The organism is Paraburkholderia lacunae (assembly GCF_003353175.1).
In the GTDB taxonomy this organism is placed as follows: Bacteria; Pseudomonadota; Gammaproteobacteria; order Burkholderiales; family Burkholderiaceae; genus Paraburkholderia; species Paraburkholderia lacunae.
In genome coordinates this window covers 1-53,519 of sequence record NZ_QHKS01000038.1, presented here as the reverse complement: position 1 = coordinate 53,519, position 53,519 = coordinate 1, and the positions used below count along the sequence as shown (strand labels likewise).

Genomic DNA, 53,519 nt, shown 5'->3' with positions numbered 1-53,519 from the left:
GCCGATGATAGTGCGGATTCCCGTGTGAAAGTAGGTAATCGTCAGGCTCCCCAGCAGCAACAGAAACCCCACCCCCAAACGGTGGGGTTTCTGCGTTTACGGCGTCTAAATTCAAATTCATGCGCCTTAAAAACAGATATGAAAACAGCGATTCAGTTCTTGCCTAGTCTGAGCGCATGCGCATAGCCGGTGAGTTCCAGATAAGCGCGTCCGACAGCGACACCTTCGCGGCTCACCCGTGCCGCACCCTCCCAATACACCGCACCGGTCGACTGCCTCGAGTCGAGTTCCTGATCGTCCATCAGCGGATCGACTTGCCAGCTAAGTGCTCCGGTTTTGACTGTCATCGAAACAGGGTATGACGTGTTCGTACGCGGCGAGCGCCACGTGCGGACCGGTGTGAAATCGACCTGGCTGGGGTCGAACGTGGTGATGTGGCCATCGCGATTCCTCAACGTGGCATGTGCCCATATCGCATGTCCGTCGCGGCCGCGTATCTTGAACGCCATCAAAGCCGAGCCATCCGTCAGGTTCGCGCCGAGCCAGTCCCATCCCACTGCGTCGGCGTCAAGCAGGGTGCTCGACCATTCATGATCGAGCCATGCAGCGCCGGTGACGGCCGTCTCGTGCTTCGCTGCAGCGCTCGTCGCGGCCGGTCGGACTACGCTGCCGGCCACGCACAATTGCGGTTCGCTGTAGTAATAACTCGCCTGCTCGGGCCTGGGACCTTTGCGCGAGTACCCGCGTTCGCCTTGCACCAGGGGAGCCTGCGTCGGCGTCAGCGAGAGATGCAGCGCAAAACCGTTGGCATCGACTGTCACGTCGTAATGGCCGTCGACAGCGCGCACGATTTTCCATGCATCGAGTTTGACGTCGGTATTGTCCGGTTTGGCGTAGGCGAGTCCGAAGCCCTGGCGGGCGATGCGTTGATCGTGCGTGAGATGCCCGACGGCAGGATCGCTCAGCGCGGCGTGCGCGATGATCAATTGCGAAGGCGCAAATGCACTCGGATCGGCAGGATCGTGGCCGGTCGCCGAGCGGAAAAAAGTAATCTGGAAACCGAGCGGCCGATTATCGGGTGTAGTGAGCCAGCCGGTTGCATACCACCATTCGGTGCGAAAAGACGCATGTGCGCCACTGTCCTGAGGAAAGACGATCGGATGGCCCGGTGTGACCGCCGCAAATTCCGGCGCGGCGGCGAATACCGGCGCGTGAGTCAGAAACGCGGTGCACAGCAGTGCGCATACCTTCGGAAGCCCCCGCATCACCAATCCTCCTTCACCGCGCGCACCGCATCCACCGACACCGCGCCGCGTCCGGCGATCACTGCCGTCGAGCACGATGACACCAGCATCACTAGCGCAACCGTACCCAGCACCGGCCACGGAATGTGCAGCGACATGCTCCAGTGAAACGACTGCGGATTGACGACAAACACGAGAATCAGACTGATCGCGAATCCCAGGACGAAGCCCATCGCGATGCCGCAAGCGGTGAGCATCCCGCCTTCAAGCGCAAGAATCGCGAGGATCTGCGTGCGGGCCACGCCGACGTGCCGCAACATGCCGAACTCACGAGCTCGCGCAAGCGTTTGCGCAGAAAACGTCGCCGCCACGCCGAACAATCCGATCACGATGGCGACAGCCTCGAGAAGGTAAGTCACAGCGAAACTCCGATCGAAGATGACCAGCGTGCGCGTGCGAATCTCATCCGGTAGCGATAGATCCATCGACTCACCGAAGGGTAGCGCGCGCAACCCCGCAATCACGCGTTCGACACTCGTTCCTGCTTGAACGGTGACGGCCACGTCGGTCGCTCGATTGTCGGCGGTCAAGCGCCGATAGTCGGCAAGCCGTATCTGGATCGCGCCGGTCTGACGCACATAGTCGCGCCATACGCCGGCCACCACGAACACGTGACCGCGCTCGCCGAGCGGCAACTGCACGCGTTGGCCGAGCCTGTAACCATACAGGTCGATCATTGCTTCGGAGACCCAAACAGGTATTTCGCCGTCATGCAACGCGGAAGGAGGCAGCACCGCTCCCGTCATTTGCAGATTGGCGCCCGGATCGGCCGCATCGATTTCACGCGCAAGCACGGCGAGGTCCGGCCGCGCGGGGTCGAGCGTGAGATGCGAGATACGGGCAAACGCAGCTGTTTTGATGCCTGGTACGGACGCCAGCAGAGTCTGTTCGTCGGGCCGCAAGCCGCCGGTGTCGCTGTTTGGCGCAACGCGGACGTACAGGTCGGCGGAAAGCAGGTGGCTCAACCAGTCTTCGACGGAAACGCGGAAACTGGCCACCATGATCGCCATCGCGACGATCAGTGCGAAGCTCGACAATACCCCGCCCATTGCGATCGATGCGTGGCCCGGCGCGTTCGCGAGGCGCGCCAGCGCCAGCGTGCCGACGGCGCCGGCACGCTGGCGTGCGGCGAATGCGCGGCTCGCCGCACCGAAGATCGATGCGGTGACGCGTGGCATCAAGGCGATACCGCCCACCAGCAACAGAGCGACGGCAAGATAGCCGCCGATAGGCGCGTCGAACCAGGGTGGCAACTGCGTGAGGACGGCCGCAACAAAAAGGCACGCCAACGCGGGCCACGGCGTAGCGAGCCGCGCCAACGCGCCTTCTTCGGCGCCGGCCTTGAGCGCCGTGGCCGGCCGCGCGCGGGCGGCTTCCAATGCGGGTGCAAGGCTGCCGAGTACCGACACGGCGATGCCGAGCGTCAGAAATAGCACGCTGGCAAGCGGTTCGAAACCGACTTGCGGCTGCACGCCGGGAAAATAGCCGCCACCCAGGTCGCTGCCGAAAAACCGCAGCGCGATGCTCGCCATGACATAGCCGAGCGCGAGTCCAAGCAACGAACCCAGCAGGCCGAGCAGCGCGCCTTCCAGCAGAATCTGGCGCAACAACTGGCCGCGTGTCAGCCCGAGCACGCGTAGCATGGCAAACTGGGCGCGGCGCCGCACGACCCCTAAGGCCTGCGTCGAAAACACCAGGAAGGCGCCGGTGAAGAGCGCGACCAGCGCGAGCACGTTCATATTGATTCGATAGGCACGCGACAGACGGTCGGTGCGGCTTTCGGTGTCGCGCGTTTCGGCAATCACCCACTGGCTGCCGAGCCGCGTTTGCAGATTACGCTTGAAGCGTTCCCGATCGACGCCGCGTTCGAGTTGCAGATCGATGCGCGAGAGCTTGCCCACGCTGCTGAACTTCCATTGAGCGGTGGCGATATCCATCACCGCGAGCCGCTGGCCTGGTCGCGTTCTCAACAGGCCGCCGGCTACGCGTAAGCGCACGATCTCCGTGCCGTTGCGCAGCAACACGTCGTCGCCGATTTTTACCTTCAACCATTGTTGCGCCGCTGACGAGAGAAACACCGTGTCGGCCGCGAGCGTATCGTATGGATGATCCGGCGACGGTACACCGATCAGGTCGGGCGCGATGTGGCTTGCCTTGAAGATGTCGATGCCGAGTACGGGTAGCGGCGAGTTCTGATTCGGCACGCTGACATCGAGCGCGAGAATGGGACTGGCCAACGCCACGCCGGGCTCGTTTGACAAGCCCGGATAGACGGACTCGTCAAAGCCTGGTCGCGCGCCGCGTACCTGCAGATCGGCTTGGCCCGACAGGCTTCGAGCTGCCGCGGAGAATTCATTGAAGGCTGCGCTGTTGATGAGTTGAACGGCGTAGCCGAGCGCCACGCCGAGCGCGATCGTCACGATGGCGACCATGGCCCGCCCGCGATGGCTGCGCCACTCGGCGCCAAGCAGCCAGCGCGCGAGGATGCGGTGACCTCTCATGCGCAGCAGTGGCCTCGGCTCAGCGTGCATCATCGGCTGAAGGCGCGGTGGATTGCGAATCGGAGCGCGAACCGGACAACACGGCACGTCCCGACGCATGCAAGCCGCCGTCGCTCAGAATCAGGATGCGGTCGGCAATCGCCGCGGCCGCTTCCGAATGCGTGACCATGATCGTGGCCGCGCCGTTTGCCTTGCATTCCCCGCGGAACAGCGCGAGCACCTCGTGCGCGGTAGCGGGGTCGAGGTTGCCGGTGGGTTCGTCGGCGAGGATCAGTTTGGGGCGGTGCGCGAGCGCCCGCGCGATGGCGACGCGCTGAAGTTCACCGCCCGACAGCTGCCGCGGAAAGTCGTCGCCGCGACCACTCAAGCCCACGGCTGCGAGCATATCGAGCGCGCCGGCAGTGGGCAGCTCGTTCAATAGCAAAGGCAGGGCCACATTCTGCGCGAGCGTCAGATGGGGCAGCACGTGAAACGCCTGGAACACGAAGCCGAGTTTTTGCCGGCGCAGCCGCGTCGCCGCGTTGTCATCGAGACGGGAAACCGCGCTGCCGTCGATCATCACATCGCCGCCATCCGCGCGGTCGAGGCCCGCAATCAGATTCAGCAAAGTCGATTTGCCGACGCCCGAGTCGCCCATGATCGCGACGAATTCACCGGCCTCCAGGATGAAATCGAGTTGCGCAAGCACGATGCGGCCGCCGCCGTACGTTTTACACAGCCCGCGACACTCGAGCGCGGGAACGACACCTTCATTACGAAGCACCATGCGGTATCCGATAAGTCTGGCCGGCGAGGGCGGCGTCGCGCGACGCGAGCAAACATGTGCATCGTGCACGAGCAGCGGCCCTGAATCGCCGCAGTATATTCGGGTTGCGATTAACAGGCGCAGCAGATCCGAAAAAGAGGCGCGGCGGGAGTCGAGTCACACACCACGGCCAGAAGCTTTCAATTAGCTATCTATTAACGCAGTTTGGCCGCGCACTTCGCCAGGCGATTGTCGAAAATGCCCCGTTTCAGGGCATAACGGGCTTCCACAAACGTCGCGCCTCGCAATCCAATTGTGCGTTTGCACATTTCATCTTTTTTCGCAAGACCCAAGCTCAGTAAAGGCGCATTTCAAAAAACAACTTTTTGTCTTGATGCGCTGCAAAATTTTTTAGATAAGGGTAATCTCTTACTCCTTGCTGATTTGCCTCAAAGAAACGTCGACCAGTACCTCTCCGACCTCCTCAGCGAACCAAAGCCTTCAAATACATTTCAATGCTTTCAATTTAGAAGGCGTTGATGTGGTGTTTTGTACTTCAAGTATCGAAAAGAACACATGCGATTGCCTCCGCTTCTTAGCCTTCTAATCTGGATCCCCATTGTTGCCGGCCTGCTGGTGTTGCGCGCCGGATCAGATCAGGCGCGCGGCCGTACCCGACTGCTCGCGCTCGTCGGCGCGGTAGCGGGCTTCCTGCCGGTTATTCCGCTCGTCAGCAACTTTCGCAATGACGTGACGGCCATGCAGTTCGTCGAGAACGTCAGATGGTCGCCGACGTTCGACATCGCATGGCATGTGGGGGTGGATGGCATTTCGTTGTGGCTGGTCGCGCTGACCGCGCTCACCACCATCGTCATCGTGGTCGCCTCGTGGGAGTCGATTACCGAGCGCACCGCACAGTACTTCGGCGCGTTTCTGATGCTGTCGGGCTTCATGCAAGGCGTGTTCACATCGCTCGACGGCATGCTGTTCTTCATATCGTTCGAAGCGACGCTGATTCCACTCTACCTGCTGATCGGCACGTGGGGGCATTCGAACCGCTCGTATGCAGCGGTCAAGTTCTTCTTCGTCTCGTTCCTCGGCTCGCTGATGATGCTGATGTCGATGCTGTATCTGTATTCGCAGACGCACAGTTTCGACCTTGCGCAATGGCGTGAAACGCATCTGGGCACCATGCCGCAGGTGTTGATCTTCCTCGGCTTCCTCGCCGCGTTCGGCGTGAAGGTGCCGATGTGGCCGCTGCATACGTGGCTGCCGGATGTTCACCTCGACGGACCGACCGGCGCCGCCGTGATGATCGGCATGCTCAAGCTTGGTGGTTATGGTTTGCTGCGCTTCGCGTTGCCGATCGCGCCGCAGGCAAGTCACTTCTTCGCGCCGATGATGATCACGCTGTCGCTCATCGCGGTGATCTACTCGAGTCTGCTGGCACTCGTGCAGACCGATATGCGGCGCCTGCTCGCGTATTCGACGGTCGCGCACATGGGACTCGTCACGCTCGGCCTGTTCGTTTTCAATCGTATCGGCCAGGCCGGTGCGATCGTTCAGATGCTGTCGTACGGCGTCGTGTCGGGCGCGATGCTGCTGTGCACGGGCATGCTCTACGACCGCACGCAAACGGCATCGATCGCCGAGTACGGCGGCGTTGCCAACACCATGCCGAAATTCGCTTCGTTCGTGATGCTGTTCTCGATGGCCAATATCGGCTTGCCCGGCACCTCGGGTTTTGTCGGCGAATTCATGGTGCTGATGGGCGCGATCCGTTTCAATTTCTGGATCGGCGCACTCGCCGCGACGACCTTGATTCTGAGCGCGGCCTACACGTTGTGGATGTACAAGCGCGTAATCTTTGGCGCCATCGCGAATGTCCGCGTTGCGAAGCTGAAGGATCTCGGCAAACGCGAGTTCGTTTTGCTCGGCGCAATGGCATTGCTGGTGCTGGCGATCGGCCTCGATCCCAAGCCGTTCACCGACGCGATCGATCCGTCGGTCGGCACGCTGCTCGCGCAAGCGGAGCGCAGCACCGCACATCCTTCGGAGTCCGCACCGGCTGATGGCAGCGATCATTTGCAAGCGGCCGCGCCGGCTGTCGCCGCCGCCCGCTCACCGGGCTGATCGCACCGCAATACTCCCGACACATCGAGCGCTGCGTTCCTGTCAAGGACGTGGCGTTTTTGCGCCACACCTGCGCGCTGTTGAACATCGCGCAAACAAGGCGAGTGTGACGTTTTAGCCCTTGTTTAAAGGTGTTTTTCGATGAATGGGCTCCGCAATGGAGCCTCGCGAATCATCACGCGCGCGATGCCGTGCGGCAACGTGTCGCACAGTGTTGCGACGTAATAGATCGTTGCTAAATCGAATGTTTACATCCATTTAACGTCCCCCTATTATGCGACCGCTTACTCATGGAGAGCGGTCGAATGACGTTCGTTGAAGTCTTAAAGAAAAGGCAACGGATATGAAAGGAAAGACTCTGCGAGGGTCGATCAGTTTTCTGTCCGCCAGCCTGGTGTTGTTGCTCTCGGGTTGCAGCAACCTCGATATATTGAATCCGAAGGGGAGTGTGGGTCTGGCCGAACGTGAGCTGATTGCCACGTCGACCTGGGCCATGCTGATCGTTGTCATTCCGGTCATCGCGCTCACACTGCTGTTCGCGTGGCGTTATCGCGCTTCGAACAGGAGCGCCGAGTACCGTCCGGGCTGGACGCATTCGACCGGCATCGAAATCGCCGTCTGGCTGATCCCGAGTCTGATCATTCTGTTTCTTGCCGTGCTGACGTGGAAGAGCACGCATGAGCTCGATCCTTACCGTCCGCTCGAATCGCAAGTGAAGCCGATCAATGTCGAGGTCGTTGCGCTCGACTGGAAGTGGCTCTTCATCTACCCCGATCTGGGCATCGCGTCGGTCAATCAGCTGGCATTCCCGGTCGGCACACCGGTGAACTTCGTCATCACGTCCGACACGGTGATGAACTCGTTCTTCATTCCGCAGCTTGGCGGGCAGATCTACGCGATGGCCGGCATGCAGACGCGTTTGCATCTGATCGCCGACGAGGCCGGCAACTACGCGGGCACCTCGGCGAATTTCAGCGGCAAGGGTTTCTCGGACATGAAGTTCCGCGCGCTCGCCACGTCGCCCGAAGAGTTCAATGCGTGGGTCGCCAAGGTGCGCGCCTCGTCGGAGCGTCTCGACATGGACCGCTATCACACGGTATCGGCGCCCACGGAGAAGGAACCGGTCAGGTACTTCTCGTCGGTCGATCCGAAGCTGTTTCACAACATCATTGCCCGATACAACAACGGCAACGTCCTCGACAACATGAAGGACGCCAACTGTGGACCCAAGGGGTAACGTATGTTCGGAAAACTTACTCTCGACGCGATTCCATACCATGAGCCGATCATCGTCGGCGCGGGCTGCTTCATGGCGCTCGTCGCGCTGGCCGTGCTCGGCACGGTCACGTACCTCGGCAAGTGGCGCTATCTGTGGACGGAGTGGCTGACCACCGTCGACCACAAGAAGCTCGGCATCATGTACATCATCGTTGCGATGATCATGCTGCTGCGCGGATTCTCGGACGCGATCATGATGCGTCTGCAACTCGCGCTCGCTTATCTCAACCCGGGCTATTTGCCGCCGCATCACTACGATCAGGTGTTCACGGCGCACGGCGTCATCATGATTTTCTTCATGGCGATGGCGTTCATGATCGGCCTGATGAACCTGATCGTGCCGTTGCAGATCGGCGCGCGCGACGTCGCGTTCCCGTTCATCAACTCGCTCAGTTTCTGGATGACCGCGGTCAGCGCGATCCTGATCAATGTGTCGCTGGTGATCGGCGAGTTCGCGCAAACCGGCTGGCTGGCTTATCCGCCGTTGTCCGAGTTGCAATTCAGTCCGGGTGTCGGGGTCGACTATTACCTGTGGAGTTTGCAGCTCTCCGGGATCGGCACGCTGCTCACCGGCGTCAATTTCTTCGCGACGATCGTGAAGATGCGCGCGCCGGGCATGACCTTCATGAAGATGCCGGTGTTCACCTGGACGGCTTTGTGCACCAACGTGCTGATCATGGCGTCGTTCCCGATCCTGACCGTGACGCTCGCGCTGCTCGGTCTCGACCGCTACCTCGGCATGCACTTCTTCACGAACGACGGCGGCGGTAACGCCATGCTGTATCTGAACCTGATCTGGGCGTGGGGTCACCCCGAGGTGTACATCCTGATCCTGCCGGCGTTCGGTATTTTCTCGGAAGTCGTGGCGACCTTCGCCAGGAAGCCGCTGTTCGGTTACAAGACGATGGTGTGGGCGACTTGCGCGATCATGGTGTTGTCGTTCCTCGTCTGGTTGCACCACTTCTTCACGATGGGTTCAGGTGCCGACGTCAACGCCTTCTTCGGTATCGCGACGATGGTGATCGCGATTCCAACCGGCGTGAAGGTGTTCAACTGGTTGTTCACGATCTACAAGGGGCGGCTGGAATTCACCACGCCGATTCTGTGGACGATCGGCTTCATGATCACGTTCACGATCGGCGGCATGACCGGCGTGATGATGGCGATTCCGGGCGCGGACTTCGTGCTGCACAACAGCCTGTTCCTGATCGCTCACTTTCACAATGTGATCATCGGTGGCGTGCTGTTCGGTTACCTCGCGGGCTTCAACTACTGGTTCCCGAAAGCATTCGGTTTCAAGCTCAACGAAAAGCTCGGCAAGGCCGCGTTCTGGTTCTGGCAAGGCGGCTTCTATGTCGCATTCCTGCCGCTCTATGTGCTGGGCTTCATGGGCATGACGCGCCGTCTGAATCACTACGACAACCCGGCATGGCATCCGTGGCTGGTGCTCGCTGCCTTCGGCGCGGCGCTGATCGCCATCGGTATCGGCTGCCAGCTGGTGCAGCTGTACGTCAGTATTCGCGACCGCAATCTGCCGCAGAATCGCGACGTCACGGGCGATCCGTGGAATGGTCACACGCTGGAATGGGCGACCAGCTCGCCGCCGCCGGTCTATAACTTCGCGATCGTTCCGACGGTGCGCAAGCTCGACGCATTCACGGATATGAAGGCCCGCAAGGCGAATCAAGCCGAGCCGGTGTATCGCGACATTCATATGCCGTCGAATACCTCCGCTGGTCTGCTGGTGGGGCTGTTCTCCCTGGTGCTGGGTTTCGCCGGTGTCTGGCACATCTGGTGGCTGGCGATCGTGGGTCTAGTCGGCGCGATCGGCACGGTCATCGTCTACAGCTTCATGGATAACGACGGCTATTACATCCCGGCCGACACCGTCGCGCTGATTGAAGAGAAACGCGCCGGTGCCGGTGCCCACGTCGCGATGGAGGTGGACTGATGTTACAAAAGACTATTGCGGTCCAACCGCAACTCGCGCCGGATCATGTGCCGTCGCAATCGGTATTCGGTTTCTGGCTCTACCTGATGACCGACTGCATCATCTTCGCGGCGCTGTTCGCCGTGTTCGCGGTGATGGGGCAGCAGTTCGCGGGCGGTCCGAGCGGTAAGGATCTGTTCGAGATTCCCGGCGTCGCGCTCGAAACGACGATGCTGCTGCTGAGCAGCATCACGTACGGCTTTGCGATGCTGGGTGCTCACAAGAACAGAAAAGGCGTGCTGCTTTTCTGGCTCGCTGTGACCTTCCTGCTGGGTCTCGCGTTTCTCGTGCTGGAAATGCGCGAGTTCTCGCATCTGATTTCGCTGGGCGCAGGTCCGAGCCGCAGCGCGTTCCTGTCGTCGTTCTTCACGCTGGTCGGCACGCACGGTTTGCACGTCACATGCGGTCTGATCTGGATGACGGTGCTTGCCGTTCAGGTGATGCGTCATCGCGATCTGACCGAACGCGAGATGATTCGCCTGACCTGTCTGAGCCTTTTCTGGCACTTTCTGGACGTCGTCTGGATCGGCGTCTTCACCTTTGTCTATCTTGCGAGCGTGATCTAAATGGACCGTAGCCATAACGCACACTCGGGTGAAAGTCACGGCAGTATCGGCAGCTATACGACGGGCTTCATTCTTTCCGTCGTACTGACCGCTGCGGCGTTCGGCCTCGTCCTCACCGGGACTTTGACCGGCGAGAACGCCTTGCTCGCGATCGCGGGCCTCGCGTTCGTGCAGATCGTCGTGCACCTGACTTTCTTCCTGCACATGAACGCGTCGTCGACACAGAGGTGGAACGTCATGGCGTTCGGCTTCACGGTGCTGACCGCGGTGATCCTGATTGTCGGCTCGTTGTGGATCATGCATAACGTCAGCATGCACATGATGTCGCGTTAAGCGAAAGCCGTTGTTAAGCAAAGTCCCGTCAGGCGAAAGTCCGGCGGGGCTTTTTTTCGCTCGATTCGCTCGAAGGCACGCACGCGTTCAGAATACGCGGCGCTCCGCATTGACCCGCCCGGAAACACGCGCTAGCATCGTTTCCATGAACGCTCCTATCCTTTCCCGTTTGCATTCCATGCACGCATGCTGTTGCAGCCTGCCAAGGGGAGCTTGCGTCTAGCGAGTCGATCATCTGTATACGTTCATGTCCCTGAGGCCACCCGTCGTTAGACCGGTGGCTTTTTTGTTTCGCCGTTTGTTTTAGTGCGACCAACGCCACGGGAATTCAAATGCCGCTTGCCTTATATGACACCTGGTCGCGCACCACACGCGCTTTCACGCCAATCAATCCGGATTACGTGGGCCTCTATTGCTGCGGCCCGACGGTGTACGACCACGCGCATATCGGCAATCTTCGGACCTATGTGTTCGAGGATGTGCTGCGGCGCGTGCTGGCGTTCAACGGCTACGCCGTGCGGCACGTCGTCAATATCACCGACGTCGGCCACCTCGTCTCCGATGCCGACGAAGGCGAAGACAAAATGGAGAAGGGCAGTCGGCGCTCCGGCGAATCGGCATGGGCGATCGCCGAGCGATATGCCGCGGCCTTCATGAACGACTGGCGGGCGCTCAACCTGCTGGAGCCTGCTGTCTGGTGCCGCGCGACCGATCACATCGCCGAACAGATCGCCTTCATCGCCGAACTGGAACGCAACGGCTACACGTATCGAACTTCCGATGGCGTCTATTTCGACACGAGCAAACAGGACGACTACGGCTTTCTGGCGCGTCTTTATGTGGCTGGCCTGCAGGCCGGTAAGCGCGTTGCGATAGGCGAGAAACTGCGCGCTACGGACTTCGCGCTATGGAAATTCAGTCCATCCGATGCGACGCGGCAAATGGAATGGGACAGTCCGTGGGGGCGCGGCTTTCCGGGTTGGCATATCGAATGCTCGGCGATGTCGGAGAAATATCTTGGCCCATGGTTCGATATTCATTGCGGCGGCGAAGACCATATCGCCGTCCATCACAGCAATGAAATTGCGCAGACGCAGGCGCGCCACGGCACACGTCTGGCGAACTTCTGGATGCATGGCCATTTCCTGATGCTCGATGCCGGCAAGATGTCGAAGTCGGCTGGCGACTTCGTACGCTTGCAGACGTTGATCGATCGCGGCATCGATCCGCTGGCGTATCGCTATTTATGCCTGACGGCTCACTACCGGAGTACTTTGCGCTTCAACGCGGACGCGGCCGATGCCGCGCATGCCGCTTTGGATCGTTTGCGTAGAATCTACGCGCAGTGGCCGGAAGCGGGCACACCCGATGCGCATTTCGTGGCCCGCTTCAAGGCCGAGGTCGATCAGGATCTGAATTTGCCGCGCGCGCTTGCTGTGCTGTGGGAGCTCGTCAAATGCGATCTGCCGGCGGCGACACGGCGGGCCACGGTCGATTGCTTCGATGCCGTGCTCGGCTTGCGGCTCGCGGACTGGAAGGCGGGTACGTATGCCATTCCCGCGGATATCGCGCTGCTCGCCGGGCAGCGCGACAAGGCCCGGGCCGGCAAGGAATGGGGCGAGGCCGACCGACTGCGCGAGGTATTGAAGGCGGCCGGGTGGCATGTTGAAGACAGCGCAAGCGGACAGTTGCTGCGTCCGCTCGATAAGACCAGATTGTGAGCGTCAGCGTGGTGACGCCGGCTTTTTTCAGGTGCGGCACTTCAGTTGCCGCACTTCAATTGCCGCAAAGTAGGCAGTAACGTGCCATCCGCACATGATTCGCCGATTCCCGTTAGCCCAGGAGGACGTATGAGCCGCATTCAACCCATCGAATATTCAGCAGCTGCACCCGAAGTCAAAGCCGTGTACGACGACATCAAAGAGACCCGCCATGTCGACGACGTCAACAACTTCTGGAAGTTCATCGCCAACCATCCGCCGACGCTGGCTCGCACGTGGGACAGTTTGAAGGATGTCATGGCGCCGGGCGCGCTCGATCCGCTGATCAAGGAATTGCTTTACGTCGCGGTGAGCGTGACGAACAACTGTGGCTACTGCGTCGCCAGTCATACGGCCGCGGCACGCCGCGCAGGCATGACCGACGAGATGTTCGGCGAACTGCTGGCGGTGGTTGGAATGGCGAACGAGACCAACCGGCTCGCGGTGGGCTATCGCGTCCCGATCGATCCCGCGTTCGAGTAACGATAGCCCGCAGCTTCAATGCTGCGCGCCGCGCCATTCATTCAATAGGGCGGGTAGTTCCGCCATGTCCTGAAACACGTGAACCGCGCCGGCGCCATGCAGTGCGGTTGCGCTGCTATGGCCCAGTTCCCGCGGGCAGTATCCGAACACCGTGGCGCCGGCCGCCACACCCGCGGTGGCGCCCGTCACGGTATCTTCCACGACCGCGCAGCGTTTCGGGTCCACGCCCAATGCAACGGCCGCCGCCAGATAGACATCGGGAAACGGCTTGCTGCGAGGCGTTTCGTGACCGCTGAAGATGCGCCCTTCGAAGCAATCGAGGAGGCCGGCCTTCGTCAGTTGCAGTTCCACTTTGATCCGGTCGGCACCCGATGCCACCGCGATGCGCCCGTCGAGTGCCGTGTGCAGCGCGTGTACTGCGGCGGCCGCGCCTGGAATCGCCACCAGTTCCCGGTCGAGCGCGGCGTTGCGGCGCTCGCGAAATTGCATGAGCCATTCCGTGGTGATCGCGAAACCGGTTCGCGCTTCGATTAGCGGTGCTTCGTCCTTGACGGCTTTGCCGACGAAAATACGCATTGTCTCTTCGACGCTCAGGCGCCAGCCCAGCTCGCCGAGCATCTCGGTCAGCACGCGGTTGGTGATGGGTTCAGAGTCGACGAGCACGCCGTCGCAGTCGAAGAGTACGGCGTCGAAAGGGAAATCGGCCATGTGGCGGGGGGAGACGGATAGAGGTTTGCGGAAACGTGAAGGATACCGCACCGGCACGCGCAGTACGGTGGAGCTGGTTAAGGGTGGAGCGGTGGCGGGAGGGCGCGGGCTCGCCGACTGGCCCGGGCTTAAAACCGGCGACCTCCACGAAGCAAGCGACCTGAAGCCGACCATGTCGCTCGATGCATTGATCGCCGGCATCACGAGCGAGACCTTCGGGCTGGATCCTCAGCGCTTGGCAAGAGCGCTGTTCGTGGAGGTCCAGCCGCCGACGCGGCTCGTGAATGTGTGGTTTTTAACCCCCGCCGCCGCCATTAGGCGCCCCAATAGTCAGCTTGTTGTTCACCGACTTCACGCCGGCGACACTCTTGGTGACTTCCTCCGCCTTTGGAATCTGCGCCCCATCGGGCACCGTCCCAGTCAAAGTCACCGCGCCGCCACGCGCCCGGACAAACACGTTCGACACATCGAAACCCTGCGCTTTCGCCAAAGCCTTACGCACGTCCAGACCCAGCTTGCGGTCCATCTTTTTGGTCGCTTTCGCACCGGCAGCAGGTGCGGCCATATCGGGAGCCGCCATCGCATCGCTTGCCTGGGCATAGGCGCTGGACGCCACCGCCACGCACAACGCGATGCCGAGTGCTTTCAAAAGGTTGACTGTTTTCACGGTTTCTCCATTCCTCGAAAAATTGATTTCGCATCGTTGCATGAAAAAAACCACGCGCCGGCGAGCGATGCACCGCCCGCGAGGAGCCCGCTGTCTTATAGAAGATTGACGTTGTGAAGCTCCCAGCGCGCTTAAACAATACTCCAGCAAACGCCCTGGTGTTGAAAAAAACTGCGTGAAACACGGATGCTCCGCAGTGCCGACCGATCTCACCAACTTGCGAAATACGACCGTGCATACCACTACCGCGCGGAGTCCTCGGCGACCGCGGCGTGTTGATCCTCCCGCTCCGGCATCTGCCAGCCTCCGCCGAGCGACTTGTAGAGCGTGACGAGCGCAAGCGCCTCGTCGCGATCGGTCTGTGCGAGCTTATCGTCGGCGGCATAGAGCGAGCGCTCGGCGTCGAGCACGGGCAGGAAGTCGGCGAGCCCCTGTCGATGCCGTACAGCGTGACGCTGCTTTGCGCATTGGCGTTCGGGGCCGATCCCAATGCGCACGCACCCACTAATCCGAGAATGACTCCAACCCGATTGCGATGACTTGCCGACATGCTTCGTGTCTCCTTGTCTATTGGAATCGATTGAACTGGCGAAGTGATGCTGTCCTGCACGATCCTTGCGATCTGCTGCGCATTGCAATTTCAACAGGCCATACCGGGCCCTCGCACGCTGATAAGGCATGCGAAATATTGTGTCTACTGGTTGACTCCTGAATGCGGTTGGCCGGCTGTTTTTCTCCCGATCGCGCGACCCACCCGGCGCCGCAATGAGTTCGTCGATCGGCGTGCTTGGGCACAGAATGCAGGTGCAATTTGGCACGACCGTTCGTTCTATGTCAGTGGGGAAAATCGCGCAATTGGACTGCAATGCAGACCAAGACGCGGAAAACACCTGGCTCTTTTATCCGCAAGGAATATGGCCTGTAAGGCCTTGTAATTGAAGGGTTAGGCGAATTGGAACGACGTCGGTTCCGGCTCGGGATGGCACGTCTGGAGGTTCTGCATTGCAGAACTGAGGCAAGTATTGCTGGCTGCTAACGGGGGGAACGACGCAGCTGTTTGCGACCCCGCGTTGGACCACGGCGCGGAGCGCTGCCGATGGCTGAGAATTCGCCGCGGCCGCCGCAGTCAACGACTGCCGCGCCTTCAGCCCAGCAAAATTCATTTGGCTGTAAGCTTCTCTCCAGCGAACGTGAGATGCATTGTCCGCGTTCGTTGTCGTACGAAGATCTGCAGAAAAGCTTCACCACCTTTGCCAACTATCCGGAGGGGATATCAGATGAAGTTCTTTGCCATGAAAAGAGTCATGCTTGGGCTTGCAGTCACTGCCATGGTCGCAGGGAGCATCCCGCTCGCTGCCGCTCAAGGCGCAAGCGACAGTACAGCCGAGGTTGCCAAACCCGCCATGGCGAGCAGCGCGAAGCCAACCAAGGCAGAGCGCAAAGCGGCTCGCAAACAGGCCCGCGCGAAGAAAAACGCTGAGCTGAAGAAACTGGAGGACGCAGGCTATCAGCCGGGCAGGAACGACCCGAACTATCCGACCGATCTGCAGAATGCGCAGAAGAAGGCCGGGATCGGGGCTGGCGCGAGTCAGTAACGAAGGCGGCGGCCGCGCGCCGCGGAATATGACGCGCGCGGCCGCCGGTCCGGAATCAGGCCGGGCGTTGCCGCCCGCCTGAATTAATCAGCGCTCAACGCGCGCCGAGCGTTTCTATCAGCATATCGACGAACGCCTTGACCCGCGCGGTCATCTGTAGCTGTTGCGGATACACGGCGTAGATATCCGCTCCCGGCGTACGGTATTCCGGCAGTACATGGATCAGGCGTCCATCGGCCAGATACTCGGCAATGTCCCATTCGGCTCGCATCAGAATGCCGTGTCCGTCCAACGCCCACTTCACGGCGATTTCGCCGTCGTTGGTGGTCAGATTGCCGCGCACGCGCACCGTCTCGGTCTTTTCGGCCGCGCCTCGTCCGCTTGTCAGCCGCCATAGCCCGTAGCCGTCGCCGCCTTGTCGAATGCCGATGCAGTTGTGCTGCGATAACTCCGCCGGGTTGCGCGGCGCACGCCGCTTCGCAAAATAAGCCGGTGCAGCGCAAAGGAGCCGCCGGTTCGGCGCCACTCTGCGCGCGATCACTCGCGCATCCGGCGGCTCGCCGAAACGCACGCAGACGTCGAAGGTGTCGTCGCTGAGCGGCGGCGGATCGACGGACAACTGCAACTGTACGTCCACCTCCGGAAAGCGCCGCACAAACTTCGATATCAGCGGGGCCACGTGACTGCGGCCGAATCCGAGCGTCGCATTGACTCGCAACAGGCCCTTCGGCGCCGCCTGCGAACCTGCCAGCAACTGTGCAAGGTCGTCCATCTCGCCGAGGATGCGCCGCGCGCGAGCGAGGTATAGCTCGCCCTCCGGGGTGAGGCTCATACGCCGCGTCGTCCGGTTGACGAGCGACACCCCGGCACGTGATTCCATCTGCGCCAGATGCTTGCTCACTGCCGCTGTGCTCAGGCCGAGTTCGCGCGCGGCGGCTGTCAGGCTGCCGCTAGCGGCCAGCGTGGAGAAAAAGGCGAGGTCGTCCGGTTGTATCGACGAAGTCATTGGCACAATCGATTGTAAACTTCAGGTTAAGGATGCTTTGAGTCTAGCAGCGTTTTCATGCCGCTTCCTCGCTCTACGATGCGGCCATACGTTCAACATCATGGAGACGCCAGTGAAGACCTATCGCATCGCAACCATTCCCGGCGACGGCATCGGCAAGGAAGTCGTGCCGGCGGGCCAGCGAGTGCTCGAAGCAATCGCCGCGCGAAGCGACGGCTTGAAGTTCGAATTCGAAAATTTCCCTTGGGGCGGCGACTACCACCGGCAGCACGGCGTGATGATGCCGGCCGACGGTCTGGACGCCATCCGCGACAAGGACGCGATTCTGTTCGGCTCGGCGGGCGATCCGCACATTCCGGACCACGTGACGCTGTGGGGGTTGCGCCTGAAGATCTGTCAGGGCTTCGACCAGTATGCCAATGTGCGCCCGACCCGCATCCTGCCGGGTATCGACGCGCCGCTCAAGCGCTGTGGCCCGAAGGATCTCGATTGGGTCATCGTCCGCGAGAATTCGGAGGGCGAATATTCCGGCGTGGGCGGGCGCGCGCACCAGGGCCATCCCATCGAAGTCGCCACCGATGTCTCGATGATGACCCGAGCGGGCGTCGAGCGGATTCTTCGTTTCGCGTTCGGTCTTGCGCAATCGCGGCCACGCAAGCTGCTGACGGTGATTACCAAGAGCAATGCCCAGCGCCACGCGATGGTCATGTGGGATGAGATCGCGCTGGAAGTATCGAAAGAGTTTCCCGACGTCCAATGGGACAAGGAGCTCGTCGACGCCGCGACCGCGCGCATGGTCAATCGGCCCGCGACACTCGACACCATCGTGGCGACCAATCTGCATGCGGATATCCTGAGCGACCTCGCTGCGGCGCTCGCCGGCAGCCTCGGTATCGCGCCGACTGCGAACCTGGACCCCGAGCGCCGCTATCCGTCGATGTTCGAGCCGATTCACGGCTCCGCCTTCGACATCATGGGCAAGGGCCTCGCCAATCCGGTCGGCACGTTCTGGTCGGTCGTGATGATGCTCGAGCATCTCGGCGAGGGCGCCGCCGCGCGCGAGTTGATGGATGCAATCGAACGCATCACGGCCAACCCCGCGCTGCACACCGGCGACCTCGGCGGCAAGGCCACCACGGCACAGGTGACGGATGCCGTGTGCGCGATCCTCGCGGCCGATTCGGCAGTCAAGTTCCAGGCAGCCTGAACGCCGGGCGCACGCTATACAAAAACATAACGCCCGGACGAGCGAACACGTTACGGGCGGATTCAACGGAGACTGGCATGACCTATGAATCGCAAGCCGAATTGCAAGCCGAATTGCAAGCTGACTTGCAAGCCCGTGTGGTTTGCAAGCTGACCTGGCGTATTTTGCCGTTCGTGATGCTGCTTTACTTTGTCAGCTTTCTCGACCGCGTCAATGTCGGCTTTGCAGCCATGACGATGAACAAGGACCTCGGCCTCTCGCCGACCATGTTCGGACTGGGTGGCGGCATCTTCTTTCTCGGTTACTTCCTGTTCGAGGTGCCGTCGAATCTCATTCTGAACAAGGTGGGTGCGCGCCTCTGGATTGCGCGCGTGATGGTGACGTGGGGGCTGGTTTCCGCGGCCTCGGCGTTCGTCGTCGGGCCGAACTCGTTCTACACGCTGCGCTTTCTGCTCGGTGTCGCCGAGGCCGGTTTCTTCCCTGGCATCATCCTTTATCTCAGCCAGTGGTTCCCGGCCCGGCAGCGGGCGGTTGCCGCTGCCGCATTCATGGCGGCAGCGCCTTTGTCGACCGCGATCGGTTCGCCGATTTCAGGCGCCATCATGCAGATGCCTGCCTTGTTCGGATTGAAGGACTGGCAGTGGCTCTTCATCATCGAAGCGATTCCGGCGGTGGTGCTCGGACTGGTGGTTTTGAAGGCGCTCACGGACTCGCCCGCCAAGGCAACGTGGCTCGCCGCCGATGAGAAAGCGTGGCTGATCGCAACCTTGCGCGACGAACGCCTCGGGCGCGAGTCGCAGGCAGGTCACGCAGCGGGCGCGCTGGCCGCACTGCGCGATCCGCGCGTCTGGGTCATGTCGATGATTTACTTCGGGACTTCGGCGGGCCTTTACACATTAGGCCTATGGGCGCCGCTGATTATTCGCCAGTTCGGCTTTAGCGCGTTCGGCACGGGCGCGTTGAACGCGATTCCGAGCGTGCTGGCCGTGATCGGCATGGTGCTGTGGGCCCGCCATTCCGACCGCAGCGGCGAGCGTACGTGGCATGTGGTCATTCCGTGCGTTGCGGCAGGTATCGGGCTCGCATGGGCGGGTTTTGCCGACACCGCGGTTGCGGTGGTGCTGGCTCTGGTGGTCGTGAACGTCGGCATCAGCGCGGCGAAGGCGCCGCTTTGGGCCATGCCGAGCACGTTTCTTTCGGGTGCAGGCGCGGCTGCGGGCATCGCCATGATCAACTCGATCGGCAATCTTGGCGGGTTCGTCGGTCCGTTTGCGATTGGCTGGCTGAAATCCGTCACAGGCGGATACGCTGCCGGACTTTACGTGGTGGCCGCGAGTCTTGCCGTGTCAGCCGTGCTCGCTTTGGCTATTGGCCGGCGCGGATATCGGACTGCGCCGGCGGCGCAATGAGTACGGCGTGAGCGCGGCGGCCTTCTGAGTGAAGACGTGGTTGACTCCCGCAAAAGGGTCCAGGCCGAAATCGGCGGATTGTTCAACAGGGGTCGTGTTCACTGAATGTTCCCGAATTGACCCGGCACACGCGTCCAAGGGATTTCGGAGACGAGTGTCTCGCTAAAGACCTGCAGGTCGGGCGACGCAGTGTGCTTATGTTGCATCGCAACAATGAACACGGTATATCTTCCCCGCCGGATGTACAGCGATTCCGTAAATAGATCGGTCGGAGGAAACGGCAGGCCGTCGCCATGGATGTCGGGCCGCGTCATTCGCAATTCGATCCCGTCGTTTCACGCAGCAGGCGACCCAGATGCCGTGTCGCTCGACGTCCTGCTGGACACGAGCAGGCTCTTCAGCACCTCCATCTGCTCCTTCTGGATGTTCAGCAATTCAGTCCATTGCTGCTCGCGCAACCCGTCCATCTTTTCATGGAGCAACATGATCTCGAGTTCGGCCTTCAGATTGATTTCGTAATCGTGTTCGGCGGACACCCGGTCCTTGTATGACTGTCGGTTCTGGGCCATCAGGATAATGGGTGCCTGGATGGCCGCCAGCATCGAGAGAAACAGGTTGAGCAAGATGTAAGGGTAGGGATCAAAAGTCTCGCTGTACCGCGCCAGAATCAGCGAATTCAGGCCAACCCAGACAACCATGATGACGATAAAGCACGTGATGAATATCCACGACCCGCCGAAGGCTGCAACGGCATCTGCTGCGCGCTGGCCTCGCGTCGTCGCTGCATCCAGTTCTTTCGCGGAGTTTCTTGCTATGTGCTTTCGTTCCGCAATGAGACGTGCAACATTCTTCGCACGCTCGTCCAATGATTCATAGGGTACGCCAAAGAATTTTTCGGCAAGCTCCGCAGGTTTATGCATTTTGCCCTCCGCGCGATCGCGCAATCAGAACGGAATGGTATGCCTTCAATAGGGATACCTGTGCGACGGCAGGACATCGCGGGCAACTAGTCTCGGCGCAACGGAAGTCGGTCAACCGGCGACAGCGACTTTGCGCCGCCTCGTTGTTCATGCACCGGGGGCTATGACAACGTCGCGAAAGAGTCCACGATACCTCTACTGAACAGATGGTGGGGGCTGAAGATGCGACTGATCGTGGTGGCCCCGTGCAACGCCTGTTGCTGAGTATCGATCGCCTGTCAACGAACGAGTTGAAGATGACACAGGAACTGATTGCCAACATGCTTGGCGTGCGCAGATCCGGTGTCACTGAAGCCGCATTGAAGCTGCAGAACGCCGGATTGATCCGCTACAGTCATGGCCACATCGAGGTGCTTGACCGGCCAGGTCTCGAGCGGCATGTCTGCGAATGCTACGCCGTGGTAAAGCGGGAATTCGACTGCCTGTTGCCGGATTTGAAGACGCTGTGACCGAGACGTAAAAGCGCCGCGGGTCATCTCGCTGACCACCGGGCGGTGGCCTTGCCTGGTATCGACGTGCGCTCGATTTCATCGAATACCTTAAGCAGTCGGGTCACGCGCCTCGTTCCATCAGGAAGCAGATCCTGATGCGTCAATAGTGACGTAACACGGCGCCGCCAGTACGATAGTGCGAACGGATTTCCGTGCACAAGTAACGGAATGACCTGTTCGAGGTGCGTCAGGTCTTTTTCGAATTGGTCGCGCGACATCAGGATCCTTGCAGAGGTGATTCGGCGTCACGGATCAAGTATGTGCCGGCCGGACTGGCATGTCTGCACGCTACCGTACAGGGATTGGGGCGAGCTGAACTTTTTTGCTCGAGCCACGGATGGCGTCGTGAACGAAATCATGCACAGAGTGGGGAGGCGAAATGATCGGATCGATGCCACAATTCGATTTGCTGCTTCGGTCATTCGCGATTGAGCCAAAAGAAAAACAAGAGCGACAATGACCTGAACAACGATGGCCAACAGAACGAGCACCGCAAAAAGTACTGCTTGCGTTGTCACCGCGTTGTCCGTGAAGAGCTCCGCAGCCAGTCCGTACAGACGCCATGCTTCGCAGCCTGAGGCGATCGCGCAACTATCAGGAGCGGTCTATTTCGTTCGAAGAGGCTCATGCTGCGATTTCTCGAAACAACTCGTTGGAGACATATATGCAGCCTTGCGATGCTTGCCTCGGACTGGTTGGAAAGCCATCCAGCGTGCCGCCTCACGGTGACCTCGCCGCTTCAGGTGCCAGTGCATTCGGTCCGCCTGGCAAGATGACTAAGGTCAGCAACAACTGGAACTGCACGGTCTGCGGAAACTGGATGTACCAAAACACGGCGAATGGAGATCCGCCGAACGAATGGGTTATTGGCGAACGACCGGAAAAATGACCGTTATGCACTTGCGTACAAAGCGTTGACCCTTGATGCAACGCCGGATCTTTTCGCTCGGACGGTTCTTCGCTCGGGCGCGGATTATTCACTGCCCAGCGGGGGCAGGGATGTAGGCGAGACGCACGAATCCGGTAGCCGCGGCCAGTTCGCCATTGATGCCGAAGCAATCGCCTTCGCGCACCAGTGGGCGATCGACTGGATCGACGAGAACCGGGATTGATGCCCATATGCCGCTTCCTCGAAGCAGCGGGAGACTTCCATGCAGTTCGACTACAAGGCGTTTCAAATCGATTGCCGGGCTCGGCGCACTGAAGACGGTCATTACTTCGCGCGGGCCAGAATTATGCGGGCGCCGACGGGCGATGAGCGCAGCGAAACGCATGACTCGGGCGACATCGATTCGTTCGTTGATGAGGACGACGCGATTTCCTGTGCGAAGGCATGGGCCATCGAGTGGTGTGACGAAAACTGGGACTGAACCGAGCGCGGCCGTTCCGCGCATATAGCGATGGGGACTGACATGCCGCGTGAGCTTAAGACTGAGCATGAGCTGATTGAGATCGCGACAAAAGCACTCGAAGCCAACGCAGACACGATCGGGTGGAGTCCCACGGGCATCGAGGAGCACGCTGAAGACTCGGAGGGATGCAACTGGAACATCAATGAACTGTATGGCGACAGCAAAGATCCAGATGCGAAGGAAATCGTCATGTCGGCGGCTGAGGAGATCATCAATGAACTGCGCAAGCAATACAATTTGAAGTAGTTTCATGGAGTGTCCCCCCGAGCTTCGGCAACCTCCGAAGCGTCGGAATCGATGAAGGAGACAGTCATGGCAGACGAACTCAGTCCCAAGGCGATTGAAGCGCTGCGCGAACTCGATAGTCGTTCTCCCGGCAAGCGGCCGCTCATGTTGGAGTGGGACATCGAGAGCGAACTCAGGCAGCGCGACTTTATCGAAGAGGTGCCGAACGGCGGATGGCAGATCTCTGCGCGCGGTCGGGAGTATGTGCGTAACCTGAACGCTTGAGTCGCTCACGATACGCTCCGACCTTCCACCCTCCGGGGACGACGTCTCTGACGACGGAGAATGCTATGGCGGACTGCACTGTTATTGAAGAAAGCGGCTACGTTGGGCATTGCACGGTGTTTGAGTCGGCTCCTGGCCAGTGGGAGGCATGGCTAGCGTTGCATTCGCCACTCCGTCATGGCGCAGAGCCCCCCGACGTCAAGGTCCGCATAAGCAGTATCGAGCCGGCTGGCCAGCCGATGAACGGCTGGCCAGTACGCCCGCAGCTCTTGTCGCATATGTAAAGATACGATCACATACGCTTTCCCCCCATATCGGCTGTGGTCGGGAATCGCCATTTCTTCGCACCCGAATCGATGCGAGCATCGGCCTGCTTGCGCTGTTCTTCCCGCGCTTGTTCCGCAATGCGCAGGTCCGCTGGCTTGTCTTTCTGAAAATGATCGAAAACTTGATTGCGGTACATGATTGACTCCTGTTATGGATGGACATATCCGGCTGGCCACCCGCCCGTCGGCTTCTGTTCCTTGAAATTACAATCTCAATCTGGCGTTTTCAGAAAACGCGTTGCACCGTCGCGTCAGCATGGGTAGGTGGCGTTGGTGACGCAGCAACCCAGGCGGGATGGTCCGCGACAACACCATTGCCAATACAGGACCCAGGGTGGAGCGATAGCACGGCTCGAGCACTACCGGGTCGGCGCAGAATCGCCAGAGACAGTGACGGATTCAAACGGTCAGCCATCGAACCAGGAGTCAGGATTGACGCGCCGGTGCGTTCCCCTGGTTTTTCATGACGATGTGCATCGCGCGCAGCTAAAGCGAATCCGGATGACGTTCATGGACCCGCGCCGCTTCAACACATTTCATCGCGATTCCGGCTTTTACGGAACACGGAATTGCGAGCGATTGTTTTTTCGCGCCCTGCCCATGCCTGCCGAGTTATCGCGTACTGCAGCGCGACCGGAATAAGGATGTTCCGAATCTGCACGGACTCGACGATGATGCAGCATTCGGCACTCTTGCTTCCGATCTCGTCCCGCAAGCGCGTATCTGCTGTTCCTGGGGCAGGGCGGCGCACGGCCTGTATCGGGGACCCGATTAGCCAGATAAAGGCTCACCTGTTCTCCAACGGCCAGAGCCGCCAGCGCGAAGGCCGCATAAAGAAATAGCGTGATCGGATTCATGGTGGTTGGCCGATCTCAGCGGCGGCAGCCGCCGCTGATGTAAGCAATCGACGATGACCATTCCTGTGCTCAGATCGTCTCGAGCCCATCGAAACGGGGAAAGTCAAGGCGGATGGGGACATCGTGCACGCGATGGAGAGAGAAGTCGGTACGGTGCCGTACCCCGCGCTGGGCCGGCCTCCTGGGTCGGCTCTACCGTTTCTACCAGACTCAGTCGCGACGCAGGGGCAGTGTGATCGTGGTGCGGGTCGACCAGGTAATTTTCGCCGCGTCATCAGCGAGCGGGTGCGATTGTTCATATCGATCGACGGGGACCTGACGCAGCGCGCTGCAGGCGTCTTCCCGAAAGTTGCGCTGCTTCGCATGAGTCGATCCGGTGTACGCTGGCGGACCGATTTTGATTTCCCTTTCAGATAGCATGGTACCGGCTGCGGCACACGATAAGGCTCTGCTTCGCGCGGCGCTATCGGGCCGGCCGTGCCGGATCGCCTCATTGGCGAACAGGAGAATCAACATGAGAACCATGCACGCATTTTTCATCAAGACGGCAATCCTGATCGTCGTGATTGGCATGATGGGTTGTGGTGATATGTCCCGGCGAGGCACGGATACCGTGATCGGTGCAGGGGTCGGGGGCGTCGCAGGCGCTGTTCTGACCGGCGGGAGCGCCTTGGGCACGGTCGGCGGAGCTGCCGTCGGCGGTGTGGTTGGGAACCAGGTCGGGAAATAGATGCGCTTTACGCCAATCGGTAACCGCTCATTTCGACCACGCACGCTGGTCATCGAATCCTCGCCGGCATCGCGGCCGTTCCCTTGTCGTGCCGATACCGTAGACACTCGCCCCGGACGGCATCGGCCGTACATCTGGTTCATTTGATAAAAAAATATTGGGCGGGACGTACGTCGCTACGACGTATGCATTGAACGGTGGCTGTCAAAAGCGACGTTGACGCACCTATCCGTTTACCCCGTAGCGCCATCGGGCCCTTACGCCCGCATGCTGTCCATCCTCTGGAAGAAGAACCAATTGAAAATTTCTTTTGCGCGAGTTCTGCGGGACCGTGCTTCGCAGTCGCCATGGAACAACGTCGAACCTGTTCGCGACGAACTCTTCGGCGAAGAACGACTTGCGCAACATGCACGCAGCCTCGCAAGCGCACAGAAGATCTCTTCCAGAGCGTTTGCCGGACCGTCGCTGGCAGTGAGACTGAAGGACAACGCGCGCCACCTGTTGCTGGCCTACCAGGCGATAGTGGCTGCCGTCGCACACGAAGAAGCGATCACGCCGGCGGCCGAGTGGCTGCTGGACAACTACTATCTGGTCGAAGAGCAGATTCGTGAAATCCGCGATGACCTGCCTCCCAGTTACTACCGGCAATTGCCCAAGCTCAGCGAGGGACCGTTCGCTGGCTATCCGCGCGTGTTAGGTCTGGCGTGGGCCTTCGTCGCGCATACCGACAGCCGCTTCGATCCCGACCTGCTATGCCGGTTCGTGCACGCATACCAGACGGTGCAACCGCTGACGATCGGTGAACTATGGGCCGTTGCGATCACGCTGCGGATTGTCCTCATCGAGAATCTGCGTCGTCTGGCGGACCAGATCGACCGTGGACGGACTGCGCGTCTCGACGCCGACTCGATGGCCGACCGCATTCTGGGCGTGGGCGGACGTACGCCCGAGCCGGACACATTGCTCGTCGAGCGCTACGGACGAGAGGCTTTGCCAGACACCTTTGCCGTGCAGCTGATTCAGCGGCTCCACGACCAGGACCCGGAGGTCACGCCCGCAGTCAGGTGGTTGCGCGAGCGCCTCGCAGCACAGGGCACCACCGTGGACCGGATCGTGTCCGCCGTGCACCAGCAGCAGGGCGCGGCCAGCCTGACCGTGCGCAATGTGATCACCAGCATGCGTTTGATATCGGATGTGGACTGGACCGAACTGTTCGAGCGCACCAGTCCGGTAGACGAGGTGCTGCGCACCCATCACGTATTCGCGGAGATGGATTTTTCGACGCGCAATCTGTACCGCAGCGCCATTGAAGCGCTTGCGCGTGGCTCGCCGGCAAGCGAACTCGACATCGCGCGGCGTGCCATTGCCGCCGCAGAGGCCGCCGCCAAAAAGAGCGATGCCATGAACGGTGACACGGCGGGCAGCGCGGCTGCCCGCCGTGAGACTGATCCGGGCTATCACCTGCTGGCGGGTGGACGTCGCGCGCTCGAACGGGCGATCGGCTATCGCCTGCCGCCTTCGGTATGGCTGCGCCGCTTCACGCGCCGTGCCGGCCTTGGCGGCTACGTCGGCCGCATTCTTCTGCTAGCCGCGCTTATGCTGGGTGGGGCGCTGGCGTTGCTGGCCGGGTTCGTGCCTGGCCCGGGCTGGTTGGTATGGCTGACCATCGCCGGGCTGCTGCCCGTCATTGACGCTGCGGTGGCGGTCGTCAATCGCAGTGTCATGCGGGATGTCGGCGCTCTCGTGCTACCGGGTCTCGCGCTGCGCAACGGCATCCCCGCAAGCCTGCGCACCGTGGTGGCCATACCCACGCTGCTGACGACGCCTGCCGCACTGGCGGAGCAGATCGAGCGGCTGGAAATCCATCACCTCGCGAGCCCCGACGGGGAGCTCTACTATGTCCTGCTGTCCGATTGGACCGATTCAACGACCGCGCAAGCCGATGATGACGAAGGGCTGCTTGCGGCTGCGGCAGCAGGGATCGCGCGGCTGAACCGTCTTTATCCGGGGGCTCCAGAAGGCGAACGCTTCCTGCTGCTGCATCGGCGGCGCTCGTGGAACGGCGAAGAGGGGCAATGGATGGGTTGGGAGCGCAAGCGCGGCAAATTACACGAGCTGAACCGGCTGCTGCGGGGCGCGTCCGATACATCTTTTCTCTCCATCGATGGACGGCCGCTAGCCGTACCGCCGCAGGTGCGCTATGTGATTACGCTCGATGCGGACACACGCTTGCCGCGCGACACGGCGCGCCGGCTGATCGGCAAGATGGCGCATCCGCTCAATCGGCCTGTTTTCGATCATGCCAGTCAGCGCATCGTCGAGGGTTACGGCATCCTGCAGCCGCGCGTTACACCGTCGTTGCCAATTGGCCCGGAGGGGTCGCTGTTCCAGCGCGTCTCGTCAAGCCCGAGCGGGATTGATCCGTACATGGCAGCGGTATCGGATGTCTATCAGGACCTGTTCGACGAAGGATCGTACGCGGGCAAGGGTATCTACGATGTGGATGCTTTCGAGACCGCGATGGCCGCACGGGTGCCCGACAACACGATGCTCAGTCACGATCTGTTCGAAGGCATTTTCGCGCGGGCCGGGTTGGCCTCGGATATCGAAGTGGTTGAGGAATTTCCGGCCCGCTATGACGTCTCCGCAGCCCGCCAGCATCGTTGGGCGCGTGGCGACTGGCAGCTGCTGCCGTGGCTGACGGGGCTTCGTGGCGGTCGCGGCCTCGCGTTGCCGCCAACCGGCCGCTGGAAGATGCTCGACAACCTGCGCCGCACGCTCTCGGCACCAGCGGCATTCGTCGCGCTGCTGGCAGGCTGGAGCTTGCTGTTGCCGGCATCGCTGGTATGGACGGGCTTCGTGGTCGCGACGATCGCGTTGCCGGTGCTGCTCCCCACCCTGAGCGCACTCGTGCCGCGCTGGAAACGCGCGCACGTGAAAATGACTGCGCGAAGCCTGTTCGGCGTCTGGCTGGTCGACCTGCGGCTCGCGCTCGCGCGGATCGGCTTGTCGATCATATTTTTGGCGCAGCAGACGTGGTCGATGGGCGACGCGATCGGAAGGACCCTGTTCCGCCTCTTCGTCAGTCACCAGCACCTGCTCGAATGGACCACGGCGGCCGAGGCAGGCGCGCGCGCGCGGCTCACGCTGGCCGGCACCTGTATCCGAATGCATGGCGGCATCGTGCTTGCGCTGTTCGCCGGGATCGCGAGCGCGGCAGTAGCAAGGGCGTATGGCAGCCATGGCGCGTGGGTTGCGGTTCCATTCGTTTTCGCGTGGCTCGCGTCTCCTGCCGTCGCGTACTGGTCGAGTCTCTCGCCGCGGCCGGCCGGCGATCTCGCCGTCACTCCCGACGACGCGCAGCAACTGCGGCTCCATGCGCGCCGCACGTGGCGCTATTTCGAAACATTCGTCACGGCAGACGACCAGATGCTGCCGCCGGACAATTTCCAGGAAGATCCGCGTCCGGTCGTGGCGCATCGTACGTCGCCAACCAATCTGGGGCTCTACCTGCTCGCGACGGTCAGTGCCCGCGAGTTCGGCTGGGTCGGCATGCTGGACACCGTCACGCGCCTGGAGGCGACACTGGCCACCATGCAGCGCTTGCCGCGCTACCGCGGACACTTCTACAACTGGTACGACACCCAGGACCTGCGGCCTCTGGACCCGAAATATGTCTCGTCCGTCGATAGCGGCAACCTCGCCGGCCATCTGATCGCCCTGGGGAATGCTTGCCGCACATGGGCGGGCCAGCCGCCCGACGCGGACCGGTCAGTGGCGTTCGCGGGAATTCGCGACAGCCTCGCGTTGCTGTGCGACGCCGTGCGTCAGTGCTCCGGTGATCGCACACGGTCGGGCATGCAGGGCGAGTTCGAGCAGGCAGTGGCCGCGCTGACGGTTGCCCTCGACGGCGATGAACCCGTCGCGCCGGCCGACCCGTCGGCGTGGTCCGCCGTCGCGCTACTCGCCGCCACGGTCGCCGATATTGCGCGTGCGCTCGTCGATGAGATCCGCGGTGGCCAGGACGAGCAGGGCGGCGACGCGCTGTTCTGGGTCGACGCACTTGAGCTCGCGATCCACAGTCACCGCCGTGATGCCGAGTGCGACCACGACGTTTCACGTGCACTGGGCGAGCGCCTGATCACCTTGACCGATACGGCCCTGCAGATGGCCGACGCGATGGAGTTCAGGTTTCTGCTCGATCCAGTACGCAATCTGTTGTCGATCGGCTATGCCGTTGCGGATGGCCGGCTCGATCCGGGCAGCTATGACCTGTTGGCGTCGGAAGCCAGGCTGGCGAGCTTCGTCGCGATCGCCAAAGGCGATATTCCCGCGCGCCACTGGTTCCGGCTGGGCCGCGTCGCCATGCCGGTCGCGGGAGGCGCTGCGTTGGTTTCATGGTCCGGTTCGATGTTCGAATACCTGATGCCTTCGCTCGTGATGCGCGCGCCGGCCGGCAGCCTGATCGCGCGGACCAACGGCCTCGCCGTGCGCCGGCAGATCAGCTACGGCGCGACGCTCGGTTTGCCGTGGGGAATCTCCGAATCCGCCTACAACGCGCGAGATCTTGAGTTTACCTATCAATATTCGAGCTTCGGCATTCCTGACCTCGGACTCAAGCGCGGCCTCGGCCACAATGCCGTCATCGCCCCGTATGCCACCGCGCTCGCCGCGATGGTCACGCCTTCGGCCGCGGCGCGCAACTTCGAGCGGCTGAGCGCCGCCGGCGCAAGAGGGCGCTTCGGCTTTTATGAGGCACTGGACTATACGCGCGCCCGCCTTCCCGAAGGCCAGCAGGTGGCGATCGTGCGCGCCTTCATGGCACATCATCAGGGCATGTCGATCGTCTCGATCGCTAACGCACTGCTGGGCGGGCGGATTCGCACATTCTTTCATGCGGAGCCATCGGTTCAGGCCACCGAGCTTCTGCTGCAGGAACGCATGCCGGGCCGGGTGGCTGTTGCCCATGCGCGTGTTGACGAGGACAGGAGCGCCGGCCGGATGCGCGACATCGAACCCGCTGTCGCGCGGCGCCTGCTGTCGGCCGGCGATGCTGCGCCGGCCACTCATCTGCTGAGCAACGGGCGCTACGCGGTGATGCTGACGGCGGCCGGTTCTGGGTATAGCCGCTGGAACGATCTGGCGATCACGCGCTGGCGCGAGGACGCGACGTGCGACGACTGGGGCAGCTACCTGTACCTGCGCGATGTCGAGAACGGCGACGTATGGTCAGCCGCCTGGCAGCCCACGGGGGTGGCGCCGGACAGTTACGCCGTGACTTTCACGGAAGACCGCGCGGAGTTCATTCGCCGCGATGGCATGCTGACCACCACGCTCGACGTGATGGTCTCCGCAGAAGACGATGCGGAGGTGCGGCGGGTGTCGGTGGCCAATGCGGGCTCGCGTCCACGCACTATCGAGTTCACCTCCTACGCGGAAATCGTGCTGGCGACGCCGGCAGCCGATGAGGCGCATCCAGCGTTTTGCAAGCTGTTCGTAGAGACCGAGTATCTGCCTGAGCTGGGCGCCATTCTTGCGACGCGTCGGCGGCGCGCGCCGGACGAGCCCGAGATCTGGGCCGCACATCTTTCGGTAGTGGAAGGGGACGCGCTGGGGGCGATCGAAGTCGAAACGGACCGGGCCCGCTTCATCGGCCGCGGACGCAGTGTCCGTTCGCCCGCGAGTCTGACGGATGAACGGCCGATGACCCACTCGGCGGGCGTCGTACTCGACGCCGCATTCGCGATGCGCCGGCGTCTGCGGATTGCGCCGGGGGAGACTGCCAGCATCGCTTTCTGGACCATTGTCGCGGATTCCCGGGCGCAACTGCTGGATCTCGTGGACAAACATCGCGACGGCGCTGCGTTCGGGCGCGCGTCGATGCTCTGCTGGACGCAGGCGCAGGTGCAGTTGCGGCATACCGGCGTGAGTCTCGACGAGGCCGGTCTATTCCAGCGGATGGCCGGGTATCTGCTGTATAGCGATCCGTCGATGCGGCCGGGCTCCGCCGCGTTGACGCGCGGCTCGGCTGCAGCGTACGCATCCGGTGGCGCGGGCGCCGCGCCGCTGTGGGCGCACGGCGTGTCGGGCGATCTGCCGATCCTGCTGGTGCGGATCGACGACATCGAACACATGGCGCTGGTGCGCCAACTGGTGCAAGCGCACGAGTACTGGCGCATGAAGCGTCTGGCCGTCGATCTGGTCATCCTGAACGAGCGCGCGTCGTCGTATGTGCAGGATCTGCAGATCGCGCTCGAAACGTTGGTGCGCCCAGGGCAGTCCCGGCCGCAGGCAGGCGGTGCCGCTCGCGGCAACATCTTCGTTTTGCGCACCGACATGATGTCGAGCGAAGCGCGGGCGCTCTTTCCGGTTGCCGCGCGCGCGGTGCTGGCTGCGCGAAATGGCCGCTTGCTGGATCAACTCAGACGGCTGGCGAGCGCACCGACGACCGTCACGCCGCGGATCAGGCGATTGCCCGCGGCGATACCGGCAAAGTCCGCTTCGCTCAGCGCCGAGCTTGAATTCTTCAACGGCCTCGGGGGCTTTGCGAACGATGGCCGCGAATACGTGACTGTGCTGGGGCCCGGCCAGTGCACGCCGATGCCATGGGTCAACGTCATCGCGAATCCGGTTTTCGGCTTCCAGGTTTCGGCAGAAGGCAGCGGCTACACCTGGGCGTCGAATAGCCGTGAGCAGCAGTTGACGCCGTGGTCGAACGATCCGGTGAGCGACCCGACCGGAGAAGCGTTTTACGTTCGTGACGAAGACACCGGCGCGTTGTGGGGACCGCAGGCTAGCCCCGTGCGCGACAACTCCGCAGGCGCGGCACCCTATATCGCGCGGCACGGCCAGGGCTACAGTCGCTTTACCCATACCGCTGACGAGGTGGCGCTCGAACTGCTGCAGTTCGTTGCGCTCGACGACCCCATCAAGATTTCCCGCCTGACGATCCGCAACCTGTCCGCCCGTACCAGACGGCTTTCGGTCACGGCTTACGTCGAGTGGGTGCTGGGTGCGTCGCGTAGCGCGGCAGCGCCTCATATCGTCAGCGCGATCGATGCGGCCACAGGAGCCATGTTTGCCAGCAACGGCTGGAACCAGGCTTACCGCGGCAATGTGGCCTTTGCCGATCTGGCCGGGAAACAGACCGCCTGGACCGCCGACCGGCGTGAATTCATCGGTCGAAACGGGAACTTGAGCGATCCTGCGGCGCTTGCCACCCTGTTTGAATCCTCACCGCTGTCGGGGAAGGTGGGGGCGGGACTCGATCCGTGCGCGGCCCTGCAAACCGCAATCGCGCTGGAGCCCGGCGGCATGGCCGAGGTTGTGTTCCTGCTAGGCGAAGCCGCCGAACCCGAAGCTGCACGGCAATTGATCTCCCGCTATCGCAACGCCGACCTCGACGCGGCGCTGGGAGCCGTGACTGCGTTCTGGGAAGGGACGTTCGGATCCATTCAGGTCACCACGCCGGACCGCGCGATGGACCTGATGCTCAACCGGTGGCTGCTGTATCAGACGCTCGTCTGCCGTATGTGGGCGCGAGCCGGTTTCTATCAGGCGAGCGGCGCTTACGGCTTTCGCGATCAGTTGCAGGACGCCATGGCGCTTGCCGTGGCGCACCCGGCGCTGACGCGCGAACACCTGCTGCGGGCGGCCGCCCGCCAGTTCCCCGAAGGCGACGTCCAGCACTGGTGGCTGCCAAAAGGAGGCGAGGGCGTGCGCACGCGCATTTCAGACGACCGGGCATGGCTTGCCTACGCCGTGGCGCAGTACGTTGAAGTGACCGGCGACGGGGCGATTCTCGATGTGTCCCTGCCGTTTCTGGAAGGTCCACTGCTAGCGGCCGGCGAGCATGACGCCTACTTCGTGCCGACCGTTTCGGAGAGCACCGCCACGCTGTTCGATCATTGCGCGTGTGCGCTGGAGCAAAGCCTCGGGCTGTTCGGCGCGCACGGCTTGCCGCTGATCGGCACCGGTGACTGGAACGACGGTATGAATCGGGTCGGCGAGGCGGGACGTGGCGAGAGTGTCTGGCTCGGATGGTTTCTGTACGCCACGCTGTTGGCTTTCGCGCCGCTGGCGCGCGCGAGAGATGACGGCGAGCGCGCGGACCGTTGGCTCGCACGCGCTGAAGCGCTGCGGATCGCACTCGAGAGCTCGGGATGGGATGGCGAATGGTACCGGCGCGGCTATTTCGACGACGGCCACCCCTTAGGAGCGGCTGCCAACGACGAATGCTCGATCGATTCGATCGCCCAGTCGTGGAGCGTGTTATCAGGTGCAGCGGGTGCAGAGCGGGCTGAACGCGCCATGTCGGCACTGGACGCAAAGCTGATACGCCGTGAAGACGGCCTGGCCTTGCTGTTCACGCCGCCGTTCGACCATACACCGCTCGATCCGGGTTATGTAAAGGGCTATCCGCCGGGGATTCGTGAAAATGGCGGCCAATACACGCACGCCGCCCTGTGGTCCGTGCTTGCCTTTGCACAAATCGGGGATGGCGATCGCGCCGCGGACCTGTTCGCGCTGCTCAATCCGGTCAATCGCAGCCGAACACGAAGCGGAGTGAACCGTTACAAGGTGGAACCCTATGTCGTCGCCGCCGACGTTTATTCGGTGCCGCCGCACGTCGGGCGCGGCGGATGGACGTGGTACACGGGCTCGGCCGGATGGATGTTTCGCGCCGGCATCGAAGGGGTGCTCGGCATCCGGAAGCGAGGCAATGCGCTTTCGATCCGGCCGTGTGTGCCGAAGGCGTGGCCTGGTTTCACTGCCGTGTTCCGATATGGCGCGACCCGATACGACATTGCGGTTCGAAATCCGCATGGCGTCAACCGCGGTGTGCGCGAACTTGTCGTGGATGGGGTGTTGCTCGAGCAGGGCCGCACAGAGTTGCGGCTGATGGACGATGGCGCAAGTCATAGCGTGACGGTTACCTTGGGGTAGCCGCAGTTTTCGTGCGGCAGCCTGCGCTGCAAATGCAAGCACCCATGCGCCCTTGTCACCGCATGCCCCTTACGCCGCAACGCCGTCAAGTTGCGGCTCAGGGCCGCTCGCGCTTGCCGTGCCGGTCGGGACAAGGCATGCGTTAACCATATCCCGGACCGAAGTGGCATAGTGATCGGCGCCGATTGCACTCTGGAGATCTTCGCTCCACTGATCGGTATCGCCTGCCGGCCAGAGGCCGACGACGATCAACGCGTCTGGCAAGCGTTGCCGCACGCGTCGCAAAAGGTGACGCAGGTGGGACGGGATTCCATTGATGCCTAGATAAAAAATGCACACCATTGTCACCGCGGTGACGTCCAGACCGTCGATCCGGACGCGCGAGGCCGCGTCATGGTTGAGCACCCGGCAATCGAGGTCGTGCTTGCCGAGAAGCTGGACGAGAATGGCCGATGCCAACTCGTCGAGCGGTCCCCGGCCTGCTATGCAAAGGACCTGATTTTCAGCGCGCCGAACCGGTGGAGCTTCGATGCTGGGCGCAGATGCATGCGGAGCCGGTTGGTACGATACCTTTTGTCCGGCAGCAGATGGCGCCAGCGCGCCCCAGTTGGCCGCCGCTGCGGCGGGAGCCGGATCAGTGTCCGCGAAGCCATCCAGACCCTCGATGAGGTCGTTCACTGTGGTCTCGATTCGCGCCAGTTGTGCCGGCGTTACGCCGCCGCGCAAGACATCGTCGGCCGCAAGCTGCAACCCCTTGAGGGCGACTTCATCGTAATAGGAGGAGAGCGGCCGGTCGCGAAGCAGTATCCCGGCTTGCTCTATGGCGTCATCCGGGTCGCCGGCGAGCGCTCGCTGGTAAAAGTTTTCGACTGGAGTCAGCGCGGGCTGGTCGCCAAGCAGCACGTCGAGAAATTCGAGCCGCGTAACGTGGCGACCGAGGACCAGCAGGCAAAGGGTCAGCGGAGTGGACAGGATGAGCCCGATTGGCCCCCATATCCAGCTCCAGAAAATCGCAGCTACGACGACCGAAAACGGGGAAAGGCCGGTGCTATGGCCGTACAGCAGTGGCTCGACGGCCTGACCGACCAGCAGCTCGACGGTCAGGAAAAGCACCAGTGACCAGATCGCCATCGACCACTCCGGACTGACGGCTGCGGCGAGCGCGGTAGCCAGAATGGCGGAGATCCAGATTCCGACGTAGGGGACAAGACGCAACAGCGCGGCCAGAATCCCCCACAGCACCGGGCTGGGTACGCCAATGATGAACAGCCCGGTCCCGATAACGACGCCCACGCCTGCGTTTACGCCGAGTTGCGAAACGAAATACCGGCTGAGGCGCCGCGCGGCCTCGTCCATTGCGGTGGTGGTCCGATGCAGATCTCTCGAGCCAAACAACCGGATAGCCCGATCCCGAAGATCATCGCGCTGCAACAGAATGACGATGGTGACGATAAATACGATGAAGGCCGTCTCGAGCGGACTAACGACGGGAGACAGTATGCGCCGTGCAAGCTGGAATGGTGTCTGGGCTGGCTCGCGCACCTCGACCGGAAGCGCCACGGGCGGTTGGGCGCCAGACGAGGATGAAGCAGATTCGCGTATCGCTTTCGGCTGGTCAACGGGTGCCCGTTGAAGCGCCTGGCCAGCGGCACCCGCCAGCCTGTTCAATTTTCCAACCGTGAGTCCATGCACGGCAGCGATCTTTTTGTCGATACTCGCCTGATAGCGGGGGATGCCAACAGCGAGATCCGTGATCTGGGCGGCGATCACCCCCCCAAGCAGGACGATCACCGAGACCGACATCGTCACCGCAAGGAAGACCGAGGCCGCATGGCCAAGTTTGATGCGGCCGAGAAGATTGGCCAGGGGAGCGACCAGGAAGCTGAGCAGAATCGCCAGCGTGACCGGGATCAGGATCTCGCGCGCAAAATAGAGGGCAGCGACGACCGTGACGCCGACGGCAAGCGTAATCAAACCCTGCACGCTTGGCGTTTCAGGAGGCTTGATGCGCGCCGCTGGCCTCGTGGGGCGCGATTCCGTGAAATCGAACATGACGGCTAATGCCCGGGCTATCGTCCATTCTGGTGGGTGGTTACGGACCGGTGCAGATGCGTCCCGCGCCGGCCGAAAAACGCGAAGAGGATCACCTGGATCGCGACGATGTCGTTTCACCCATTCGCCAACGGCACGAGCCGCCAGCATGAACACGGCATACGTTGCTCGCAATCTGGATTGAAGTCGGTACGGTGCCGTACCCGGCTTCGGACAGTCACCCTTCTGGTGAGCGCAGCGGCGGCCGGACCTGCCGCCGATTGGCCCAATGCATTACCACCTGCCCCCCGCGTCCTTACTGGCTTTGCGCACCGTCACTTATTGCACTGAAAACGAGTGGTTCCCCGTTAGCACTCCCCACGCCAATTCGAGTACGGCACCGTACCGACTGCCACCACGATCGCGCGCAGCCTGTCTCTCAGGATGACGACTCTCCCATTCTGAGCTGTTCGGCACGAGCTTCGGGCACAGCGATCATCCTCAATTGCTTGCAACGAGTGCCGCTGCCTCCAGGTTGGGGCAGCTGCCAGGACTCTGAACGGGTTCTCGCAAATGTGACGTATCGACTCGATCCAGGCAAGGGTCATTGCCGCGTGCGCGACGGAGCTGTAAGCAGAGCATGACGTGCGCCCTCGCGCACGACACGTCGACGGTTCAAATATTCGTGCTTGTGGAACAAGCCAACAGGTTCACCTACGGGTTTGATGCATTGAGTGGAGTTCGACATGAAAAAAAGTGAGGCGTTGCTCTTGCAGTTAATTGTGGTTTTGGGCGCCACGCTCAGTGGGGAGATCGCGGTTGCAGCTGACGAGAGTCTTCCGCCGACGCAGCGTGCGGGGGAGGTGACATATTTATCCGGTGGTATCGGGATCGATCAGGCGCGGGCCATCAAAGATGTCATGCGCGACTACTCTCTGGTGCTCACATTCGTTGGTACGACGCAAAACGGAAACGAATATCTGTCCGACGTGCCGGTCACTATTGCGGATGTGAACGGAAACACGGTTTTGGACACGAAGTCGGATGGCCCGTTTATGCTGGCGTCTCTTCCCAAAGGGCGTTACACGATCACCGCCAGCTACAAGGGAAAAACGGAACAACGCACGGTGAATATTTCGACCTCACAGCACGCGCGCCAAGTGTTCACTTGGGTCATGTAGGTGCGGCGACTCGACTGGGATAGTGGAATGGGGCGTCACGATCCCCCTGGATTCTCGTACTGCCTTGCTGTACAAAAAAGGTCGCTCATCGAAGGGTTGATGGCGGCCTGAACGCACGTCTGGAGAGCCGCTGTCGGCCTTGAAAACAATTATGCTGCCAGTGCAACAAATCTGTTTGTACGGTAGTGGGCGCTCTCATCGGTCAGATTTAAGCGCCACCTCAATCCCTCCACCGCATAGGCGACGGCGGCATATTGCCCGTGGCGCGAGATGGCGCACAAGTCTCTCGCGGAGTCACTCCTTCCCGGCGGCACCAGAGATCCGCTTAACGTGCGGTGCGGTGAGTCTATCGAAGCAGTTCAGAGTGACGATGATAAGAAGCAGGGCTAATACGACAAGCTGCCCAACCAGGAAAACCGGCACTGCAAATATGGCCCACAGCACCAATTTGAGCATCTGGCCTCCCTGGGTTGTGCGATAGGTCGACGGAAGCTGGCGGCGACCTTAGCGGCTCGTTCTGAGGGCTTGCTGTCAACCCTCGAAAGCATCATATCGCGACCCGTCAGATCTGTTTGTACGGTAGTGGACGCAGGCCGCTGACGGGCTGGGAGACGCGCCAGGTGCAGCGCTGACACCCAGAGACAATGAGGCCCGCAAAGCTGAGGGTTGAGCGCGAAGTCGAATTTGGCGGTGACGATTGTGACCGGCTGGTTGCGTCAGTGCTGTCGTGCGTAGAAGGAACCAGGATGACTCGCCCACCCGATGGAACAGGAACAGGGGTTTGACGCATCGAGTCAAGGTCGTTGACCGCTACCGTACAGACATATCCGGTCGCACGTGGGAACGTAGCGTTACACCTTGCGCGCATCAACGATTCCGGGGTCGCTCCCGTGAGGCACGCATTCGCGGACAACCGGCGACCGGCGCAACGCCGCACATCCTTGTTGTGACAGAACGCCAGATGCCACCGCACGTTTCGCCAGCTGGTCGCGACCGAAGTGTCGCGCCGCGGCTGAAGCGGGTGTCGAACCTAAGGAGAGCGTCATGTACAACATCGTCTGGCTTGTGGGAGCCGTGGTCATCGTTCTGTTCGTGCTCGGCTATGTCGGATTGAGGTAGGGTCTTCGTCGCAGGTGGAGAACATGGCCAGCGGGGTCCCGTCGAGTATGGATGGCCGCCATGCGAAGACGCGGCTGCGACTCACCGCCGGGATGAAGAAACGTCCCGGCCACCGGAGGTCATCATGCGTATCTACCATCCCGAGCAACATCCGAACAGTGACAAGAGCGAGCACAACGTCGACAGGGCCGTCGAGGACACCTTTCCGGCGAGCGATCCACCGTCGATCGGCGGCGTAACAAAAATCAAACCGAAGCCGGATCGCAAGAAATCACATAAGAAACTGTTGCGAGGTTAAGCAAAGATGGGATTTCGGTCAGCCGAAGTGCCTGCGTGCCGACGACCGCCGCAGGCAGCGGCAATTGGTCGGCACGTAACAGCGAGCTACGCACGTAGAGTGTTTGCGTGTTCGTGACCGGTGACGAGACAGAAACGGCATGCCGCCGTTCGGTATTCCCTCGTCGTCGGCGCCGCCCTGGGCATTGCTGGCGGGTTCCTCAAGGCGTTGAGCCCAACCGCGCGCAGCGGCTCCGTTTGTCTACGCTGGGTGGTGTTCGAGAGCTTTCAGGCAAGGTGTACGCACGCCCAATTGCTGTCGGTACGGTGCCGTAAATCTAACGTCCGGCGCCGAGTGCGCCGTCCGCAGTACCTGCTGCGCTACTTGGCGACGCCCGCTCCGTTGACGTTCACCAAAGTCCTTCAGCGTACAGACGCGATAGAGATATCTCGATGTCCTCCACCGTACCGACTGCGTGGCGAATCAATGTCAATCTCACTTTGCCGGGCAGGTTTCCAAGACGTATTGCGGGTGCCCACCGGCATCAAATTGCATTTTGCAGAGATACCTCGCGCAAGGCACGGAAGATTCCTGGCACCTGGCGAGCGAGCGGCGACGGGTTCGTCGAAACACGGAGTCGAAAGGAGAAGTTCCATGTTGGGAACAATATTGATCGTCGTGCTGGTGCTTGTATTGCTCGGCGCGATACCGACCTGGCCGCACAGCCGTTCGTGGGGCTATATGCCCAGCGGCGTGCTGGGCGTGGTGCTGATCATCGTGCTTGTGCTACTCCTCCTGGGTCGGATATAGGCGCGAGATTCCTGTCTGGGGAGGCCCCTTCGCGGATCGTCGTTGCCGTGCCGTTGCATCTGAAAACGGGCGACCGGCGCGCATCCGTAAGTCCGGGCATCCGTCATTTTCAAGGAGCAATGTCATGAACAAAGATCAGGTGAAAGGCCGCATCAAGGAAGCCAAAGGAAAGCTGAAGGAAGTGGTCGGCAAGGCCACGGGAAAGCAGACGACGACGGTGAAGGGCAGGGTCGAACAGGTCGTCGGTAAGACACAGGCCGCGTATGGCGACGCGAAAGAGCAACTCAGGAAGCAGCCGTAGGGTGTTCGCGCGTACAGGTTCTGAAGCGCTACGTAGTGGGGCAATGTGCTCCAGTGACACATTCTGAGCGTGTGTATGTGAACAGGGGGCGGGCTCGCGCGTGGGATCGCCCCCGCGTTTTCAACAACTGATTTGAACTGGGGTAAGCAATATGGAAACCATCAATTTTCTAAAATTCGCCGCCGGTGCTGCGTGCATGGCGCTTGCGGTAAACCTGTCCGCTCAGGAGACCCATTCCGTTCCGAATGACACGGATACACCGGCGGCGTCCATCAATCCGACCCATGATTCGGTTGGCCAGGGCATCGACGACACGGCGATCACAACGAAAGTCAAAGCGAGTCTGCTGGCCGAGAAGAACTTTAGATCGTTGCATGTCAAGGTCCGCACGCGTGAGGGCGTGGTGCGCCTGAGCGGTACCGTGCCGTCGCTGGTCCAAAAGCACACGGCAACCGATGTGGCGCAGGCGATCACCGGCGTCAAGTCGGTCGAGAACCACCTGGTCGTCGCCAGGTAGCGGTAAGCATCGACGAACGGTGAGCAATCGTCATGGCCGGTAACACGCGGAGGCGAAATGCACTGTGTATCGCGCTCGTGCGGGCGCTTCCATGCCGCCGGTTCTGCGCGTACAGCGAAGCACGATTGAACTGGCGAGATCTGCTCCGGGATCCGCCCCACATTTCACAGGAGAAGCCATGCAACGCCGAGAGCAGTTTCGATGGCATGCAGCCGCTCCTTCCCGCTGCCCGGACTCATGCGTCCGCTGGTCGTTGGGGTCCCAGGAATGATTCATGTGGTCGCCGGAGGTGCGCCCCCGATTCTCTTTTCGGGTACGCTGAACAGAAACGCTGATCGAGGCTGGTTTCGCGTCTCTGTACGCTGTCGTACCGCATCCGCAACCGCCTTGGCGTAGCGTCAAGAACATCTAGGAACAAACTGGAGACAATCATGCTACGCCGCACATTCATATGGGGTACGCCGGGATCGATCCTGGCTATTGGCCTCGCGGTCTCGGGCTGCACGACGACCGGAACATCCGATGCCAGCGGCCACCAGGTCGACAAGCGTCACACCATCGACGCCGGCGTCGACTCGACCCTTGAACGCCTTTACACGACAGTCAACGGCTCGCGTGAACTGGTGGGGAAGGCGCGGGGCGTGCTGGTGTTCCCGTCGGTGATCTCGGCCGGTTTCTGGGTCGGTGGCCAGTATGGCGAAGGCTCGCTGCGCGTGGGTGGCAGCACGGTCGGGTACTACAGCACCACGACCGCTTCGATCGGGCTGCAGATCGGCGCGCAATCGAAAGCCATCATTTTCCTGTTCATGACCGAGGACGCACTCACACGATTCCGTAATAGCGAAGGCTGGTCGGCCGGCGGCGATGCGTCAGTGGCGGTACTGAAAGTCGGCGCGAACGGCAACATCGATACCACCACCGCGACGGCACCGGTCGAAGCGTTCGTGCTCACGAACAACGGGTTGATGGCCGGCGTAACGCTCGAAGGCACCAAGGTCACCAGGCTCAAGTCGCTGTAACGAGCAATGCAGGCGGGGCAGGTTTGTGTCTCTTTATCGCTTTCAATCTTACGGAGGGGGCATGCACATTCTCACGAACGCGGGCCCACTGGTTTCGCTGATCGCCGGCATTCTGATTCTCGTGGTACCTCGCCTGTTGAATTACATCGTGGCGATCTACCTGATTGTTATCGGGCTGCTCGGGCTGTTCGGGGGACATCTTCACTGACCGGAAACCTCCCATGAAAAAGCACGTTGGGTAGGAGATCGTCAGTGGGGATTGAGTCGGCAGTACGGTCCCCTTGTGATGATCGCGTCAGGCGGCATGCGCGGTCATCACACAGAGGGTCGGTAGCCATGCTTGTCCGTAGCGGTGTGCTGCGCGCCTTATCACGTAGCAGAGTCCATTGCATATCTGCGGCAGTGCTCGAGATAGCCCCGTTCGTGCATGCTCACAAGTTCGACGATACTGGCCCACAGCCAGGAGGGTGCGTCGAGCGTTTTTGAGCGATTGCGCTGCAGTTCCACTCGCCAGCTCGCGCACGTTGACTATGTTCGGCTCTCATTTTCTGGTGTCGCTCAGGCGTAGTCACGACCGGCGGCACCGGCTAGTCAGGTGCGTATTTGAACTCAGGCAATGCCTTCAGGGACTCCCTGGTCGTTGCATTTCCCGTGGGGCATCCGCACTATCGGGAAAAGATCTGCCCGGTAGAAGGTGCCCGGTAGAAGGGCGCTTTATTTACAGCGCCTTCAAGTCAGGCAGCAGCCGGTCGAACTCCCGTTTCACCACGCCATAGCATTCGCACACGCGCGTTTCGAGCCCCGGTCGATCGAGCACCTCGATGTGGCCATGAGCGTAGCGAATCAGTCCCGCGTCCTGCAGTTTCAGCGCCGCCTCCGTCACGCCGGATCTGCGCACGCCAAGCATGTTGGCGATCAGTTCCTGTGTCATCGTCAGTTCGTTTGACGGCAGGCGGTCAATGCTGAGCAGCAGCCATCGGCACAATTGCTGGTCGATCGAATGATGCCGGTTGCAAACGGCCGTCTGGGCCATCTGCGTGATCAACGCCTGGGTATAGCGCAGCAACAGCCGCTGCACCGGGCCGGCTCGATGGAATTCCTCTTTCAGGATGCGGGCTTCCAGTCGATACGCCTGGCCTGCGCTTTGCACGATCGCCCGGCTTGGCGTGGTTTCCCCGCCCATGAACAGCGCGATGCCGATGAGCCCTTCGTTACCCACGATCGCAATCTCGGCGGACGCGCCATCCTCCATCACGTACAGCAGCGACACGATCGACGTCGTCGGAAAATAAACGTGGTGGAGGTGGTCGCCCGACTCGTACACGACCTGCCCGAGCGGCATCTCGACCGGTACCAGATGCGGCGCCAGGCGCGCCCGCTCTGCTTCGGGCAGAACCGCGAGCAGGTGGTTTTCTCTCGAATGCTGCCCGTTTTCCATGCTTTGCTCCCCGACATCCTGTCCAGAAACTGCACGGTCTTCGCCGGATTGTTCCTGACAATATCCGGCTTCAACGGCAGTTGCGTGAACGCGTCAGACAAATTGGCGAGAATGCCGCTGGGTTGCAACTGACAACGGCATTCCCTGAACGCCGTGTCTGACTGGACCCTCATTAAATTATAGTTCGCTCGCGCACAGTGCCCCGTCACAGCGGCCGTAACGGCCGTCAGCCATGGTTCGATGGATCTGCCCTGACGATTCTTTCTGTTGAAAGGAAACGTGTCGCCCCGCGACTGGCAGGTCCCGATGCGGATGGAAATGGGCGACTGTATTGCCCGCTGTCACGTACGCTCACCAGCCATGCGCCGTTCCAGCACAACGGGCAGCCGGAGCGTGAATTCGCTGCCGGTTCCGGGGCCGGCACTGGTCGCCGTCGCCGTGCCGCCATGCGATTCTGCGACCGCCTTCACGACGGCAAGACCCACGCCCAGACCGCCGGCACTCGCCGCAATCGTCCGGCTGGATTGCGCGAACAGGTCGAAGACATGGGGCAGGAGCGCGGCCGATATGCCCAGACCATTGTCCTTGACGGATACCACGAGGTCTTTCCCGTCCGCGAGCACGTTCACGGTGATGCAACCATTGATCGGCGTGTATTTCACCGCGTTATGCAGGAGGTTGTCGACGGCCTGTGCAAGACGGACCGGATCGCCTTCAATGCGAAGTGTCCTGTCGGCAATCTGCACGGTGAGGGTCTGGCCGCGCTGGGCGGCTGCTAGTGCGGCAGCGGTGAGCGGGGCGGCCAGAGCCGCGACGACGTCGACGCAGACCTTGCTCAGACGCAGCGCACCCCGGTCGACCCGCGTGGCGTCCATCAGGTCCTCGGCAAGCCGCGCAATCTGCGTGATCTGCCGGTCGATCATGTCAATTGACCGAAGCACCTCCGGTCGATCCGCCGATGCCCTGCGGATGAGCTGGGTGGCGAGTTGAAGCGGCGTTAACGGTCCGCGAAGCTCGTGCGCCACCATCGCCAGAATCTGATCCTTCAGTTGCGGCGTGTCGTCATGGCCATGAACCGGCGCAGAGCGATTGAAAAAAACGACGGCAGCCTGTCGCAGAGGACGCTCCATAACTTTATCTGCCACGTCTGCATGGCGCGCGTCGGGCGTGCTGACGGACCACTGAAAAGACACTGGATGAAGTGACATGTCAAACCCCCATCTTTTGAGCGCGTGGATCGCGACCAGACGCGATACGCGCAGGGTGGATCAACACGTTCTCACGCCAGACCGCGTACGTCTGTACGGTGGCGGTCAGGAACCTCGAGGCGCAAGAGTTGGTCTGCCACATGATTTCCAATACCTGGCGCCGCGGTTGAACGGCAAGAGCAGTCCTACGCTCCAACGGGTATGGACGCATGAGTCCCAGTTCGGCCCCCAGTGCGGCACCGTACCGACTTCCGTTCCGGTTGCGAGCATCGTGTTCCCATGACGGGGTTCGTACGGATGACCTCTTCGCTGAACACCGTTTCGTCGCTCCTGTCCTCGCGGGACATATGAAACGGGAGGCTGCCCGGATCGACGCCTGAGAGGGTCAACGAGTCGGGCCAACAGAGTCCGGAGACACCTATGCATGCGTCCTTTCTCCCTCGACTGGCATTGCGCTCCGCTGGATTTTGCAAGATTTTTTCGCGAGTACTCATCCGCGGAGCGCTTCAGCTCGGTTTCACTTCACGTGATCCGCTGTTTCTCTCCGTTGTCGAAAATCTCCGCAACCCGGCAATGGTGGGGGCACCATGCCGGAGTTCCGCCGCATTGGCGTGCTGCATGGCACAGTTCGTCGACCCGGATAGCGAGGGATACGTCGTCGAGCTCGGGGGCGGAACGGGTCCGGTGACCGCCGCGCTCCTCGCCCGCGGCATCGCCCCCGAACGGCTCATTGTTATCGAGCGATCTCCGGTGCTGAGCTGCCATTTGCAGCGGCGCTTTCCATTCGTCAGGGTTGTTTGCGGTAACGCGGAACGGCTGCTGGAATTGCTCGGCAACTGTGGCCCCGTCAGCGCGATCGTATCGAGTTTGCCTCTTCGCTCGCTGAAAGCGGAACCGGTGCAGGCGATTGTCGATCACTGTCATTCCGTCGTCTCGCCCGGAGGCGTCCTGGTGCAGTTCAGCTACGCTTTTTGGAGTTCATCTCCCCTCGAAGCCCCCCATTGCGAGAAGATCTTCAGCCGCGTGGTATGGCGCAATTTCCCGCCCGCGCGCGTGGACGTTTTCATAGTCGGGGCGAAGCTGGCCGCCGAGCCGCACGATTTGACGACGCCAGAATTTCGGCATGGTCAAGTAGTGCGGCGAGCGGAGGCGATGCCGTGAAAAAGTCGAGATACATCCAGGCGCGAAAAGCGTTTCATGCGGACCCGAATCGTGATGAGAACCGTTGACGTTCTCGCTCAAGACGCGTCTTGGGGGCTTTGTGATTTCCGCGCGTGAAGCGAGTACGCTTTACTATTGACGACTCGATATGCGGACACTTCGCCATGGCATCCAAACATGAAGTAAGGCGGTACAGAGCCAATCTTTCCGATGAACTTCATAGTGCCGCGCTGTATGAAACCCTTGCGAAGGTGGAGAAGGACGACACTCGCAAGCAGGTATATAGCGACCTGGCCAGGTCCGAGCGCGAACACGCGCAGGTGTGGGCCGACAAGCTGAAGTCCAACGGCATCCAGCCGAAGGGGACTGGGCAGGCCGTCAAAACCCGCCTGATGCAGACATTGGTGCGCATTTTCGGCGCGGGTTTCGTCTTGCCCACGCTGGCCGCCGCCGAGTACGCGGATCGCAACAAATACCACGGACAACCCGACGCCGCGCGCCTGTCGGCCGATGAGCACCACCACGCCGCCGTGGTTCAGACACTGGCTCACGGCGGCGGCGGCCCGGACATGTCGCAAGGCGCGCGGATTGCGGCAGCGGAGTCGTGGCACAAGGGCGTATCGTCGGGTAATGACCTGCGCGCGGCCGTGCTGGGAGCGAACGACGGGCTGGTCTCGAACTTCTGCCTGATCATGGGCGTGGCAGGCGCCGGCACCGGCAACAAGGCCATCCTGTTGACCGGGCTGGCCGGGCTGATAGCCGGAGCGTGCTCGATGGCGTTGGGCGAATGGTTGTCGGTAACCAATGCTCGTGAGCTGGCCAGTACCCAGATCGCGAAAGAGGCCGAGGAACTGGAGATGTCCCCTGAGGCCGAAGAGCACGAACTGGCGCTGATCTATCGCGCCAAGGGTCTCGACGCGAGCGAGGCCAAGCGCGTGGCAGCGCAGATGATGCGTGATAAAGACAAGGCGCTCGACACATTGACGCGCGAGGAACTCGGACTCGATCCCGCTGAATTGGGTGGCAATCCCTGGTCCGCTGCGGGAGTCTCCTTTTGCCTGTTCTCGGTCGGCGCGATTTTCCCGGTCATGCCGTTCCTATGGACGCGCGGATTCAATGCAATCGTCCAGTGCATCGTCTTCAGCATGCTTGCACTTGCATCGATCGGCGTCTTCACGTCGCTCTTTAACGGACGAAGCGCAGGGTTCTCCGCACTGCGTCAGGTGGCGATCGGTTTGATCGCAGCGGCGTTTACATTCGGAGTCGGTAAGCTGCTGGGCGTATCCATCTCCTGACAACGCTTTGAAGCTCGCAGGCGCGGTTGGCCACGGTTGTATCGCGCACCTGCACCGATCGCGAACGGAATAGATTTTCTTTCAAAAACGCCTTCATTTTCTTTGCATCGATTGAGGCAAGACTTTACCCTGTCGCGCAACGTGATTCATCGAGGCTGGATGTCGCGACTGCCTCGTTTATCTCAATCCCCATCCCAACCGCGGCGCTCGCGCCATTCGCGTTCGTGCTCCTCATGACGATGCCATTGCCGTTCTCGCCACTCCTGGCGCTCACGCCATTCGCGAGCACGCCAGTCATCGTCGTAGCCATACTGGACGACGGGCGCAGGCGCATAGACAACCGGCGGCGGGACATAGACTGGTTCGGGCTGCACATACACCGGACCCGGCAAGCCGATGCCGATGCCGACATCGACGTGTGCGGATGCCGCAGAGGAGGCCGCGAGTACCGCGGTGCCGAGGATTGCCGCTAACAGGTGCTTGCTCATTTTTTTTCTCGCGTGCTGTGTCCAGCGCGGTGACAGTGAATATGGAGCGCAGTTTAGGCAGAGCGGCAGTTCGTAGGTGCAAGCGATATGCGAGATTGGTAACACGGAGTTACCTTAAGGTTGCCATAATGAGTCTTGGCCAGGATGGAGGTGCCAAGCCTCTGGTCCACCGTTTGCTGCTCACCGGCTGCTCACCGGCTGCTCACCCGCTGCTCACCATTCGCGACGCTGTTTCGGGCCGGACCGGCAGCGAATCTTCGGGCCGCGCAGGTTTCATAAAAAGATTTCATAAAAATTTCATTTTGCTAACAGGCGTCCGTGCTCGGCATGGGGAGGCGTGATGAGTTTTTCCGCTGAAGTTTGGGCGCTTGCGCGCCTCTGGTGCATGTACCCGGTGTTGACAGGCATTGCGGTCTGGTACTTTTCGCGCGCCGACCGTCTGGTTCACGTTTTCCGGGCGCGGTATTGACGTCTTTTGTGGTCCCCGCCCCGAAAAGCGATCTTTTTGCACCGCAACGCCGCCACTTGCTCCGGCGCGACACGCCGGCTGAGCGCTCCAATCTTCCGCAAACCCTTGTCCCGCAAGGCTCCGAGGGCGGTATGACGGCCCGGACGCAATTTCGCTGTCGCATTTTCACAGGTGGTTGTCGCAAATAGTCGGCTAGCCGTACTTTTTTCTGGCAACTATGTATGCACAGCGCGGACGTGCGTCCGCCACGCAGCAAGTATCTTGCATGGGAGACCCGAGTAAGTGCTCTGCATGGGCCCGGAGTAAGCGCTGAAGCGCTAACTCCGGCCGACAGCTAAAGCGCTAACTCGGGTCGACATAGGAGAGCATTCAATGAATTCCCCCAAGGTCGTGGTCGAAGGGCTGTGCAAGGTGTTCGGCACCAACCCGAAACAGGCGATCGGCATGCTGGCAGGCGGCGCGACGAAAGAAGAAGTGTTCGCGCGTACTGGTCAGATTGTCGGCGTCCACAACGTGTCGTTCGAAGTCAAGGAAGGCGAGATCTTCGTGCTGATGGGCCTGTCCGGCTCCGGCAAGTCGACGCTGATTCGCCTGATCAATCGCCTCGTCGAGCCGACAGCCGGCAAGGTGCTGATCGACGGCCGCGATGTGGCAAGCGTGCCGCGCTCGGAACTGACGGCGCTGCGCCGCAAGGACATGAGCATGGTGTTCCAGTCGTTCGCGCTGATGCCACAGCGCACCGTGCTGTCGAACGCGGCGTTCGGGCTCGAAGTGGCGGGCGTCGGCAAGAAGGAGCGCGAGCAGCGGGCGATGACCGTGCTCGAGCAAGTCGGCCTCGCGCCGTTCGCGCAGAAGCTGCCGGCGCAACTCTCGGGCGGCATGCAGCAGCGTGTGGGGCTCGCGCGGGCGCTGGCGGTCAATCCGTCGCTGATGATCATGGACGAGGCGTTCTCCGCACTCGACCCGCTCAAGCGCAAGGAAATGCAGAATGTGCTGCTCGACCTGCAACGCGAGCAGCAGCGCACGATCCTGTTCGTGTCGCACGATCTGGAAGAGGCGATGCGCATCGGCACGCGGATCGCGATCATGGAAGGCGGCAAGGTCGTGCAGATCGGCACGCCGCAGGAAATCATCACGAATCCCGCCGACGACTACGTACGCGCATTCTTCGAAGGCATCGACACCAGCCGCTATCTGACGGCCGGCGACCTGATGCAGACCGACGCCGTGCCGTTGATGCATGCGCCGCACATCGACGCGTCGAGCGTCGCCGCGACGCTGAACGGCAGCGCCGAGTACGCCTTCGTGCTCGACGGCGAACGCAGGATCCGCGGCTTCGTTTGCCGCGATGCGACCGGCAGCGCGTCGCCGCAGGTCAACCATATCGAATGCATCCGCCGCAGCACGCCGCTCGACGACGTGGTCGAGCGCGTGGTGGCGAGCCATGCGCCGCTGCCGGTCGTCGACGCCGACGGTTTCTACTGTGGTTCGGTCAACAAGACGAACGTGCTGAACGTCCTTACGCGCCATCGAGGTTCCCATGTCTGAAATCATTCCGCTCGGCGCCTGGGTCGATCACGGCGTCCACTACCTGCTCGACCACGACGCGAAAACCTTCGATTCCATCGGCAAGGTCATCGAGAGCTTTGCCGCGCTGATCGAGCACGGCCTGCAAGCCGTGCCGATGTGGGCGCTGATGGCGTTCTTCGTTGGCATCGGCCTGTGGCGGGTCGGCTGGCGTTTCGCGCTGTTCACCCTGCTGGCGATGCTGCTGATTTACAGCACCGGCTTCTGGGATCAGATGGTGATCACGCTTGGTCTGACGCTGTCGTCGACCTTGATCAGTCTCCTGCTCGGCGTGCCGCTCGGCATCTCGACAGCGAAGAGCCGCTACGTCGAAACGGTCGTGCGCCCCGTGCTCGACCTGATGCAGACCATGCCCGCTTTCGTCTACCTGATTCCGGCGGCAATGCTGTTCGGTCTCGGCCGCGTGCCGGGGATTCTGTCGACGGTGATCTTCGCGATGCCGCCCGCGGTACGCCTCACATCGCTCGGCATCAAGCATGTGAACCGCGAAATCGTCGAAGCAGGACAAGCGTTCGGCTGCACGCCTTTGCAGCTGCTCTACAAGGTGCAGATTCCGAATGCGCTGCCGTCGATCATGACCGGCGTGAACCAGACCATCATGATGGCGCTCTCGATGGTGATCATCGCGTCGATGGTCGGCGCGGGCGGTCTCGGCAACGACGTGCTGGCGAGCATTCAGCGCCTCGACATCGGGCTCGGCTTCGAAAGCGGCCTCTCGGTGGTGATGCTCGCGATCATTCTCGACCGCATCACGGAAAGTTTCGGCCGCTCGCCGGGCATGGCGCGCGCACCGCTTCTGTCGGGCCTGCGCAGCGTCATGAAGGTGCGCCGCGCTCCGGCGGCGCAACACGGCTGAGCCGTCCATGAAGCGCGACGCGATCACGCCCATCGAGGCTCAACCCGAATCGCCGCTGTCCGGGCTCGCGCACTTCGGCTTTCTGACGCTGCCGAATTTTTCGATGATCGCGTTCACGAGCGCGGTCGAAGTGCTGCGCATGGCGAATTACGTGGGCCGCGAGCAGCACTACAGGTGGTCGGTGATCACACCTGACGGCGAACCGGCGCGAGCCAGCAACGGCATCGTCGTCAAGCCGACCACGACGCTGGCCGAAGCAGGCCTGCCCGATGTGCTGATCGTCTGCGCGGGCTGGCAGGTGCGCGACTATGTGGACGAGACGGTCATCGCGTTGCTGCGGGACGTGGCATCGCAAGGCATTCCGCTCGGCGGCCTTTGCACGGGTCCGTATGCGCTGCTGGCGGCGAACCTGCTCGACGGTTATCGCTGCACGGTGCATTGGGAAGACATGTCGCCGTTGCACAAGAGTTATCCGCATGTGCGTTTCGCCGACGAGTTGTTCGTGATCGACCGCGACCGCCTGACCTGCACGGGCGGCACCGCGCCGCTCGATCTGATGCTCAATCTGGTCGGCATGAGGCTGGGGCGTGCGGTCGCGGCGCAGGTGTCCGAGCAATTCATCGTCGAGCGGATTCGCGGCTCGACCGATTATCAGCACATTCCGGTGGACGCGCGCGTCGGCTTCTCGCGCGCGGAGCTCATCGAAGTGGTGCGGCTGATGGAAGCGAATATCGAGGAACCGTTGTCGCTCGATGAACTCGCGCGGCTCGTGCGTTTGTCGCAGCGTCATCTGCAGCGCATGTTCAAGATGTTCCTGAGCGTGTCGCCCACGCACTATTACCTGACGCTGCGCTTGCGGCGCGCGCGCGAACTCCTGCGCAATACCGATGCGTCGATTGCTCGCGTGACGGCCGTCTGCGGCTTTCATTCGCCGTGCCATTTCAGTAAGGCATACCGCGCGCAGTTCGGCCATGCGCCGAGCGTCGAGCGGCGGCTGTCGGCGTAAAGCCTGCGGCTCCGGTTCATCCGCCTGGTTTCGTAGGTTGAGTTTCAGCTGTTCGGTTTCATCTGCTTAATACATCCAATCCGGCATCAATCACCCTTGGGGGAAAACCATGAAACGTCTGTGGGTCGCGTCGCTGTGCGCGCTGTCAATGTCGGCTCTCCATGCAGCCGAACCTGCCGCCTGCCAAAACGTCCGGTTCGCCGACGTCGGTTGGACCGACATCGCAGCGACCACCGGTCTCGCGTCGACGGTGCTCGAAGGGCTCGGCTACAAGCCGACCAAAACGATCGCGTCGGTGCCGATCACGTTCGCGGGCGTCAAAAGCAAGCAGATCGACGTGTTTCTCGGCTACTGGTCGCCGACCATGGACCCGATGATCGATCCGTTCAGGAAGGCAGGGCAGGTCAACGTGCTGTCCACGCCTAACCTGGTCGGCGCGAAATACACGCTGGCGGTGCCGGATTATGCGTATCAGGCGGGCATCAAGTCGTTCGCCGACATCGCGAAGAACTACGACAAACTCGACGGCAAGATCTACGGCATTGAACCGGGCAACGACGGCAATGCGCTCATCAAGAAGATGATCGACAGCAACCAGTTCGGACTCGGCAAGTTCAAGCTGGTGGAGTCGAGCGAGGCGGGCATGCTGATCGAAGTGAATCGCGCGATTCGCGAGAAGAAGCCGATCGTGTTTCTCGGCTGGGAGCCGCATCCGATGAACGTGCAGATGAAGATCGACTATCTGTCCGGCGGCGACGACGTGTTCGGTGCGAACTACGGCGAAGCCAAAGTGCTGACGGTCACGCCGCCCGACTACGCGGCGCGTTGTCCGAACGTCGCGAAGCTCGTGTCGAACCTGCAGTTCACGACCGATATCGAGAACCGCGTGATGTTGCCGATCATGAACAAGGTCGATGCGAACAAGGCGGCGCGCGATTGGCTGAAGGCGAATCCGGCGGTGCTCGACAAATGGCTCGCGGGCGTCAAGACGTTCGATGGCAAGGACGGTTTGCCGGCGGTCAAGGCTTACGTCGCAGGGAAGTGAGGGTCTGGTTCAGGCGCCGGTTGTACGGCGCCTGAACCGGATAAGCCGGGCCGGGCTCAGATCGCCTGAGCCCGGCCCGGAAAGGTTTCGTCGTAGCCGGCGCCGTAATGCGCTTCCTCGGCTGTGCCACGTTGTTCGCGGAACATCATTGGCGGCAGGCCGAATTGTTTGCGGAATTCGCGGCCCAGATGCGACGCGTCGGAAAAGCCGCAACTCGAGGCGATATCCGCCACGGTTTTATCCGAACTGGTCAGCAGCCACGCGGCGGTGCGCAAGCGAACCTGCTTCGCGTACGCTTGCGGCGCTTTACCGGTTTGCGCCTTGAACAGGCGTTCAAGCTGGCGCGGCGACAGATCGAGCTTGCGCGCGAGTTCGTCGAGCGATAGCGAACGTCCCACGTGCTGTTCCATCAGCAGGATCGCGCGTTTCACCTTCGGATGCGCGGCGGGCGCAAGTCCCGGCGGATGCGGCTGCGGCGCGTTGCCCTTTTGCATGTCGTCCACCAGCAGGATGCGCAGCGCCTTTTGCACCGTGGCGGTTTCGAAGTGCCGCAGCAGGATCGCCGCAGCCACGTCGATCGACGCGCGGCCACCCGAGCAGGTGATACGCCTGCGGTCGATCACGAACAGGCGGTCGGCGACCAGCGCTTCCTCATTGACCGACGGAAAGCGCTCGATGAAATCCCAGTAATGAAACCAGCTCACGCAGATGCGGTGGCCGTCGAGCACACCCGCGCGCATCAGCGAGAACACGCCGGTGCACATGCCGACGAGCGTCGCATCGGTCGCGGCGGCGCGGCGGATGAACGCGAGCGTCGCTTCGCTCGCGGCGGGTCCCGAATGCAGCAAGCCGCCGACCACGACGACGTAATCGAACGGCTCGGCGTTGTCGAAGGTTTCCCACGGCGTGATCTGAATGCCGCAACTCGCGCGCACCGGCGCCAGGGTTTCCCCGATGACGCTCCACGAACAGCGCACGGGCTTGCTGAAATCGCCTTCGTCGGCGGACAGGCGCAGCAGGTCGACGAAACCCGAAAACGCCGTCAGCGTGAAGTTCGGCAACAGGATGATGCCGAAGCGGATGCGCTGCTTCGAGGTGCCGTCGATCGATTGAAGGGGAAGCGGTTCAGCGGGGTTCATGCATACGGCCAGTAGTGGAAAGGATTGAATCAAGCATAGCACCCGCGTTACGTCGGGTTATTGCCAGCTTTTTGCCTGCTTATTGCCTGCTTTTTTGCCTCGTTATCGCCTGCTTAATGTCCGGCTCACGCCCGGCGGTGAGGCTGTGCAGGTTCTGGCATCAGCATCGCCAGCGGCGGCGGTAACGCCTGTCGGAAATGCGTCAGAAGTCATCGCAAATGCGCCGCCGCCGTTGGCGGGCGGCCCGCTTGACGACACTATCCCACGGTGATGCCGTTTTTATTCTATCGGTCCAAATTGGCGTTTGGTGCAATGGGGGCGAATCTGAATCCACCCAACCCCCGGCAGCGCAACGCATAAGGTACGCCATGAACGTCAGCGTCTTCGATCTGTTCAAGATCGGCATCGGCCCGTCGAGTTCGCACACGGTCGGTCCGATGATCGCTGCATGCCGCTTCGCCTCGCATATTGAAGATGCGAATCTGCTGGGCTTCGTGCGCCGCGTCAAGGCGGAGCTGTTCGGCTCGCTCGGCGCCACCGGCAAGGGGCACGGCACCGACAAAGCGGTGCTGCTCGGCCTCGAAGGCAATCTGCCCGACCGGATCGATCCGGACCTGATCGAGCCGCGTCTTCAG

General features: G+C 61.5%; 45 protein-coding genes and 3 pseudogenes. 32 read left to right on the top strand and 16 right to left on the bottom strand.

Annotated features, from left to right (window positions below):
* Positions 1–152: 152 nt before the first annotated feature.
* From DLM46_RS34695 to DLM46_RS34685, 3 genes are read right to left on the bottom strand one after another with little or no spacing between them, the layout of a single operon-like run.
* Positions 153–1,265 (bottom strand): lipocalin-like domain-containing protein, encoded by a 1,113-nt coding sequence (locus DLM46_RS34695; RefSeq protein WP_115108668.1) that lies wholly within the window; start codon positions 1,263–1,265, stop codon positions 153–155.
* The gene (locus DLM46_RS34690) at positions 1,265–3,835 is read right to left on the bottom strand and encodes an FtsX-like permease family protein (protein WP_115108683.1); all 2,571 of its coding nucleotides are present in this window, start codon (positions 3,833–3,835) and stop codon (positions 1,265–1,267) included. Before DLM46_RS34690 ends, DLM46_RS34695 begins: the two co-directional genes overlap by 1 nt.
* Positions 3,825–4,571 (bottom strand): ABC transporter ATP-binding protein, encoded by a 747-nt coding sequence (locus tag DLM46_RS34685; protein ID WP_115108665.1) that lies wholly within the window; start codon positions 4,569–4,571, stop codon positions 3,825–3,827. Before DLM46_RS34685 ends, DLM46_RS34690 begins: the two co-directional genes overlap by 11 nt.
* 555 nt (positions 4,572–5,126) lie before the next feature.
* Here DLM46_RS34685 and DLM46_RS34680 point away from each other — a divergent pair.
* The 7 genes from DLM46_RS34680 (at position 5,127) to DLM46_RS34650 (ending at position 13,093) form a co-directional block, all read left to right on the top strand.
* A complete protein-coding gene (locus DLM46_RS34680; protein WP_425274041.1) occupies positions 5,127–6,683 on the top strand; it encodes an NADH-quinone oxidoreductase subunit M in 1,557 nt (518 codons plus the stop codon).
* A gap of 343 nt (positions 6,684–7,026) precedes the next feature.
* Positions 7,027–7,920 carry a ubiquinol oxidase subunit II gene (cyoA, locus tag DLM46_RS34675; protein ID WP_115108662.1) on the top strand — a complete coding sequence of 298 codons (894 nt, stop codon included), beginning with the start codon at positions 7,027–7,029 and terminating at the stop codon, positions 7,918–7,920.
* A gap of 3 nt (positions 7,921–7,923) precedes the next feature.
* On the top strand, positions 7,924–9,912 hold the full coding sequence (gene cyoB, locus DLM46_RS34670; protein WP_115108660.1) for a cytochrome o ubiquinol oxidase subunit I: 1,989 nt from the start codon (positions 7,924–7,926) through the stop codon (positions 9,910–9,912).
* Complete coding sequence (gene cyoC, locus DLM46_RS34665; protein WP_115108657.1) at positions 9,912–10,517, top strand: cytochrome o ubiquinol oxidase subunit III; 606 nt, start codon at positions 9,912–9,914, stop codon at positions 10,515–10,517. The genes cyoB and cyoC overlap by 1 nt, the downstream gene beginning before the upstream one ends.
* Complete coding sequence (gene cyoD / locus DLM46_RS34660) at positions 10,518–10,850, top strand: cytochrome o ubiquinol oxidase subunit IV (protein ID WP_115108654.1); 333 nt, start codon at positions 10,518–10,520, stop codon at positions 10,848–10,850. It abuts the gene before it with no gap.
* Between the two features lie 332 nt (positions 10,851–11,182).
* Positions 11,183–12,571 (top strand): cysteine--tRNA ligase, encoded by a 1,389-nt coding sequence (gene cysS, locus DLM46_RS34655; RefSeq protein ID WP_115108652.1) that lies wholly within the window; start codon positions 11,183–11,185, stop codon positions 12,569–12,571.
* 129 nt (positions 12,572–12,700) lie between these two features.
* Positions 12,701–13,093 (top strand): carboxymuconolactone decarboxylase family protein, encoded by a 393-nt coding sequence (locus DLM46_RS34650; protein ID WP_115108649.1) that lies wholly within the window; start codon positions 12,701–12,703, stop codon positions 13,091–13,093.
* A 15-nt stretch (positions 13,094–13,108) separates the two neighbouring features.
* On the opposite strand, the gene DLM46_RS34645 is transcribed toward DLM46_RS34650, so the two are convergent.
* Complete coding sequence (locus DLM46_RS34645; protein WP_115108646.1) at positions 13,109–13,801, bottom strand: HAD family hydrolase; 693 nt, start codon at positions 13,799–13,801, stop codon at positions 13,109–13,111.
* Positions 13,802–13,877: 76 nt separating this feature from the next.
* Between DLM46_RS34645 and DLM46_RS40725 the strand changes: the two are divergent.
* Positions 13,878–14,069: pseudogene (locus DLM46_RS40725) on the top strand (DUF1501 domain-containing protein); the annotation flags it as partial.
* 27 nt (positions 14,070–14,096) lie between these two features.
* Here the strand turns inward: DLM46_RS40725 and DLM46_RS34635 are convergent.
* Together DLM46_RS34635 and DLM46_RS34630 are read right to left on the bottom strand one after the other, a co-directional pair.
* Complete coding sequence (locus DLM46_RS34635; RefSeq protein WP_115108678.1) at positions 14,097–14,468, bottom strand: BON domain-containing protein; 372 nt, start codon at positions 14,466–14,468, stop codon at positions 14,097–14,099.
* A 242-nt stretch (positions 14,469–14,710) separates the two neighbouring features.
* Positions 14,711–14,965: a TolC family protein gene (locus tag DLM46_RS34630; RefSeq protein WP_115108643.1), complete on the bottom strand. Its 255-nt coding sequence runs from the start codon at positions 14,963–14,965 to the stop codon at positions 14,711–14,713.
* A gap of 780 nt (positions 14,966–15,745) precedes the next feature.
* On the opposite strand from DLM46_RS34630, the gene DLM46_RS34625 reads away from it, so the two are divergent.
* Positions 15,746–16,063 carry a DUF4148 domain-containing protein gene (locus DLM46_RS34625; RefSeq protein WP_115108641.1) on the top strand — a complete coding sequence of 106 codons (318 nt, stop codon included), beginning with the start codon at positions 15,746–15,748 and terminating at the stop codon, positions 16,061–16,063.
* A 94-nt stretch (positions 16,064–16,157) separates the two neighbouring features.
* On the opposite strand, the gene DLM46_RS34620 is transcribed toward DLM46_RS34625, so the two are convergent.
* Positions 16,158–17,069 carry a LysR family transcriptional regulator gene (locus DLM46_RS34620; RefSeq protein ID WP_115108639.1) on the bottom strand — a complete coding sequence of 304 codons (912 nt, stop codon included), beginning with the start codon at positions 17,067–17,069 and terminating at the stop codon, positions 16,158–16,160.
* Between the two features lie 112 nt (positions 17,070–17,181).
* Between DLM46_RS34620 and DLM46_RS34615 the strand changes: the two genes are divergently transcribed.
* Complete coding sequence (locus tag DLM46_RS34615; RefSeq protein WP_115108675.1) at positions 17,182–18,276, top strand: tartrate dehydrogenase; 1,095 nt, start codon at positions 17,182–17,184, stop codon at positions 18,274–18,276.
* 113 nt (positions 18,277–18,389) lie between these two features.
* Positions 18,390–19,685 carry an MFS transporter gene (locus DLM46_RS34610; protein ID WP_115108673.1) on the top strand — a complete coding sequence of 432 codons (1,296 nt, stop codon included), beginning with the start codon at positions 18,390–18,392 and terminating at the stop codon, positions 19,683–19,685.
* Positions 19,686–20,020: 335 nt separating this feature from the next.
* Here DLM46_RS34610 and DLM46_RS34600 read toward each other — a convergent pair whose 3' ends face one another.
* Positions 20,021–20,605, bottom strand: a complete 585-nt coding sequence (locus tag DLM46_RS34600; protein ID WP_115108634.1) for a DUF1003 domain-containing protein — start codon at positions 20,603–20,605, stop codon at positions 20,021–20,023.
* 254 nt (positions 20,606–20,859) lie between these two features.
* Here DLM46_RS34600 and DLM46_RS34595 point away from each other — a divergent pair.
* From DLM46_RS34595 to DLM46_RS34565, 5 genes and pseudogenes are all read left to right on the top strand, one after another.
* Positions 20,860–21,114: pseudogene (locus DLM46_RS34595) on the top strand (Crp/Fnr family transcriptional regulator); the annotation flags it as partial.
* An 881-nt stretch (positions 21,115–21,995) separates the two neighbouring features.
* Complete coding sequence (locus DLM46_RS34580) at positions 21,996–22,268, top strand: hypothetical protein (RefSeq protein WP_165848126.1); 273 nt, start codon at positions 21,996–21,998, stop codon at positions 22,266–22,268.
* Positions 22,269–22,307: 39 nt separating this feature from the next.
* On the top strand, positions 22,308–22,526 hold the full coding sequence (locus DLM46_RS34575) for a hypothetical protein (protein ID WP_115108625.1): 219 nt from the start codon (positions 22,308–22,310) through the stop codon (positions 22,524–22,526).
* A 42-nt stretch (positions 22,527–22,568) separates the two neighbouring features.
* Positions 22,569–22,814: a C40 family peptidase gene (locus DLM46_RS34570; RefSeq protein WP_115108622.1), complete on the top strand. Its 246-nt coding sequence runs from the start codon at positions 22,569–22,571 to the stop codon at positions 22,812–22,814.
* A 66-nt stretch (positions 22,815–22,880) separates the two neighbouring features.
* Entirely contained in the window at positions 22,881–23,078 is a 198-nt protein-coding gene (locus tag DLM46_RS34565; protein WP_133300427.1) for a hypothetical protein, read from the top strand.
* 292 nt (positions 23,079–23,370) lie between these two features.
* On the opposite strand, the gene DLM46_RS39725 is transcribed toward DLM46_RS34565, so the two are convergent.
* A complete protein-coding gene (locus DLM46_RS39725; protein WP_165848125.1) occupies positions 23,371–23,541 on the bottom strand; it encodes a hypothetical protein in 171 nt (56 codons plus the stop codon).
* Positions 23,542–24,471: 930 nt separating this feature from the next.
* Positions 24,472–24,777, bottom strand: coding sequence for a hypothetical protein (locus DLM46_RS34560; protein WP_115108617.1), 306 nt, complete (start codon positions 24,775–24,777; stop codon positions 24,472–24,474).
* On the opposite strand from DLM46_RS34560, the gene DLM46_RS34555 reads away from it, so the two are divergent.
* Together DLM46_RS34555 and DLM46_RS34550 are read left to right on the top strand one after the other, a co-directional pair.
* On the top strand, positions 24,776–24,991 hold the full coding sequence (locus DLM46_RS34555) for a glycine zipper 2TM domain-containing protein (RefSeq protein ID WP_115108614.1): 216 nt from the start codon (positions 24,776–24,778) through the stop codon (positions 24,989–24,991). The two genes, DLM46_RS34560 and DLM46_RS34555, sit on opposite strands and share 2 nt — an antisense overlap.
* 297 nt (positions 24,992–25,288) lie before the next feature.
* Positions 25,289–33,937, top strand: coding sequence for a glycoside hydrolase family 94 protein (locus DLM46_RS34550; RefSeq protein ID WP_244306488.1), 8,649 nt, complete (start codon positions 25,289–25,291; stop codon positions 33,935–33,937).
* Positions 33,938–34,006: 69 nt separating this feature from the next.
* Here DLM46_RS34550 and DLM46_RS34545 read toward each other — a convergent pair whose 3' ends face one another.
* Positions 34,007–35,989, bottom strand: coding sequence for an AI-2E family transporter (locus DLM46_RS34545; RefSeq protein WP_115108610.1), 1,983 nt, complete (start codon positions 35,987–35,989; stop codon positions 34,007–34,009).
* Positions 35,990–36,714: 725 nt separating this feature from the next.
* Between DLM46_RS34545 and DLM46_RS34540 the strand changes: the two genes are divergently transcribed.
* From DLM46_RS34540 to DLM46_RS34515, 7 genes are all read left to right on the top strand, one after another.
* Positions 36,715–37,149, top strand: coding sequence for a carboxypeptidase-like regulatory domain-containing protein (locus tag DLM46_RS34540; RefSeq protein WP_115108671.1), 435 nt, complete (start codon positions 36,715–36,717; stop codon positions 37,147–37,149).
* Between the two features lie 1,243 nt (positions 37,150–38,392).
* A complete protein-coding gene (locus tag DLM46_RS39720) occupies positions 38,393–38,566 on the top strand; it encodes a hypothetical protein (protein WP_165848124.1) in 174 nt (57 codons plus the stop codon).
* Positions 38,567–39,199: 633 nt separating this feature from the next.
* Positions 39,200–39,355 (top strand): DUF3309 family protein, encoded by a 156-nt coding sequence (locus tag DLM46_RS34535; protein WP_115108608.1) that lies wholly within the window; start codon positions 39,200–39,202, stop codon positions 39,353–39,355.
* A gap of 124 nt (positions 39,356–39,479) precedes the next feature.
* Positions 39,480–39,656 carry a CsbD family protein gene (locus DLM46_RS34530; RefSeq protein WP_115108605.1) on the top strand — a complete coding sequence of 59 codons (177 nt, stop codon included), beginning with the start codon at positions 39,480–39,482 and terminating at the stop codon, positions 39,654–39,656.
* Positions 39,657–39,807: 151 nt separating this feature from the next.
* The gene (locus tag DLM46_RS34525; RefSeq protein WP_115108603.1) at positions 39,808–40,173 is read left to right on the top strand and encodes a BON domain-containing protein; all 366 of its coding nucleotides are present in this window, start codon (positions 39,808–39,810) and stop codon (positions 40,171–40,173) included.
* A gap of 431 nt (positions 40,174–40,604) precedes the next feature.
* Positions 40,605–41,192, top strand: a complete 588-nt coding sequence (locus DLM46_RS34520) for a BPSL1445 family SYLF domain-containing lipoprotein (RefSeq protein ID WP_115108601.1) — start codon at positions 40,605–40,607, stop codon at positions 41,190–41,192.
* Between the two features lie 61 nt (positions 41,193–41,253).
* Entirely contained in the window at positions 41,254–41,400 is a 147-nt protein-coding gene (locus tag DLM46_RS34515) for a DUF3096 domain-containing protein (RefSeq protein ID WP_115102851.1), read from the top strand.
* A 161-nt stretch (positions 41,401–41,561) separates the two neighbouring features.
* Here DLM46_RS34515 and DLM46_RS40720 read toward each other — a convergent pair.
* The 3 genes and pseudogenes from DLM46_RS40720 to DLM46_RS34500 all read right to left on the bottom strand — a co-directional run.
* A pseudogene (locus DLM46_RS40720) lies at positions 41,562–41,708 on the bottom strand (DUF2252 domain-containing protein); the annotation flags it as partial.
* A 202-nt stretch (positions 41,709–41,910) separates the two neighbouring features.
* Positions 41,911–42,630, bottom strand: a complete 720-nt coding sequence (locus tag DLM46_RS34505; protein WP_115108598.1) for a Crp/Fnr family transcriptional regulator — start codon at positions 42,628–42,630, stop codon at positions 41,911–41,913.
* A 341-nt stretch (positions 42,631–42,971) separates the two neighbouring features.
* Entirely contained in the window at positions 42,972–43,823 is an 852-nt protein-coding gene (locus DLM46_RS34500; RefSeq protein ID WP_208866397.1) for a sensor histidine kinase, read from the bottom strand.
* Positions 43,824–44,456: 633 nt separating this feature from the next.
* Between DLM46_RS34500 and DLM46_RS34495 the strand changes: the two genes are divergently transcribed.
* Together DLM46_RS34495 and DLM46_RS34490 are read left to right on the top strand one after the other, a co-directional pair.
* Complete coding sequence (locus tag DLM46_RS34495) at positions 44,457–44,999, top strand: class I SAM-dependent methyltransferase (protein ID WP_244306487.1); 543 nt, start codon at positions 44,457–44,459, stop codon at positions 44,997–44,999.
* Between the two features lie 164 nt (positions 45,000–45,163).
* Positions 45,164–46,294, top strand: coding sequence for a VIT1/CCC1 transporter family protein (locus tag DLM46_RS34490; protein WP_115108592.1), 1,131 nt, complete (start codon positions 45,164–45,166; stop codon positions 46,292–46,294).
* A 182-nt stretch (positions 46,295–46,476) separates the two neighbouring features.
* Here the strand turns inward: DLM46_RS34490 and DLM46_RS34485 are convergent, their stop codons facing one another.
* The gene (locus tag DLM46_RS34485) at positions 46,477–46,782 is read right to left on the bottom strand and encodes a hypothetical protein (protein WP_115108590.1); all 306 of its coding nucleotides are present in this window, start codon (positions 46,780–46,782) and stop codon (positions 46,477–46,479) included.
* Positions 46,783–47,623: 841 nt separating this feature from the next.
* On the opposite strand from DLM46_RS34485, the gene DLM46_RS34480 reads away from it, so the two are divergent.
* The 4 genes from DLM46_RS34480 to DLM46_RS34465 all read left to right on the top strand — a co-directional run bounded on the left by DLM46_RS34480 (position 47,624) and on the right by DLM46_RS34465 (position 51,745).
* On the top strand, positions 47,624–48,799 hold the full coding sequence (locus tag DLM46_RS34480) for a quaternary amine ABC transporter ATP-binding protein (protein WP_115108588.1): 1,176 nt from the start codon (positions 47,624–47,626) through the stop codon (positions 48,797–48,799).
* Complete coding sequence (choW, locus tag DLM46_RS34475; protein WP_115108586.1) at positions 48,792–49,694, top strand: choline ABC transporter permease subunit; 903 nt, start codon at positions 48,792–48,794, stop codon at positions 49,692–49,694. The genes DLM46_RS34480 and choW overlap by 8 nt, the downstream gene beginning before the upstream one ends.
* Before the next feature lie 7 nt (positions 49,695–49,701).
* Positions 49,702–50,700, top strand: coding sequence for a GlxA family transcriptional regulator (locus tag DLM46_RS34470; protein ID WP_115108585.1), 999 nt, complete (start codon positions 49,702–49,704; stop codon positions 50,698–50,700).
* A gap of 109 nt (positions 50,701–50,809) precedes the next feature.
* Positions 50,810–51,745 (top strand): choline ABC transporter substrate-binding protein, encoded by a 936-nt coding sequence (locus tag DLM46_RS34465; RefSeq protein ID WP_115108582.1) that lies wholly within the window; start codon positions 50,810–50,812, stop codon positions 51,743–51,745.
* Positions 51,746–51,801: 56 nt separating this feature from the next.
* Here DLM46_RS34465 and DLM46_RS34460 read toward each other — a convergent pair whose 3' ends face one another.
* Positions 51,802–52,884: a GlxA family transcriptional regulator gene (locus tag DLM46_RS34460; RefSeq protein ID WP_115108580.1), complete on the bottom strand. Its 1,083-nt coding sequence runs from the start codon at positions 52,882–52,884 to the stop codon at positions 51,802–51,804.
* A 368-nt stretch (positions 52,885–53,252) separates the two neighbouring features.
* On the opposite strand from DLM46_RS34460, the gene DLM46_RS34455 reads away from it, so the two are divergent.
* On the top strand, positions 53,253–53,519 hold a 267-nt coding region (locus tag DLM46_RS34455; protein WP_279635259.1), incomplete at its 3' end, for a serine dehydratase beta chain.

Coding starts and splice junctions, on each gene's coding strand:
- DLM46_RS34695 (WP_115108668.1), bottom strand. CDS start 1,265: ATGCGGGGGCTTCCGAAGGTATGCGCACTGCTGTGCACCGCGTTTCTG.
- DLM46_RS34690 (WP_115108683.1), bottom strand. CDS start 3,835: ATGCACGCTGAGCCGAGGCCACTGCTGCGCATGAGAGGTCACCGCATC.
- DLM46_RS34685 (WP_115108665.1), bottom strand. CDS start 4,571: ATGGTGCTTCGTAATGAAGGTGTCGTTCCCGCGCTCGAGTGTCGCGGG.
- DLM46_RS34680 (WP_425274041.1), top strand. CDS start 5,127: ATGCGATTGCCTCCGCTTCTTAGCCTTCTAATCTGGATCCCCATTGTT.
- cyoA (WP_115108662.1), top strand. CDS start 7,027: ATGAAAGGAAAGACTCTGCGAGGGTCGATCAGTTTTCTGTCCGCCAGC.
- cyoB (WP_115108660.1), top strand. CDS start 7,924: ATGTTCGGAAAACTTACTCTCGACGCGATTCCATACCATGAGCCGATC.
- cyoC (WP_115108657.1), top strand. CDS start 9,912: ATGTTACAAAAGACTATTGCGGTCCAACCGCAACTCGCGCCGGATCAT.
- cyoD (WP_115108654.1), top strand. CDS start 10,518: ATGGACCGTAGCCATAACGCACACTCGGGTGAAAGTCACGGCAGTATC.
- cysS (WP_115108652.1), top strand. CDS start 11,183: ATGCCGCTTGCCTTATATGACACCTGGTCGCGCACCACACGCGCTTTC.
- DLM46_RS34650 (WP_115108649.1), top strand. CDS start 12,701: ATGAGCCGCATTCAACCCATCGAATATTCAGCAGCTGCACCCGAAGTC.
- DLM46_RS34645 (WP_115108646.1), bottom strand. CDS start 13,801: ATGGCCGATTTCCCTTTCGACGCCGTACTCTTCGACTGCGACGGCGTG.
- DLM46_RS34625 (WP_115108641.1), top strand. CDS start 15,746: ATGAAGTTCTTTGCCATGAAAAGAGTCATGCTTGGGCTTGCAGTCACT.
- DLM46_RS34620 (WP_115108639.1), bottom strand. CDS start 17,069: ATGACTTCGTCGATACAACCGGACGACCTCGCCTTTTTCTCCACGCTG.
- DLM46_RS34600 (WP_115108634.1), bottom strand. CDS start 20,605: ATGCATAAACCTGCGGAGCTTGCCGAAAAATTCTTTGGCGTACCCTAT.
- DLM46_RS34580 (WP_165848126.1), top strand. CDS start 21,996: ATGGAGATCCGCCGAACGAATGGGTTATTGGCGAACGACCGGAAAAAT.
- DLM46_RS34575 (WP_115108625.1), top strand. CDS start 22,308: ATGCAGTTCGACTACAAGGCGTTTCAAATCGATTGCCGGGCTCGGCGC.
- DLM46_RS34570 (WP_115108622.1), top strand. CDS start 22,569: ATGCCGCGTGAGCTTAAGACTGAGCATGAGCTGATTGAGATCGCGACA.
- DLM46_RS34565 (WP_133300427.1), top strand. CDS start 22,881: ATGGCAGACGAACTCAGTCCCAAGGCGATTGAAGCGCTGCGCGAACTC.
- DLM46_RS39725 (WP_165848125.1), bottom strand. CDS start 23,541: ATGTACCGCAATCAAGTTTTCGATCATTTTCAGAAAGACAAGCCAGCG.
- DLM46_RS34555 (WP_115108614.1), top strand. CDS start 24,776: ATGAGAACCATGCACGCATTTTTCATCAAGACGGCAATCCTGATCGTC.
- DLM46_RS34560 (WP_115108617.1), bottom strand. CDS start 24,777: ATGTTGATTCTCCTGTTCGCCAATGAGGCGATCCGGCACGGCCGGCCC.
- DLM46_RS34545 (WP_115108610.1), bottom strand. CDS start 35,989: ATGTTCGATTTCACGGAATCGCGCCCCACGAGGCCAGCGGCGCGCATC.
- DLM46_RS34540 (WP_115108671.1), top strand. CDS start 36,715: ATGAAAAAAAGTGAGGCGTTGCTCTTGCAGTTAATTGTGGTTTTGGGC.
- DLM46_RS39720 (WP_165848124.1), top strand. CDS start 38,393: ATGCGTATCTACCATCCCGAGCAACATCCGAACAGTGACAAGAGCGAG.
- DLM46_RS34535 (WP_115108608.1), top strand. CDS start 39,200: ATGTTGGGAACAATATTGATCGTCGTGCTGGTGCTTGTATTGCTCGGC.
- DLM46_RS34530 (WP_115108605.1), top strand. CDS start 39,480: ATGAACAAAGATCAGGTGAAAGGCCGCATCAAGGAAGCCAAAGGAAAG.
- DLM46_RS34525 (WP_115108603.1), top strand. CDS start 39,808: ATGGAAACCATCAATTTTCTAAAATTCGCCGCCGGTGCTGCGTGCATG.
- DLM46_RS34520 (WP_115108601.1), top strand. CDS start 40,605: ATGCTACGCCGCACATTCATATGGGGTACGCCGGGATCGATCCTGGCT.
- DLM46_RS34515 (WP_115102851.1), top strand. CDS start 41,254: ATGCACATTCTCACGAACGCGGGCCCACTGGTTTCGCTGATCGCCGGC.
- DLM46_RS34505 (WP_115108598.1), bottom strand. CDS start 42,630: ATGGAAAACGGGCAGCATTCGAGAGAAAACCACCTGCTCGCGGTTCTG.
- DLM46_RS34495 (WP_244306487.1), top strand. CDS start 44,457: ATGGCACAGTTCGTCGACCCGGATAGCGAGGGATACGTCGTCGAGCTC.
- DLM46_RS34490 (WP_115108592.1), top strand. CDS start 45,164: ATGGCATCCAAACATGAAGTAAGGCGGTACAGAGCCAATCTTTCCGAT.
- DLM46_RS34485 (WP_115108590.1), bottom strand. CDS start 46,782: ATGAGCAAGCACCTGTTAGCGGCAATCCTCGGCACCGCGGTACTCGCG.
- DLM46_RS34480 (WP_115108588.1), top strand. CDS start 47,624: ATGAATTCCCCCAAGGTCGTGGTCGAAGGGCTGTGCAAGGTGTTCGGC.
- choW (WP_115108586.1), top strand. CDS start 48,792: ATGTCTGAAATCATTCCGCTCGGCGCCTGGGTCGATCACGGCGTCCAC.
- DLM46_RS34470 (WP_115108585.1), top strand. CDS start 49,702: ATGAAGCGCGACGCGATCACGCCCATCGAGGCTCAACCCGAATCGCCG.
- DLM46_RS34465 (WP_115108582.1), top strand. CDS start 50,810: ATGAAACGTCTGTGGGTCGCGTCGCTGTGCGCGCTGTCAATGTCGGCT.
- DLM46_RS34460 (WP_115108580.1), bottom strand. CDS start 52,884: ATGAACCCCGCTGAACCGCTTCCCCTTCAATCGATCGACGGCACCTCG.